56 protein-coding genes and 1 pseudogene (1 of these 57 running past the window's edge) are annotated in these 56,123 nt (G+C 61.4%); 31 read left to right on the top strand and 26 right to left on the bottom strand.

Features of this window, described 5'->3' with window-relative positions; all coding sequences use genetic code 11:
- Positions 1 to 157: 157 nt before the first annotated feature.
- From WGH93_RS08695 to WGH93_RS08715, 5 genes and pseudogenes are all read right to left on the bottom strand, one after another.
- Positions 158 to 520 (bottom strand): annotated as a pseudogene (locus tag WGH93_RS08695) (Lrp/AsnC family transcriptional regulator); the annotation flags it as partial.
- A gap of 109 nt (positions 521 to 629) precedes the next feature.
- Positions 630 to 1,088, bottom strand: coding sequence for a DoxX family protein (locus WGH93_RS08700; RefSeq protein ID WP_374764490.1), 459 nt, complete (start codon positions 1,086 to 1,088; stop codon positions 630 to 632).
- 12 nt (positions 1,089 to 1,100) lie between these two features.
- Positions 1,101 to 1,895 carry an HvfC/BufC family peptide modification chaperone gene (locus tag WGH93_RS08705; RefSeq protein WP_374764491.1) on the bottom strand — a complete coding sequence of 265 codons (795 nt, stop codon included), beginning with the start codon at positions 1,893 to 1,895 and terminating at the stop codon, positions 1,101 to 1,103.
- A complete protein-coding gene (gene bufB / locus WGH93_RS08710) occupies positions 1,888 to 2,739 on the bottom strand; it encodes an MNIO family bufferin maturase (RefSeq protein WP_374764492.1) in 852 nt (283 codons plus the stop codon). Before bufB ends, WGH93_RS08705 begins: the two co-directional genes overlap by 8 nt.
- 414 nt (positions 2,740 to 3,153) lie before the next feature.
- Positions 3,154 to 3,420, bottom strand: coding sequence for a BufA1 family periplasmic bufferin-type metallophore (locus WGH93_RS08715; RefSeq protein ID WP_374764493.1), 267 nt, complete (start codon positions 3,418 to 3,420; stop codon positions 3,154 to 3,156).
- Between the two features lie 204 nt (positions 3,421 to 3,624).
- Between WGH93_RS08715 and WGH93_RS08720 the strand changes: the two genes are divergently transcribed.
- Positions 3,625 to 4,311, top strand: coding sequence for a cyclase family protein (locus WGH93_RS08720; protein ID WP_374764494.1), 687 nt, complete (start codon positions 3,625 to 3,627; stop codon positions 4,309 to 4,311).
- On the opposite strand, the gene WGH93_RS08725 is transcribed toward WGH93_RS08720, so the two are convergent.
- The 8 genes from WGH93_RS08725 to WGH93_RS08760 form a co-directional block, all read right to left on the bottom strand.
- Positions 4,308 to 7,484, bottom strand: a complete 3,177-nt coding sequence (locus WGH93_RS08725) for a tetratricopeptide repeat protein (protein WP_374764495.1) — start codon at positions 7,482 to 7,484, stop codon at positions 4,308 to 4,310. The genes WGH93_RS08720 and WGH93_RS08725 overlap by 4 nt on opposite strands.
- A complete protein-coding gene (locus tag WGH93_RS08730) occupies positions 7,456 to 8,202 on the bottom strand; it encodes an OmpA/MotB family protein (protein ID WP_374764496.1) in 747 nt (248 codons plus the stop codon). Before WGH93_RS08730 ends, WGH93_RS08725 begins: the two co-directional genes overlap by 29 nt.
- Positions 8,199 to 8,894, bottom strand: a complete 696-nt coding sequence (locus WGH93_RS08735) for a hypothetical protein (RefSeq protein WP_374764497.1) — start codon at positions 8,892 to 8,894, stop codon at positions 8,199 to 8,201. Before WGH93_RS08735 ends, WGH93_RS08730 begins: the two co-directional genes overlap by 4 nt.
- A 23-nt stretch (positions 8,895 to 8,917) precedes the next feature.
- The gene (locus WGH93_RS08740) at positions 8,918 to 9,568 is read right to left on the bottom strand and encodes a protein phosphatase CheZ (protein WP_374764498.1); all 651 of its coding nucleotides are present in this window, start codon (positions 9,566 to 9,568) and stop codon (positions 8,918 to 8,920) included.
- Between the two features lie 236 nt (positions 9,569 to 9,804).
- Positions 9,805 to 10,491: a MotE family protein gene (locus WGH93_RS08745; RefSeq protein ID WP_374764499.1), complete on the bottom strand. Its 687-nt coding sequence runs from the start codon at positions 10,489 to 10,491 to the stop codon at positions 9,805 to 9,807.
- A 202-nt stretch (positions 10,492 to 10,693) separates the two neighbouring features.
- Positions 10,694 to 11,230 (bottom strand): DUF6468 domain-containing protein, encoded by a 537-nt coding sequence (locus WGH93_RS08750; RefSeq protein WP_374764500.1) that lies wholly within the window; start codon positions 11,228 to 11,230, stop codon positions 10,694 to 10,696.
- On the bottom strand, positions 11,230 to 12,411 hold the full coding sequence (gene fliM, locus WGH93_RS08755; protein WP_374764501.1) for a flagellar motor switch protein FliM: 1,182 nt from the start codon (positions 12,409 to 12,411) through the stop codon (positions 11,230 to 11,232). Before fliM ends, WGH93_RS08750 begins: the two co-directional genes overlap by 1 nt.
- 69 nt (positions 12,412 to 12,480) lie before the next feature.
- Positions 12,481 to 13,074, bottom strand: a complete 594-nt coding sequence (locus tag WGH93_RS08760; RefSeq protein ID WP_374764502.1) for a flagellar basal body-associated FliL family protein — start codon at positions 13,072 to 13,074, stop codon at positions 12,481 to 12,483.
- A gap of 211 nt (positions 13,075 to 13,285) precedes the next feature.
- Between WGH93_RS08760 and flgF the strand changes: the two genes are divergently transcribed.
- Genes flgF through flgH form a run of 4 tightly spaced genes read left to right on the top strand, consistent with a single transcriptional unit; the run spans position 13,286 to position 16,825 of the window.
- On the top strand, positions 13,286 to 14,029 hold the full coding sequence (gene flgF / locus WGH93_RS08765) for a flagellar basal-body rod protein FlgF (RefSeq protein ID WP_374764503.1): 744 nt from the start codon (positions 13,286 to 13,288) through the stop codon (positions 14,027 to 14,029).
- 31 nt (positions 14,030 to 14,060) lie between these two features.
- Positions 14,061 to 14,846 carry a flagellar basal-body rod protein FlgG gene (gene flgG, locus WGH93_RS08770; protein ID WP_374764504.1) on the top strand — a complete coding sequence of 262 codons (786 nt, stop codon included), beginning with the start codon at positions 14,061 to 14,063 and terminating at the stop codon, positions 14,844 to 14,846.
- 11 nt (positions 14,847 to 14,857) lie between these two features.
- The gene (flgA, locus tag WGH93_RS08775; protein WP_374764505.1) at positions 14,858 to 15,964 is read left to right on the top strand and encodes a flagellar basal body P-ring formation chaperone FlgA; all 1,107 of its coding nucleotides are present in this window, start codon (positions 14,858 to 14,860) and stop codon (positions 15,962 to 15,964) included.
- Positions 15,965 to 16,015: 51 nt separating this feature from the next.
- Entirely contained in the window at positions 16,016 to 16,825 is an 810-nt protein-coding gene (gene flgH / locus WGH93_RS08780; protein ID WP_374764506.1) for a flagellar basal body L-ring protein FlgH, read from the top strand.
- Between the two features lie 318 nt (positions 16,826 to 17,143).
- Here the strand turns inward: flgH and dksA are convergent, their stop codons facing one another.
- Positions 17,144 to 17,575, bottom strand: a complete 432-nt coding sequence (gene dksA / locus WGH93_RS08785; RefSeq protein ID WP_374764507.1) for an RNA polymerase-binding protein DksA — start codon at positions 17,573 to 17,575, stop codon at positions 17,144 to 17,146.
- Between the two features lie 244 nt (positions 17,576 to 17,819).
- Positions 17,820 to 18,236, bottom strand: a complete 417-nt coding sequence (locus WGH93_RS08790) for a flagellar assembly protein FliX (RefSeq protein WP_374764508.1) — start codon at positions 18,234 to 18,236, stop codon at positions 17,820 to 17,822.
- A gap of 393 nt (positions 18,237 to 18,629) precedes the next feature.
- On the opposite strand from WGH93_RS08790, the gene WGH93_RS08795 reads away from it, so the two are divergent.
- The 5 genes from WGH93_RS08795 to WGH93_RS08815 all read left to right on the top strand — a co-directional run bounded on the left by WGH93_RS08795 (position 18,630) and on the right by WGH93_RS08815 (position 22,198).
- Entirely contained in the window at positions 18,630 to 19,727 is a 1,098-nt protein-coding gene (locus WGH93_RS08795; RefSeq protein ID WP_374764678.1) for a flagellar basal body P-ring protein FlgI, read from the top strand.
- 1 nt (position 19,728) lies between these two features.
- Positions 19,729 to 20,082 carry a rod-binding protein gene (locus WGH93_RS08800; RefSeq protein ID WP_374764509.1) on the top strand — a complete coding sequence of 118 codons (354 nt, stop codon included), beginning with the start codon at positions 19,729 to 19,731 and terminating at the stop codon, positions 20,080 to 20,082.
- Positions 20,082 to 20,687 carry a hypothetical protein gene (locus WGH93_RS08805; protein ID WP_374764510.1) on the top strand — a complete coding sequence of 202 codons (606 nt, stop codon included), beginning with the start codon at positions 20,082 to 20,084 and terminating at the stop codon, positions 20,685 to 20,687. The genes WGH93_RS08800 and WGH93_RS08805 overlap by 1 nt, the downstream gene beginning before the upstream one ends.
- Position 20,688: 1 nt before the next feature.
- Positions 20,689 to 21,123 carry a hypothetical protein gene (locus WGH93_RS08810; RefSeq protein ID WP_374764511.1) on the top strand — a complete coding sequence of 145 codons (435 nt, stop codon included), beginning with the start codon at positions 20,689 to 20,691 and terminating at the stop codon, positions 21,121 to 21,123.
- Positions 21,124 to 21,367: 244 nt separating this feature from the next.
- A complete protein-coding gene (locus WGH93_RS08815; protein ID WP_374764512.1) occupies positions 21,368 to 22,198 on the top strand; it encodes a flagellin in 831 nt (276 codons plus the stop codon).
- Positions 22,199 to 22,317: 119 nt separating this feature from the next.
- On the opposite strand, the gene WGH93_RS08820 is transcribed toward WGH93_RS08815, so the two are convergent.
- Positions 22,318 to 23,520 carry an aminotransferase class I/II-fold pyridoxal phosphate-dependent enzyme gene (locus WGH93_RS08820; protein ID WP_374764513.1) on the bottom strand — a complete coding sequence of 401 codons (1,203 nt, stop codon included), beginning with the start codon at positions 23,518 to 23,520 and terminating at the stop codon, positions 22,318 to 22,320.
- Between the two features lie 8 nt (positions 23,521 to 23,528).
- Entirely contained in the window at positions 23,529 to 24,515 is a 987-nt protein-coding gene (pseB, locus tag WGH93_RS08825) for a UDP-N-acetylglucosamine 4,6-dehydratase (inverting) (RefSeq protein WP_374764514.1), read from the bottom strand.
- Positions 24,516 to 24,861: 346 nt separating this feature from the next.
- On the opposite strand from pseB, the gene WGH93_RS08830 reads away from it, so the two are divergent.
- The 3 genes from WGH93_RS08830 to WGH93_RS08840 are packed head-to-tail and all read left to right on the top strand — an operon-like array spanning position 24,862 to position 27,628.
- Entirely contained in the window at positions 24,862 to 25,818 is a 957-nt protein-coding gene (locus WGH93_RS08830; RefSeq protein WP_374764515.1) for a Gfo/Idh/MocA family protein, read from the top strand.
- Positions 25,815 to 26,522, top strand: coding sequence for a formyltransferase family protein (locus WGH93_RS08835; protein ID WP_374764516.1), 708 nt, complete (start codon positions 25,815 to 25,817; stop codon positions 26,520 to 26,522). Before WGH93_RS08830 ends, WGH93_RS08835 begins: the two co-directional genes overlap by 4 nt.
- Positions 26,519 to 27,628: a DegT/DnrJ/EryC1/StrS family aminotransferase gene (locus WGH93_RS08840; protein WP_374764517.1), complete on the top strand. Its 1,110-nt coding sequence runs from the start codon at positions 26,519 to 26,521 to the stop codon at positions 27,626 to 27,628. The genes WGH93_RS08835 and WGH93_RS08840 overlap by 4 nt, the downstream gene beginning before the upstream one ends.
- An 11-nt stretch (positions 27,629 to 27,639) precedes the next feature.
- Here the strand turns inward: WGH93_RS08840 and WGH93_RS08845 are convergent, their stop codons facing one another.
- Entirely contained in the window at positions 27,640 to 28,875 is a 1,236-nt protein-coding gene (locus WGH93_RS08845) for a glycosyltransferase family protein (protein ID WP_374764518.1), read from the bottom strand.
- Positions 28,876 to 29,170: 295 nt separating this feature from the next.
- Between WGH93_RS08845 and WGH93_RS08850 the strand changes: the two genes are divergently transcribed.
- Positions 29,171 to 30,181, top strand: a complete 1,011-nt coding sequence (locus tag WGH93_RS08850; RefSeq protein ID WP_374764519.1) for a class I SAM-dependent methyltransferase — start codon at positions 29,171 to 29,173, stop codon at positions 30,179 to 30,181.
- 50 nt (positions 30,182 to 30,231) lie between these two features.
- On the opposite strand, the gene asnB (WGH93_RS08855) is transcribed toward WGH93_RS08850, so the two are convergent.
- Positions 30,232 to 32,136: an asparagine synthase (glutamine-hydrolyzing) gene (asnB, locus tag WGH93_RS08855; RefSeq protein ID WP_374764520.1), complete on the bottom strand. Its 1,905-nt coding sequence runs from the start codon at positions 32,134 to 32,136 to the stop codon at positions 30,232 to 30,234.
- A 222-nt stretch (positions 32,137 to 32,358) separates the two neighbouring features.
- Between asnB (WGH93_RS08855) and WGH93_RS08860 the strand changes: the two genes are divergently transcribed.
- The 7 genes from WGH93_RS08860 (at position 32,359) to asnB (WGH93_RS08890) (ending at position 39,772) form a co-directional block, all read left to right on the top strand.
- A complete protein-coding gene (locus WGH93_RS08860) occupies positions 32,359 to 33,321 on the top strand; it encodes an NAD-dependent epimerase/dehydratase family protein (RefSeq protein ID WP_374764521.1) in 963 nt (320 codons plus the stop codon).
- Between the two features lie 43 nt (positions 33,322 to 33,364).
- Positions 33,365 to 34,519, top strand: coding sequence for a DegT/DnrJ/EryC1/StrS family aminotransferase (locus WGH93_RS08865; RefSeq protein ID WP_374764522.1), 1,155 nt, complete (start codon positions 33,365 to 33,367; stop codon positions 34,517 to 34,519).
- A gap of 26 nt (positions 34,520 to 34,545) precedes the next feature.
- Positions 34,546 to 35,514: a class I SAM-dependent methyltransferase gene (locus WGH93_RS08870; protein ID WP_374764523.1), complete on the top strand. Its 969-nt coding sequence runs from the start codon at positions 34,546 to 34,548 to the stop codon at positions 35,512 to 35,514.
- A gap of 90 nt (positions 35,515 to 35,604) precedes the next feature.
- Positions 35,605 to 36,483: a phytanoyl-CoA dioxygenase family protein gene (locus tag WGH93_RS08875; protein WP_374764524.1), complete on the top strand. Its 879-nt coding sequence runs from the start codon at positions 35,605 to 35,607 to the stop codon at positions 36,481 to 36,483.
- Positions 36,480 to 37,607 carry a GNAT family N-acetyltransferase gene (locus WGH93_RS08880; RefSeq protein WP_374764525.1) on the top strand — a complete coding sequence of 376 codons (1,128 nt, stop codon included), beginning with the start codon at positions 36,480 to 36,482 and terminating at the stop codon, positions 37,605 to 37,607. The genes WGH93_RS08875 and WGH93_RS08880 overlap by 4 nt, the downstream gene beginning before the upstream one ends.
- Before the next feature lie 16 nt (positions 37,608 to 37,623).
- On the top strand, positions 37,624 to 37,821 hold the full coding sequence (locus WGH93_RS08885) for a hypothetical protein (RefSeq protein WP_374764526.1): 198 nt from the start codon (positions 37,624 to 37,626) through the stop codon (positions 37,819 to 37,821).
- A gap of 43 nt (positions 37,822 to 37,864) precedes the next feature.
- Positions 37,865 to 39,772 (top strand): asparagine synthase (glutamine-hydrolyzing), encoded by a 1,908-nt coding sequence (gene asnB / locus WGH93_RS08890; RefSeq protein ID WP_374764527.1) that lies wholly within the window; start codon positions 37,865 to 37,867, stop codon positions 39,770 to 39,772.
- Between the two features lie 34 nt (positions 39,773 to 39,806).
- Here asnB (WGH93_RS08890) and WGH93_RS08895 read toward each other — a convergent pair whose 3' ends face one another.
- Positions 39,807 to 40,628 (bottom strand): hypothetical protein, encoded by an 822-nt coding sequence (locus tag WGH93_RS08895; RefSeq protein ID WP_374764528.1) that lies wholly within the window; start codon positions 40,626 to 40,628, stop codon positions 39,807 to 39,809.
- Positions 40,629 to 40,823: 195 nt separating this feature from the next.
- Here WGH93_RS08895 and WGH93_RS08900 point away from each other — a divergent pair, with 195 nt between their 5' ends.
- Both WGH93_RS08900 and WGH93_RS08905 read left to right on the top strand, forming a co-directional pair.
- Complete coding sequence (locus tag WGH93_RS08900) at positions 40,824 to 41,477, top strand: PIG-L deacetylase family protein (protein ID WP_374764529.1); 654 nt, start codon at positions 40,824 to 40,826, stop codon at positions 41,475 to 41,477.
- Positions 41,477 to 42,400, top strand: a complete 924-nt coding sequence (locus tag WGH93_RS08905; RefSeq protein ID WP_374764530.1) for a sulfotransferase family protein — start codon at positions 41,477 to 41,479, stop codon at positions 42,398 to 42,400. The genes WGH93_RS08900 and WGH93_RS08905 overlap by 1 nt, the downstream gene beginning before the upstream one ends.
- Here WGH93_RS08905 and WGH93_RS08910 read toward each other — a convergent pair.
- The 6 genes from WGH93_RS08910 to WGH93_RS08935 are packed head-to-tail and all read right to left on the bottom strand — an operon-like array spanning position 42,388 to position 49,207.
- Positions 42,388 to 43,524, bottom strand: a complete 1,137-nt coding sequence (locus WGH93_RS08910; RefSeq protein WP_374764531.1) for a glycosyltransferase — start codon at positions 43,522 to 43,524, stop codon at positions 42,388 to 42,390. The genes WGH93_RS08905 and WGH93_RS08910 overlap by 13 nt on opposite strands.
- Positions 43,521 to 44,693, bottom strand: a complete 1,173-nt coding sequence (locus WGH93_RS08915) for a glycosyltransferase (RefSeq protein WP_374764532.1) — start codon at positions 44,691 to 44,693, stop codon at positions 43,521 to 43,523. The genes WGH93_RS08910 and WGH93_RS08915 overlap by 4 nt, the downstream gene beginning before the upstream one ends.
- Positions 44,690 to 45,103 carry an adenylyltransferase/cytidyltransferase family protein gene (locus WGH93_RS08920; protein ID WP_374764533.1) on the bottom strand — a complete coding sequence of 138 codons (414 nt, stop codon included), beginning with the start codon at positions 45,101 to 45,103 and terminating at the stop codon, positions 44,690 to 44,692. Before WGH93_RS08920 ends, WGH93_RS08915 begins: the two co-directional genes overlap by 4 nt.
- On the bottom strand, positions 45,100 to 46,551 hold the full coding sequence (locus tag WGH93_RS08925; protein WP_374764534.1) for a CDP-glycerol glycerophosphotransferase family protein: 1,452 nt from the start codon (positions 46,549 to 46,551) through the stop codon (positions 45,100 to 45,102). The genes WGH93_RS08920 and WGH93_RS08925 overlap by 4 nt, the downstream gene beginning before the upstream one ends.
- Positions 46,538 to 47,416, bottom strand: coding sequence for a cytidylyltransferase domain-containing protein (locus tag WGH93_RS08930; protein WP_374764535.1), 879 nt, complete (start codon positions 47,414 to 47,416; stop codon positions 46,538 to 46,540). The genes WGH93_RS08925 and WGH93_RS08930 overlap by 14 nt, the downstream gene beginning before the upstream one ends.
- A 60-nt stretch (positions 47,417 to 47,476) precedes the next feature.
- Positions 47,477 to 49,207 carry a tetratricopeptide repeat protein gene (locus tag WGH93_RS08935; RefSeq protein WP_374764536.1) on the bottom strand — a complete coding sequence of 577 codons (1,731 nt, stop codon included), beginning with the start codon at positions 49,205 to 49,207 and terminating at the stop codon, positions 47,477 to 47,479.
- Positions 49,208 to 49,500: 293 nt separating this feature from the next.
- On the opposite strand from WGH93_RS08935, the gene flbT reads away from it, so the two are divergent.
- The 8 genes from flbT to WGH93_RS08975 form a co-directional block, all read left to right on the top strand.
- On the top strand, positions 49,501 to 49,899 hold the full coding sequence (gene flbT / locus WGH93_RS08940) for a flagellar biosynthesis repressor FlbT (RefSeq protein ID WP_374764537.1): 399 nt from the start codon (positions 49,501 to 49,503) through the stop codon (positions 49,897 to 49,899).
- 164 nt (positions 49,900 to 50,063) lie between these two features.
- On the top strand, positions 50,064 to 50,603 hold the full coding sequence (gene flaF / locus WGH93_RS08945) for a flagellar biosynthesis regulator FlaF (protein WP_374764538.1): 540 nt from the start codon (positions 50,064 to 50,066) through the stop codon (positions 50,601 to 50,603).
- Positions 50,604 to 51,073: 470 nt separating this feature from the next.
- On the top strand, positions 51,074 to 51,901 hold the full coding sequence (locus WGH93_RS08950) for a flagellin (protein ID WP_374764539.1): 828 nt from the start codon (positions 51,074 to 51,076) through the stop codon (positions 51,899 to 51,901).
- A gap of 494 nt (positions 51,902 to 52,395) precedes the next feature.
- Positions 52,396 to 53,226 (top strand): flagellin, encoded by an 831-nt coding sequence (locus tag WGH93_RS08955; RefSeq protein WP_374764540.1) that lies wholly within the window; start codon positions 52,396 to 52,398, stop codon positions 53,224 to 53,226.
- 439 nt (positions 53,227 to 53,665) lie between these two features.
- On the top strand, positions 53,666 to 54,490 hold the full coding sequence (locus tag WGH93_RS08960) for a flagellin (protein WP_374764541.1): 825 nt from the start codon (positions 53,666 to 53,668) through the stop codon (positions 54,488 to 54,490).
- A gap of 126 nt (positions 54,491 to 54,616) precedes the next feature.
- Complete coding sequence (locus tag WGH93_RS08965) at positions 54,617 to 55,045, top strand: flagellar protein FlaG (protein ID WP_374764542.1); 429 nt, start codon at positions 54,617 to 54,619, stop codon at positions 55,043 to 55,045.
- Between the two features lie 199 nt (positions 55,046 to 55,244).
- Positions 55,245 to 56,096 (top strand): AAA family ATPase, encoded by an 852-nt coding sequence (locus tag WGH93_RS08970; RefSeq protein ID WP_374764543.1) that lies wholly within the window; start codon positions 55,245 to 55,247, stop codon positions 56,094 to 56,096.
- Between the two features lie 4 nt (positions 56,097 to 56,100).
- Positions 56,101 to 56,123: the start of a vWA domain-containing protein gene (locus tag WGH93_RS08975; RefSeq protein ID WP_374764544.1), read on the top strand. The gene runs 1,153 nt beyond the window's last position; 23 of the gene's 1,176 nt are visible here — the first part of the coding sequence; its start codon is at positions 56,101 to 56,103; the stop codon falls past the right edge of the window.

Below are 56,123 nucleotides of genomic sequence, written 5' to 3' on the forward strand. Positions count from 1 at the left end.
GCGAAATTGATCTATCTCGCGCTGAATGCTACATCCAACGAGTGGAAGCGATCCGTGCGAGAATGGCACGCTGTCAAAAGCCAGCTCGCGATCATGTTCGAAGACCGCTTCCCAATGACCTAACAAATGGCGCCAGAGCACAAAATTACGCACAGTCCCGATAAAAGGCATCGAACCGGCGCATATCCGGCACCACCACCCGCATCAGATAGTCCACTTCACCGCTCATGCGATAAACTTCCACCACCTCCGGCAGGGTCGCCACCACGGCTTTGAAATCATCCAGCCAGGCCCGGCTGTGTTCCCTGGCGCGCACGGCAACGAACACATCCAGCCCGGCATTCACCGCTTCCCGATCCAGCAATGCCACGCGCCGGGTGATTATGCCGCGCCGTTCCAGATTCTGGATGCGGCGCCAGCACGGGGTGGTGGACAGGCCAACCGCCGCCGCGATATCGGCGGTGCTGCGGGTGGCGTCCTCCTGCAACAGTTCAAGAATGTGCCGGTCTATGGCATCCATCGGGGCGATCCTCTCAGCCTTCATATGGCAGGTGAGAGGCACATAAACAAGCGGCCGCCCACCCGAAAGGGAGGACGGCCACCTGTGCGGTTCGCCGGAAAGGGCCGGATCAGGCGCCCTTGTAAACCTGCTTGCGGATCAGGTGATCCACCGACCACTGACCGGGACCGGCCAGCAGAATGGCAATCAGCGCCACCAGCCAGGACATGCTCTCAATGAAGCTGTGGCCGCTATAGGAAATGGTGATAACGCCGACCATGACCAGCAACCCGGCGGACGCAACCCGCGCCCCAAGACCCAGCACCAGCATGAGCGGCAGGAAGGTCTCGCCATACAAGGCCAGCTTGGCGGCGGTTTCCGGGGCGAAGAACGGCACATTATAGTCGTTCTCGAACGGCATGATCGCATATTTGCTCATGGACAGAAATTCGCCGCCTTCCTTGGACCGGCCCGAAGACCAGAAGGGAAAGGACACGGCGAAGCGCGCGCCCAGCGTCATCAGATTATAGCTGGCCCAGCCCTCAAGACGGTTGAGAATGGTTTTGATCAGATCAAACAAAGCGGTCATACAAGTCTCCTTTTACACGAGGGCGAGCGCGCCACGCGCCGCCAGGTCAGTCAATCCTTCGGATGAAGTGGTCGCATCGGGATCAGGGTGTGTCTCGGTACCCCGCGCGCCCAGATATCGGGCCACGGTTGCCGCTGCCCCTTCCAGCGGCATCAGATGAACGGCGCCCTCTATCTGAAGTACCAGCGCGGTCTGGCCGCCCTGCTCCAGATGTACCGCCTCAGGTGGAATCTGCCCCTTGCCCGCCATCCACAGGGAAACAACGGGCCAACGGCTGGCGATCACGCGGCCATGGCGTACCAGCCGCAGATCCCGCAGGGCCTGCGCCGGTCTGGCCGTGGCCAGCAGGGCGTTGATCGCCTGCGCGGATACGCTTTCCGGCGCCGTATGCTGAATTTCATGAACCGCCCACTCCAACCGCGCCAGATCGGCGATGAAGGGCACCTTCTCCGCGGGCTCGAAGCTGTCCAGAAACGGGCCGACGCCGCCGCCATAGGCGCTCAGCCTGGGCTCTCGCGGTGGATCGGCCAGCACATAGCGGGCCAGCGCCGCGCGCACGAAGCGCTCCCCCACATAGGTGATCATCAGCGGAAACAGGTCGTAGAGGGCATCCACCAGAGTCTGGCGATAGGTGTTGGCGTGAACCTGAAGCCGGTTTTCCGGGGGAATGCCATCCGCGATGATGTCATTCAGCACGTTTGGGCCAACCGGAGCGCGATCCAGAATGTGATCCGTGACCGCCCGCTGGAAGGATGCCAGATCCTGCCCGGTTTCGACCCCGGCTGCACTGGCTGTCTGTTCAACCATGGGCCTTCTCCGCACGCGGTTCATGGTGAACCATGATGGCGCGGGCCTTGTCCGCTTCCGTCAACAGGGTCTGGAACGGGGGAATATTGGTATCCCACTCCACCAGAGTTGGCAGGGAGCCCGCCGCCTCGATCAGGCGCTCATACAGGTCCCAGACCGGCGCGCTCACGGCGCTGCCATGGTCGTCGATCCGCAGTTCGCGCCCCTCGATGTCCTTGACCACATGGCCGGCCAGGTGGACCTCCCCAACGGCCTCTGTGGGAATGGCATCCAGATAGGTCTCGGCGGACGTGCCCATATTGCGGCTGGACACATAGATATTGTTCACATCCAGCAACAGGCCACAGCCGGTACGATCCGCCAGCATGGCCAGAAATTCCGGTTCGGGCAGCGTGCTGCTCTCAAAAGCCATATAGCTGCTGGGGTTTTCCACCAGAATGCGGCGCCCCAGGGTTTGCTGCACCCGGTCCACATTATTGGCCATCACGCTCAGGCTTTCCTGTGTCAGCGGCAGCGGCAGCAGATCGTTCAGATACACCCCATTGCCACGGGACCAGGCCAGGTGCTCGCTCACCAGAACCGGGTTAAAGCGGTCCACCACGGCCTTGAAGCGTTTCAGGTGCGCGTCGTCCAACCCTTCCGCCGATCCGAGCGACAGCCCCACCCCATGAACGGACAGCGGTATCTGCGCATTGATACGCTCCAGCACGGTGAGGGTGGCACCGGCATCGATCATGGCGTTTTCGGCATGAATCTCGAAAAAAGCCAGGTCCGGCCCATGCGCGAGCACATCGTCGAAATGCTCCGTCTTCAGGCTGACGCCAACAGGCGCCGAACGTGCCACACGATGATCTGACCAGACAGGCGCCACAGGGTGCCTCCTAAAGATAATCTTGCATCATACGGAAAAGGGGCGCGCCGGACATTCAATGTCTAACGTCCGTTCGAACCGCTCGACTCTACCACGCCGACCACGCCGGACCCGAAAGCCCTGATACCCGCTTTACCGGAACTTGAAACTCTTTGAAAACAGCGACCCGTCGGTCACCGCCGGGCGGGTCGTTTCTCTGACTGCCACATATGATCCACGCACACGATCCGGCGCGGAAACCCTTGCCACAGGCCATACCATTGGCCAGCGCGGCCTCGCCACGCTTACCAGGCCATGATGACCGGCCGCAGCCGGTCACCCGCAAGGCCAGGCCCGAAAACGGGCCGGGCCTTTGAGCAAGGCACCAAAACAGGTGCCGCAGCCGTCTTATTTCTTCGGCTTGTTGCTGCCGCCAGCCAGGCGATCACACATGCCAGCCGGAACATACAGCCACTCTTCGGGGTGGTTGTCCACTTTGGCCTGACCGGCACAGGAGTGGCTGGACGTGCCGCAGTCATTCTTGCCTTTGGCAACAATGCCGTAGCACTTTTCCATTTTGTCTTCGGCGCTGGCGTGGCCAGCTACCATGGTCATGGACAGGGCAGCCGCGCCGGTTGCAGCAACAGCGGATTTGGTGATGCGATCGAATTTCATCTCTCGTCCCTCTCTGATTTGGGTTCGCTCTTAACCGAGTTCACTGGACGGCCAAGCCAACCGGCTCTCCGTCGTGACAGCCACATAATGCGTGGAATAAGCACGAAAACAAAGTCATAACGGCATCACGCTTTGGTGAATGCGACCGAAAAAAGTGTTATCGCACCCACAGCAATACCATACTGTGCGCGAAAGAGGTAACCGATGACCACTGCACAGCCCATCGACCTGAGCCACACGGTGGCGGACGGCACAAGAACGCACAAGGGGCTGCCGCCGCTTCATGTGTGTGATTTCCTTTCCCGCGAAGACAGTGCGGGCCATTACGCGCCGGGCACCAGCTTTCAGATCGACCGGCTGGAGTTGGTGGGCAATACGGGCACCTATATCGATTCACCCTTTCATCGCTACCATGACGGCGTGGACCTGGCCGGGCTGGACCTTGGCCAGTGCGTGGCGCTGCCGGGGCTGTGCCTTGACCTGCGCGGGCCTGCCGCGCCGCTCGTGATAGACGCCGCGGCGCTGGAAGCCGCAATCGCAGGCCAGGACATCAAGGGCCGGGCCGTTTTGATTCGAACCGACTGGTGCCGCCATTTCGACACCCCCGCCTATCAGGAGAACCATCCCTTTCTGACCGCCGAAGCGGCCAGCCTGCTTCAGGCGGGCGGCGCCGCGCTGGTGGGCATTGACAGCCACAATATCGATGACATCAGGGGCCGGGAGCGGCCCGCCCACACCATCCTGCTGGGTGACGGCATCCCCATAGTGGAGCATATGACCGGCCTGAAAGCCCTGCCCCGCACCGGATTCCGCTTTTTTGCCGCACCGCTCAAATTCCATCGGGTGGGCACCATGCCCGTGCGGGCCTTCGCCCTGCCGGACCCCGCCTAACGGCCTGAAAAGTCGCTGCGATAATCCCGCATGAAGCTTTGCAGCTTGTCCACACTGGCGATCTCGCTGGCAATATCGCTCAATTCCCGCCCTGTAAGATCCTGATCATTGGTCAGGATTTCAAAGGCATTGGTGAAATCCCCGTCGCGCATCAGACCACCATAACGCTGGCGGAGCTGTTGCAGCCCCTCCCGGTCGTTCATGAAGGTCATGGCGATGGCCATGCGAATCAGATGCAGGCGCTCCAGCCCCTCAAGAGGCTCCCCGCTGCGCCACGCCCCATCCAGCAGGCGCCGGCTGGTGGACACGAGCTTGCGCCATTCCTTGGCGCCCCAATAGATATCGGCGCGAATTTTCATCGCCTCCGGGCTGCCGTCCCCTTCAAGGAGCACCTCGGCCTCCTGAAACTTGTTCAGCTCGGTGAGTGCCCGCGCTTCCACATAGCGGCGGTTGGCCTGAATATCGTCCGGCAATCTCGGTTCCCGCGTGGCGCGGAGCACCTCCAGCGCCTGATCCGGCTTGCGGTTGAGAATATGGATCTTGGCCAGTTTGGCCGCGATCTGCGCCCGCGGCGCCCCTTCGGTACGGACCCGAATCTGATAGTCCAGAAGCTCCGCCGCCCGGTCCAGCAGGTCCACCGACACCAGCCGATCCGCCAGACGCCGGATCATCAGGTCCCCATCGGAGCCGAGCGGAGTCAGTTCCCGAAACTGGTAGAACAGGGAAATCGCCTCGATCGCAGGCATTTCAGCCGCGGCGCCGCCCAGGTAAAGCTGGCGGAAGGAATCTGACATGTACTGCGCCAGTCCGCGTTCGCGCGAAGCATCCGGGAAGGCCGTTACAGCTTCCCGCAGCATGGCCAGCCCTTTTTCATACTGGCCGCTTTCCAGATACTGAACGCCCAGCCTTTGCATCACATCCAGTTCGAAACGGCCCCCGCGCCATGTATAACGCAGGCGTTCCAGTTCCGCGATCAGGTCCGGGCGGGGCAGATCCTTCACCTTGCGCGCCAGTTCCACCCGCGCCAGACGCGCCTTGGCCGCCACTTCCCGATTGCGGTTTCCGATCAGCCCTTCATAGGTTTTCAGCGCCTGATCTGTCAGGCCCCGCTTTTCCGCCAGCCGCCCCTGCAAATAAACCGTTTCGGATACCTCTTGCGTATCCAGCGCCATGCCGCCCAGCAGGCCAAGTTCCTCCTCCGCCAGTTCCAGCCGACCTTCCTGGAGCGCGGAACGCACGATGGCGAACTGCATTTCCACGCGCTCGTCCTCCGTATAGGAGCCGATCAGATCCCGCCCGCGGCGATAATGGGTCAGCGCATCGGCGAACCGCCCCTGACGCTCTGCCACAAGCATCCGCCACAACTCGGCGTGTTGCTCCGCTTCCAGCGTGCGGTGGGACAGGTCCTTCGCCGCCTGTTCGTACCGGCCCAGCATAAAGCGGGCGATCCCGCGCAATATCCTGAATTCGGGCCGGTCGCTCAGCGCCGATTCCCGCGCGAGCATCTGTTGCAGCACACCGATCGCTTCCGCGCCGCGGCCATGGGCCAGATAGAACCGCGCCAACGGCCAGCGGCGGGCATTGCGCTGACTGTCCGGCGCCACGGACAGGGCATATAGCAGCCGGGATTTCCGGGTGCGGAAATCGGACGCATCCCCGCGCGCCCATTGGTGGAAGTTCACGAGCTGGGCACCGCCGCCGCCCTCCCCCACACTGCCGACAGCCAGCGCCGCGCCTTCCGCGAACAATTTGTGGTCGCCCGCCGTAATCGATACCCCCTCCCGGTACCGGCTGACGGAAACGAAATCCGCCTGCGGCACGATGGCCATGCCCTGCGCTGTTTCCAGAATGCGAACGGCGGAGAAACCGTAACGGTCAGTGAAACCGGTGGACTTGTCGCCAAGCGTGACCACCACAAGCGTATCGCCCACGGCAGGGTCTTCCACATCGATACGGCGCCCGATATTGGTTGCGGCCACGAACACTTCCTGGCTGCCATCCTCTCGCACGCGGCGCGTGGGGGTCAGCGGGAAGCGGGGCTCGGCGAGACCATCGAGAAAACGCACGATCCAGTCCTTGCCATCCCGATCAATCGCCACCGACTGGTTGCCGCGAACCTGCAAGCGCAGCACCAGCGCATCCGGGTGGTCGATCAGGTTGAAGCGCTTGATACGGCGCCCCACCATGCGCCGGGTCTTGTCCAGCGCTTCGGCATCCAGGCCGTAAGGGCGATCGAACACGATCCACACAAAGCTGCCCCGCTCGAACACGGCGGCGGCCGCGGCGGTGGCGTCACCGAACAGAAAGCTCAGCGCGATGCCGTCATCCACCTCTGCCGCCTCAAGCGATACGACCGGCGCGTCATCGGGTCGCTGCAATCGTCCGCGAAAAGTGAAATCCAGTTCGTCCGCGCCGGATTTCGCCGCCGCTCTCGGAGACACATCCACCTTTTCACCGCCCTGCCTCCCGTCGGGGCGCGGAACACCGGGGGGTGACGCCGCATCGCCCGAATCCCGCCGCTGCCCCTCTTCTCCTTCGATCGCGGGGTCGCGCGGGGCGACATTGTCCAGATCGCCCTCGCTGGCCTGGCGGGGGCCTTCATCCTGTTCCAACGGCGTTATGGGCTCCGGCGCGCCTCCGTCGCCCTCGCCGGATGATCCGGCCTGCCCCGACCCCTGACCGGGCGCCGACTGGCTCGTGTCGTCGCCGCCATCGGCACTGCCCCCGGAATCGGCGCCGGAAACCAGTGCGGGGGACAAGACATCCACCACGATTGCGGCACCGGTACGGAAAGCCCGCATCCCTGCCCCCGGCTCGCTGGGCGTGATCCGCACCCGAATCTGGTCGCCGTCAGGGTTCAGCAGGGCGGCACCGGAAACTTCATTCAACTGCCCCGCATTGACCGCGGACAGGTCAGGCGCAAAGCCGCTCGGCAGGCGCAGAATCACATCATTGCCCTGCCGCTCCACCTGATAGGTGACGGCGGTGGGCATGGCGAACACCAGCCGGGAAAAATTGTCATGCTGGCCAATGCGCACGGGAACAGACTGCTGCGCGGAGACCGAACCGGCCCCGCCAAGCACAAGCAATAACAGCCCGAACACCCCTGCCACCACATGGCTGAGGGCCGGAAATGGTCCCGACCTAGAAAAGACCATGGAGACTGTCACCATTCCCTTCGTCCAGCAGGATAATATCCAGGCGCGCATTCAAACCAAAAGGACTCCGGCTCACCACGTCAGCCGGAAGCTGGTCCACTCGACTATCCCCATAGCCTAGCACCGAAATCTTGCGCGGGTAGCCCCTGTCATTCAAAATTCCTGCCACAAGGCGCGCGCGGGTCAGGGACAGGCTCCAGTTATTATCGAAATACCGGTTTCGCACCGGCGCGGCATTGCTCAGCCCGGCCACCATGATACGATTGTCGATCCGGCCCAAACCGGCTGCCAATTGGGCAAGGGCGGGGCGGGCGCCATCCGTCAGCGTGGCCCGTTTTTCAAAAAACAGAATCTCCGCCGGTATCGAAATCACCAGCCGCCCCGATGATTTATGGATAACCGCCGTCTCCAGCACGGGGTCGCCCTGAAGCGCGGCTTCCAGCACGCCGCGCAGATAATCCAAATTCTCCGCCGGGCGCACGGCGGCCGGCTCGCTGTCGCGGGAGACAGTTTCGGTATCTTTCGGAACGGTTCGCTCCTCCGCCCGAAACTGGCGCGCCATGCTGTCAACCATGCTGGTCCACGCCTCCGGCTCTATCCGGCCCATGGAGAAAAGCAGCACGAAAAAAGCCAGCAACAAGGACAGCAGGTCGGCAAAGGTGATCATCCACGGGGTCTGCTGCGATGGCCGCTCCTTCCCCTGCTCGAACGGACTGCGGGACTGCTGCGTCATTGCGGCACCCCGTTTTGGCTGGCGGACGAATCGCGCATTTTCGGCGCGTTGCGGAACACGGCCAGAATTTCCGTGCGTGGCACATCGGTAAAGCCCGCCGCATAGGTGCCACCCATCATGCCCTTGTCCTTCAGCAGCAGCGACAATTGCGCCGCCCGGCGCACGGCAAGTTCGTCGCGGGTGGTGCTCGCCTCGGTGGAAAGCCCGTCACCGCGACCGAACAGAAAGACCACCTCCTGTCGGCTGTGGTCGGGCATGTCCGTGATCACCTCCACCAACCGATCGAAAAAGGGATGCAGGTCAGAGCGCACAGTCAGCGCACCGGGCGCGAAAAACATATCAACCGGCAGGCGTATGCGGAATACATTGCCGCCAGCCTTGAGATATTCCCCCTGAAGATCGAAGCGGGCGCCGAAAAGCCCGGCAATGCGTTGCAGCATCCGGTCTTCCTGCGGGCTTGTGGCCACGGGCTGCGGGCGCAGGATCGGCGAGACCGCACCGGGCCGCCCCTTCGCACCCCGGAACGATTGATCCACACTGTCGATCGCCTTGCCGGAGCGGCTTTCCTCAAATTCGCTGCGGGCGGTCAGAATGACGAAAAAGGCCAGCAGAATCAAATAGAGGGAGACAAACACCCCCATGGTGCTGTCCCCCCCGAAATAGCGTTTGACACCGCTTTCAGGAGTTTCCATGGCCACCCGCCACCGCGCGACCGTCAGTCAAAGCTGGCAAGGATCGCATCGATGTCCTCTTGGGAATTGCCCTCGCCTTCAAGCTGCGGGCCATGCAGAAGGTCCTGATCATTCATGACCACGCCATCCTCGCCTTTTTCCACCGCCTCGTCATATTCGGGCTCCACATAGTCATCCCCGATCGCTTCGGCCAGGGCCGCAAGGCGTTCTTCAAGGTGATTCAAGGTCTTCGTCACCAGCGTAATGCGCTGGCCGGTCAGGTCCTGGAAGCTGGACGCCTCGAACAATTCCTGTGAAAGATCGCTCAAGGTGGTTGCCTTGTCGCCTTCCAGCTCCTCGCTCATGTCGCCGACGGTCTCCGCGGCGCTCAGAATGGTGTTCGCGGCATCCTCCGTGGCGCTGACAATGGCATCCAGATGATTTGCCGCCGTGGGCAGGTCACGCTTGGTCAGCGAATTGGGCTGCATCCCGACCAGTTCGTCCTTCGCCTGCCCCACATAGGTCAGAAGTTCCCGCAGCTCGCTGGCAATATCGGCCACGTCCTCATGGACCTGCCCGCCAACAAGGCTCCCCACCACGCTCTCGATATCGTTGACAGCCACCTGATCGCCCCGCTCCGCCCGCAGATTGGCGATACGGTCTTCAAGGCTTATCTGGGTTGCCTGCTTGCTCATTCTACTTCTCCTGCCCGGCGCCGTAGCCCGGCCTGTACGCACCGACCCTGTTTACGCGCCCCACTTACCGATGCGCAAGCACAGGGCGATCATCGCGCAAAAAGACACATGATACGGCGACAGGCTGTCACACTGATTCCAACCTGCCTCAAAGAAACAATAACTTGCAAGAAAACTGACCATGTTCACGCAAGCACCGGGAAGGAAAAGCGGATCGCGGCATCATGGAGCGACCTTTACTGGCCGTCGCCACCGTCTGGCGCGCCACCCGAATTCACGTCTTCCAGCGTGGGCGGATCGGCCATGGTGGCCAGCTCCGTCGTCAGCGCCGTGGCCTTACGCGGGTTCATCTCGGCCATCAGCGCCGCTACCTTGCGGGCTTTCATTCGGGTGACCAGATCAAGCTGGGTTTGCAGGTCCAGTTCCTGGAATCGGGGGGCGGCTTCCTTGGCCTTCATGGTCTCGTACACCTCGACCACGCTTTCAAGCTGCTTGGCTTCCCGATCCTCAAAGACGTGAAGGTGTTTCTGAATCCGGCCTTCCAGCGCTTCAAGCTGCGCAATCTTGTCATTGATGCGCTTTTCCGTGCTGGCGAGCAGTTGTTCCTGAAGGTCAAGCTGTTGGGCGCGCTTGTCCAACTCTTCCCGGCGCTGGCGCAATTGCGTGATCAGGCGCATTTCCTCGTCGGACGGCAGGCCCATATTCAGGTTTCCGGTCACCGCGTCCGCCGTGCGGGTTTCGCCGCGCCCTTCCCCATCCGAGGCGGGGGCTTCTGATTCGCCCTCATCGCCCGCAGGGCCTGCCTGCGTGGCCTGGCTGCCGGTTTCTTCCTGTGCCACGGCTTCCCCGCCGGTCCAGCCAGGGCCGGAGGTGATGTCCATAAGCCGGGCGCTCAGCGCCAGAGCGGCTACCAGGAAAAACACGGGGAAAATTCGACCGGGGCGCATCTTGAACAAAATTGCAAACCTTCGAACAGCGTGACGAAAAGTGGGCCCGCTTCATGATCCAGCCTTTTGACCCACGCTTCAACCCTAACGGCGCAGTATCAAGAAAATGTTAACGTACCGGCAATCCCCCCGTTTTCAAGGCGTGTGTGTTTGAGAAACGGAAGATCTGAAATCTGCCTTAGCGGGCCTGCCGCAGGGCGGCTAGGATCTGACGCTGTTCTTCCTGCCGTCTGCGGCGTTCCGTCGCCCCTTCATTGTCGTTCCGGTCATGATCGGCCTGCCTGCCCCCTGATCTGGCGGCACCTTCACCGGAATCGGCGGCGCCGGCGGATGGTCCACCAGGCTGCGGCGATTGTGAAACCGAAGCGCCACCACCATCAGGCTGTTGCCGACTCGTCGTCAGCCCGTGGTCGATCCGGTCGGCAAGGTTGTTCCCCGCCTCTGTGATCATGGCGAGTTCCTCGGACAGGCTCTTGGCCCGGCGAATATTGCCTTCAAGCTTTTCCCGCGCGGCCCCGGCTTCGGTTTTCAGGTCGCCAATGGCGTGCTGGGCGCGATTGACGGCTCCGTCCAGGCGGGTGACCAGGCCCTCCATCTCCTTTTGCCCTTCCCGCAGGGCGGATAGGCGCCGATGCACCATGTATCCAGTGATCATGGCGCCGATCAACAGCAGCGCCAGAACCCCATCAATGGTCAGATCAAGCCAGAGAGGCATCAATACTCATCCTCACCTGCACCGGATGCCTGCAAGCGCTCCGCCGTATGGCGCACCTGCACGGCAACCTGCTGCCCGGCCCGGCCAATGGCCCCGGATACCATTGCCACATCGCCGCATTTCAATACAACTTCGTCTTCGGGTGTCTTGTTGAACAGAACCGTCTGTCCCTTTTCCAGCGCCATCACGTCCTTCAGGGACATGGTGATTTCATCAATGATGGCGTCCAGTTCGATATCCGCTTTCCAGAGTTCGGTCGCCAGGTGGGTTTCCCAGATCGTATCCCGGCCAAACTTTTCCCCCATGAATCGTTGCAGGAGCAGTTCCCGGATCGGCTCCAGCGTGGCATAGGGAAAGAGAATTTCCAGCCGACCGCCACGGTCTTCCATATCCACCCTGAGCTTGATCAGAACGGACGCATTGGGGGGCCGGGCAATGGTGGCGAAACGCGGATTGGTCTCCAGCCGGTCAAAGGTGAAGTTCACGGGCGAAAGCGGCTCGAACGCACCGCACATGTCCTTGAGCACCACCGAGATCATCCGTTCCACCAGCGTCTGCTCGATGGTGGTATAGGGGCGCCCCTCGATCCGCATGGCAGCGGTGCCGCGGCGCCCGCCGAGCAGCACGTCCACGATCGAGTAGATCAGGTTGGAATCCACCGTGATCAGGCCGTAATTGTCCCATTCCTCGGCGCGGAACACGGACAGCATGGCCGGCAGCGGGATGGAGTTGAGATAGTCCCCGAACCGCACCGAGGTGATGTTGTCCAGCGAGACCTCGATATTGTCGGAGGTGAAATTCCTGAGCGACGTGGACATCATCCGCACCATGCGGTCAAAGATAATGTCCATCATGGGCAGGCGCTCATAGGAGACGAGCGCGCTGTTGATCAGGGCGTGAACGCCGGTTTGCTCGCCTTCGCCCTCATCGCCGTCGAAGCCAAGCAGGCTGTCAATTTCATCCTGATCCAGTACGCGGCCCGGCGATGGCCCGCCTTCGGCGGCATCTTCGGCGTCTTCACCGTCACCGGATGCCATGGCCTCCCACTCGGCGGCCATGTCCTCTTCATCGACGCCTTCACCGCCAGCACCGTCCTCGGACTCCTCCCCCTCGGCGGCCATGGCCTCCCATTCGGCCATCATGGCTTCTTCGTCTACGGGTTCGTCGTCATCATCCGCCATGGCTCGGCTTGCCTCTCTCGCACATCGGGCCGGATGGTCCGGCCAGAAGGTTTGCGCCCCGGTCGGGCATCAGCCCTGCACCAGGAACTCCTCGAACAGGATATCATTAACCCGCGTGGGCGCCACCGCCTGATTGATCCGCATCAGCAGCTCTTCCTTAAGGCGGAAAATGCCGGAAGATCCTTCCAGGTCCTGCGGGCGCAACTCCCGCATATAGGTATTAAATTCATCCAAAATACGGGGCATTTTCTTCTCTATGTCCGCCTTAAAAGACGGGCGATCCAGTTCCAGCGTGATGCGCGCACGCAGAAAGCTGGACCCTTCCCCTTCCGTATTCAGATTATAGAGCTGATCCGGCAGGGTGTGGAACAAAAGTTCCTTCTTTTCCGGCGGTTTATTCGCCTTGGCCTGCTCGGCGGCCTGCTTTTCCGCCTGCTCTTCCGCCATACGGTTCAATTCCGGGTCCCCTTCCGGCTTTTCCTCGCCGCCGCTCAGCAGGGACACCACCAGTATGAGGATCAGCAACACCACCGCAGCGGCGCCGCCAAAGATCACCACCTTCTTGCCGCTGAATTTCTTCCGTTCAAGGCCCTCTGTCAGGTCGTCTTCCGACAGGGCGGAGGCGTCTTCGCGGGCTTCGTCAATGTCGTTTTCGTCCGCCATTCTGTTCCCGTATGCACACTGTTCTGGATCGTTAAGGTTTGCATTATGGCAGTTTACGCCCCCCTCTGCAATCGGGTCGCGCACGGGGCGGCGCCCGGCTGCGCGATCGGGCCGCATTGGATGCGCCGATCTTGGCACGCTTCCTGCTTATCTCCTGCCAAGCCTCAGAAACGAGGGCTGCTGGCAATCCAGCAAAAGCAGGAGACGTACGATGGACACCAGCTTACTTCTCGGCCTTTCGCAGCGGGCCGCCCTGCGCCGCAAGATGGACGTGATCGCCAACAATATCGCGAACATGTCCACCACGGCCTACAAGAAGGAAAACGTGGTCTTCCGGCAGCATCTGATGGATGCAAAGAATGCCGAGGGCACCATGGGCGGCAAACTTTCCTATGTGATGGACCACGGCGTGACCCGCGACATGAAAGCGGGCGACATGCAGCATACCGGCAACCCGCTGGACGTGTTCATCAGCGGCCCCGGCTATCTCAATGTGGAAAATGCCCAGGGCGAGGAGCGCTATACCCGCAACGGCAAGCTCACCATCGACAATGAAAGCTTCCTGGTCACCCTGAACGGCGACCGGGTGCTGGACGATAACGGCCAGCCCATTCAGTTCGACCCGGACGATACCGACATCACCATCACCAAGGACGGCACCATTTCCAGCAGGTTGGGCGAAGTTGCCCGGCTCGGCCTGTCCACCTTCGCCAACCAGGCGGCGCTGAAGCGTGAGGGTGCCAGCCTTTACAAGACCGATCAGGCCCCGGAGCCGGCTGATTTCCCTGAAGTTCAGGTGGTTCAGGGCGCGGTGGAGCAATCCAATATCGATGCCATCAAATCCTTCGTCGAAATGACCAAGGTGATGAAGGAATACCAATCTTCCAGCCGGAACGAATCCGGCATCAACGAGATGCGCCAGGACGCGATTGACCGTCTGGCCCAGGTGCGCTGACCCGCGCCGCCCTTGAGGAAAGGACAGAACCATGAAAGCACTCAGCACAGCCGCAACGGGGATGCTTGCCCAGCAGATGAATGTGGAGGTGATCTCCAACAACATCGCCAACATGTCCACCACGGGCTTCAAGCGCCAGCGTGCCGAATTCCAGGACCTGCTGTACCAGAATGTGGAACGCGCGGGGGCCAACTCCTCCGATGCGGGCACGGTCGTGCCCTCCGGCATCCAGGTGGGCGTGGGCGTACGCGCCGCGGGCGTTTACCGGATCACCGATCAGGGTTCCCTGCAAAATACCGGCAACACGTTCGACATGGCGATCGACGGCAAGGGCTTCTTCCGCATTCAGTTGCCGGACGGCCAGGAAGCCTTCACCCGCGCCGGTTCCTTCCAGATCGATCAGGACGGGCAGTTGGTCAACAATACGGGTTTCCCGGTTCAGCCCGCCATCAACATTCCGCAGGAAGCCGTTGACGTATCGGTCAATGGTCAGGGCGAGGTTTCGGTGAAGCTGGACGGCCAGGTACAGCCGCAGGTGATTGGCCAGATCGATCTGGCCACCTTCCCCAACGAAGTGGGGCTTGAGGCCGTGGGCGACAACCTGTTCCTGGAAACCCAGGCATCGGGCCCGGCCAATATTGCCGTGCCGGGGCAGCCGGGCTTCGGCCAGGTCATGCAGGGCTTTCTTGAGCAGTCCAATGTGAACGCGGTGTCCGAGATCACCACGCTGATCAGCGCCCAGCGGGCCTATGAGCTGAATTCCAAGGTGATCGAGACATCCGACCAGATGCTCTCCACCGTCAACAACATGCGCTAAGGGAGGGAACGATGACCCGCGAAGAATTCCAAAAAGAGGCAAAAGCCTTCGTGCGGCGCATCGTCGCCGTGGACGCGGACGCCCGCGGGCGCCCCCTGCCGGGCATCGTCAATCTGCTCAAGCGCGCGCTGATCCTGTCCGCTGTGGGAGTGGCCCTGGGCTTCCTTCCCACACGGGCGGACGCGGCGGACGACACAACCGACGCGAAAAAGGCACCCACCCAGACCGTCACGCTCGACCAGCCGATCAGGGTCACCGCCAGTCAGGTCACGCTGGGCGATCTGTTTTCCGTGGAAGGCCATCTGGCGGACCAGGTGGTGATGCCGGCCCCGGCGCCGGGCGACAAGCGGTCCCTGTCCATCTACGAGCTGGAGCGGATCGCCGTCAGCGCCGGACTCACCCTGACCCGCCCGGCCTATGTGGCCCGCGTGGACATTCACCGTGAAGGGGAGCGGGTGGACGCCTCCGCTCTTGAGCAGCGACTGGCCGAGGAAGCCCGCTATGAGGGCGTGGATCAGCCGGTCAGGGTCTCGCTATATGGCGGTGTGCGGCGGCTTTATCTGCCCGCGGGGTTCGATGTGTCCTCCATCGCCTTCGAGGGGCTCAGCCTGTCCGATCATGGTCGGCGGTTGGAAGTCACGGCGCTGGTGCCCACGGGGCCGGACAGTGTGCGCCGCCTGTCCCTGACCGGGCGCTATGAACGGCTGACGAGCGTGCCGGTCTTCAATCGCCGGATTCAGCCGGGCGATGTGATCACCGACAAGGACGTGACCTGGAAAGATATTCCCACCCGCCGCCTGCGCAACCGTGTCATCACAAGCCAGCAGGCGCTGGTTGGCCGCACCGTGCGTCGCCCGGTTCAGCCCGGTCAACTCATCGCCAGCAATGACGTTCATCGCCCGCTGATGGTGGAAAAAGGCGATGCGGTAACCGTGCGCTACACGGTGGGCGCGCTCAGGCTGATGGCCACGGGGCTGGCGCTGGAAAACGGCGCCAAGGGCGAACTGATCCGCGTGCGCAATTCCAAGTCGAACCAGACCATGGACGCCAAGGTCCTGGCCGGTGCGCTGGTGAGCGTGTCACCCACTGAAAATGGCCTGCCCCTTGCATCACGCTAAGGGCGATAAGGCGACGACCGCGCCGGATGCGCGGCACAGCGGAGAAAGACCATGATCCACTTGCGCGAAAAAGCCAGAACAGCGATCGGGCGCGCCCTGTTGGGGGCGGCGGCACTCAGCCTCGGCGCCTGCGGCGCGGCGGAACGGATTTCCAATATCGGCAAGGCGCCGGAAATGAGCGCCATCGAAAAGGTGAAGGCGCCGCTGCGGGAACGGTCCATCAGCCTGCCCATGCCACAGGACAGCAAGGGCCGTTATGAGCCCAATTCCCTGTGGCGCACCGGCGCGCGCGCCTTCTTCCGCGACCAGCGCGCGGGCCAGGTGGGGGATATCCTGACCGTGAACATCGATATTTCCGACAGCGCACAGATCGGCAATTCCACCTCCCGCTCCCGCCAGACGGCGGAGGAGACCGGGCTGGAAAGCTTCTTCGGGGTGGAATCCGCGATTCCGAACCTGTTCACCAAAGGCAACAAGGGGCCGAACAGCTCGGATAGCAAGATCCGCAACAATTTCAGCGCGGGCGACCTGATCGATGCGGAAAGCGATTCCAACTATGCGGGCAGCGGCTCGGTGGATCGCTCGGAAAGCATTGAGCTTGATGTGGCCGCCATCGTCACGGACGTGCTGCCCAACGGCAATCTGGTGATCCAGGGCCGTCAGGAAGTACGTGTCAATTTCGAGAAGCGGGAATTGCTGATCGCCGGGATCATTCGCCCGGAAGACATTGCCGCCGACAACACCATCCGCCACAGCCAGATCGCGGAGGCCCGCATCTCATACGGCGGACGTGGTCAGATTACCGATGTCCAGCAGCCGCGCTACGGTACGCAGCTCTATGACATCATATTCCCCTTCTAGCTGACTCCCCGCCGTGTCCGGTGCGGCAACATCGGGCGCGGCAGCCGGGAGCGGCTGGTTGTTGTGCAACAGGAAAGAAAGGAGGTGCGTGCGAAGCAGTATCGTTGACGACTTATCTACCGAAAAAGCCAATACCTTAATCTGCGTCTCGAAATGATCGCAGTGGCCGGCACTTCTCTGGTGACCGGCCTTTTTCTTTGCATGAGCCCCATATGTGCCCACACGCCGTCCCATTCGGGACCGGCCATGAAAAAACACCGGGCCGCCTTGGCGCCCGGTGCGAAATTCAACCGTTCGATCACCCGTGAAAAGGCGGGATCAATCGTCCCGGTGGACCTTTTCCGCCCGCTCATGGGCTTCCTGGGCCTCCACCGTCATGGTGGCGATGGGCCGGGCATCCAGTCGCCGCAGGCTGATGGGCTCCCCGGTTACCTCGCAATAGCCGTATTCACCCTCGTCGATGCGATTCAGGGCCGCATCGATCTTGGCGATCAGCTTGCGTTGCCGGTCCCGCGTGCGCAATTCCACGGACCAGTCCGTCTCCGAAGAGGCACGGTCAGCGATATCCGGCTCCCTCAGGTCGTCGTTCTGAAGGTTTTGCAGGGTTTCGCTGGAATCCTTGATGATATCGTCTTTCCAGGCCAGCAGCTTGCGGCGGAAATATTCCACCTGACGCGGATTCATGAATTCCTCGTCATCGCTGGGGCGATAATCCTCGGGAAGGCTGGTCTCTGTGACAGTGTCCGTCATGGTCACTCCCTACCTGTCTGATCCGCTTCCCGGACACCCCCCGCGCCGGAAGCGCCGGATGTATAATCCACTCATCCGGGTGACACAAGAGCCTTTTCCACTTCTTGAGGCGCCGAGTGCCCCCTTTGTCCGGCAGGGCGCCGCCATCGTTTCGGGCAAGATTCCCGGCAATGCGCACACCCGGCTCCCCGCCGCCCTGTATCGCGGCGCCGCAAGGTGCGGATCGCATGATGGGAAAAGCCCTTTATCGGCCCAGCTTGGCCAGTTCCACTTCGGCCCTGAGCTCAATATCGCCCAGAATCTCGTTAAGGCGGGAATCGTCCGACCGACCCTGCTGATTGCGGGCCATGTCAGCCAGAATACGCAAGCGCCCTTCCGGGATCGCGCCCAGCAACAGGCCCTTGCGCACCTCTTCCAGCATGTCGAGCATGTCTTCCGCCCGTTGAAGCCCCTTGGAGCGCCCGTCACTGGCGGTGCCCACTTCCTGCAAGCCGATAAGCCCGCCCACGCTGGACAAGGGCTGGCTTGCCTGGGTCCGGCCTGCCGCCCCGGTTTCCTGACCGCTTTCAAGTTCCCGCGCGAAAGCCGCGCCGTCCCCGGATTTTTTGGTTTTCTTCGGGCCTGATGAATTGCTCACCTGCCCGGGACCTGTGATCTTCATAATGCGGGACTCTAGGCAAGCGCGCCACGCTCGGCAAGACTTTCTATGGCGCCTTGGGCAAAAGATTCCAGCACCTTAATCCGACCTTGCCCCAGGCGTGTCATCGCCGGAACACTGGCGCCCTGCCCCGCCCGCAACAGCGGATCGACACCCCGACCACCACCCTTCAGGCTTGGCATGATTTTCGCTTGGGTTAGCGCGTGAACGCCTCGGATCGGGCACGGCGCCCGCCGATTGAAGCGGAGAACCAGAACCATGCAAAATGCACGCGACATCATTCCACGCCAGAATCCGCGCGGCAACCTGCGGCCCGAACGGCCTGCCGGTTTGCGCCCGACCCTGCGGCCCTTGCATGGTGGCCGCGTGACCGGGCTGATCGCCGGATGGACGGGCATGATGGTGGCGGCCCTGGTGGTGCTGACCGGCGCCAGCCAGCCCGGCATGGCCGCGTCCCGGATCAAGGACATCGTGTCGGTGGAAGGGGTGCGGGAAAACCAGTTGATCGGCTATGGCCTTGTGGTCGGCCTGAACGGCTCCGGCGACACGCTCAGGAACTCCCCTTTCACGGAGCAATCCCTGAACGCCATGCTGGAACGGCTCGGCGTCAACACCAAGGGCGTCAACATGCGGCCTGAAAACATCGCCGCCGTGATGGTGACCGCCAACCTGCCCGCCTTCGCCCGGCACGGTTCCCGGATCGACGTGACCGTCAGTTCCATGGGTGACGCGGAAGACCTGAAAGGCGGCAACCTGCTGGTGACGCCGCTGATGGGCGCGGACGGCGAAGTCTACGCCGTGGCCCAGGGCAATGTGGCCGTGGCCGGTTTCAACGTTCAGGGCGAGGCCGCATCCATCGTGCGCGGCGTTCCCACCAATGGCCGCATTGCCAATGGCGCCACGGTGGAACGGGAACTGCCCTTCGAGCTGAACGACCTGAACAATTTGAAGCTGCAACTGCGCAACCCCGACCTGACCACCGCCAAGCGCATCGCCAAGGTCATCAATGATGGCGTACAGGGCAATGTGGCGGAAACGCTGGACCCCGCAACGGTGCAGCTTACCCGCCCGGTGGGATACCCCATGTCCACAGTGGACCTGCTGGCCGACATCGAGAACCTGATGGTGGAACCCTCGCTGGCCGCCCGCGTGGTGATCGACGAGCGCACCGGCATCATCGTCATGGGACAGGAAGTGCGAATCTCGCCCGTGGCCATCGCCCAGGGCAATCTGACCATCCAGATCAGCGAAACTCCGGTGGCCAGCCAGCCCGGCCCGCTGGCGGAGGGCGGCGAGACCGAGGTGCTGCCCCGCACGCAGATCGATGTGGATGACGATAGCGACAAGAAACTGACCGTGCTGGACGAAGCCGTAACCCTTCAGGAACTGGTGGACGGGCTGAATGCCCTGGGCATTGGCCCGCGGGACATGATCTCCATTCTCCAGGCTTTGAAAACCGCTGGCGCGCTGCAAGCAGAAATCAGGACAATGTAAGATGGATCTGGCAAGCAATCAGATACACGCCTCTCAGGCCCGGATGGATAATGGCCGCCTTCAGGGCATCGCCCAGTCCCTCAACCGGCTCCGCGCGGACGGCGCCAGCGCCGGGGAAATCAGGGGCAAGGCCATGGAAGCGGCCAAGGAATTCGAGGCTGTCTTCATCGGGCAGATGCTGAAGCCGATGATGGAAACCGTGGAGGAAGACAGCCTGTTTGGTGGCGGCCCGGAGGCGGAAGCCTACAAATCGCTGATGATCGACGAGATCGGTTCCGAGATCGCCCGAAGCGGCGGCATCGGCATTGCCGATCAGGTGGCCCGTGAACTGTTGACATTGCAGGAGGCTCGGTAATGAGCAGAACCCCCGATCGATCAAACTCTCACACGCCTTTCACACCCGGCCTTCAGGCACGGCGCATCAAGGCGGAGAAGAAGACAGCCGACCCTGCCACCGCGTCCCTGGCCCCGGTGGCCGATGCCGGCCCGGATGAAGCCAGCCGCGCGCAGACCACGGACCCGGCCCCCAGGCTGACCGGTCGCGCGGCGGAACTGGAAAAGCTGACCAAGGCGCTGCGCCGGGTCCTGGAGCGGGAAACCGAGCTGCTGAAAGCCCGGCAGCCGCGCCGCGCCCGCGAACTGCACGGCGAAAAGAGCCGCCTGATGGCGGAATACCGGGATACGCTGAACAATCTGAAGATGAACACCACCTCCCTCGGCGACGAAGACAGCGCGGAACGCCGCCATATCAAGGCATTGACCAACTCCTTGCGCGACAGCCTGCGGGATCATGCCCGTGTGGTGCTGCGGCTCAAAGCGGTGGCCGAAGGGCTGGTCAAAAGCGTTGGCGAGGAAGTGGCCAAGCGCGATCGCCCGGTTATGGGCTATGGCAAGAACGCCACCTATCGCGCACCCGATACGGCCCATGCCACATCCCTCAGCCTGAACCAGACCATCTGACATGGCCGACCCGCTGACGCGGGTGCCGGACTCCCAACTGGTCGGCCAGACCATGACGCCCTCCGCCCCAGCCGGGCGCGGGGGGTCCGACCTGTTCACGGGGCATTTGCTGGACCCCGCTTCCCGCCCCCCTGGGGCGTCCGCCATGCCGGAGGGCGCCGAGCCGATCACGCTGACCCTGCCTGCGGCCATGCTGCGGCTTCTGGCAGCGTCCACCGGGCCAACGGGCCGTGGCCCACGGACGGAACAACCGCTTGTCAGCAACCAGCCGCAGCCTCTTGGTGCCCCCGCGAGCAGCCACCTGCTGGCCTCGCTGATCATGCCCGGCATGGTCACCCCGGGGCGTCGCACCGATCCCACCCGGCCCGGCAAGGGTGCCAGCAGGCAACGGCGAAAGAAGCGGCGTGGCAGGCCGCCCCACGGAACGCCCGAATAGGGGTTCGGATACCCCCGCCCTGCCCGGCGCGCCCGGACGATCCCTGCCCGGTCAGGCGCGCTGGCCCCGCCTGAAGGCAGTTTTTACCCCCCAACAGAACGACTCAAAATTCGCCCAGTCGCTCATAAAACTTCAATAAAATCATATTGTTATAAATTTTTAAAAATTGGCACAGGCGTTGCATTGCTTAGGGCCGAGCCGGAAAAAGTCCGGTGGAACAAGAGCGTTAGAGGAGGAGAGGACAATGAGCTTCTCGATCAATGTGAACAGCAGCGCCCTGAGCGCCCTGCGCAATCTGAACGGGACTAACCAGGAACTGGAAACCACCCAGTCCCGGATCAATACGGGCCTCAAGGTCAGTTCGGCCAAGGACAATGCGGCGGTCTTTTCCATCGCCCAGAAACTTCGCGCCGATCAGCGCGGCCTGAACGCCGTGCAGCAATCGCTGGACAGGGGCATTTCGGCCACCGATGTGGCCCTTGCAGCAGCCAATTCGATTTCCGACCTGTTGCTGGAAATGAAGGAAAAAGCCGTGGCGGCGGCGGACCAGGGGCTGGACAGCGCCAGCCGCGTGGCGCTCAGCCAGGACTTCACCCAGCTTCGGGACCAGATCACCTCCATCGTCACCAATGCCGAATTCAATGGCACGAACCTGGTGGATGGCGGCAATGACGCGGTGGTGGCGATCACCAATTCCGATGCCGACCAGACCTTCACGGTGGCCCATGAAAACCTGACCCTCGGCGGCGGCAATATCACCATTTCCGGCACCCAGAACATCCTGACCCAGGACACGGCATCTGTTGCCGTAAGCAGTCTCAACGCCTCCATTTCCAACATGAACTCGGTGCTGACCCGGTTTGGCTCCGGCGCCACCGGGCTGGAACAGAGCCGCGAATTCGCGGGCCTGCTGTCCGACGTGGTGGAAACCGGGATCGGCAATCTGGTGGATGCGGACATGGCCAAGGAAAGCGCCAACCTTCAGGCATTGCAGGTGAAACAGCAGCTTGGGGTTCAGGCCCTGTCCATCGCCAACCAGTCGCCGCAGACCATCCTGTCGCTGTTCGGCGGCTAAGCGGATCGGTCACAGCGCACCGGTACGGCTCAAACGCTCTTGTTTCGGGAAAGACCCGGTCGGCAAATCCGACCGGGTCTTTTCATGGCATTCGCAAATACCGACTAAAACGCCAGAATTCAGGCCAGTCCCAGCGCGCGGGACAATGCGGCCACCACACGATCCGGCCCGTCTTCCGGCAGATCGGGATAAATGGGAAGGCTGAGCGCCGCCGCATAATAGCCATCCGCCCCCGGCAGAGCGGTACCGTCATGGCGCTCGGCAAAAAAGGGCTGGCGGTGCAAAGGGATATAATGCACCTGCGTGCCGATGCCGTCCGCCTTCAAACGCGCCATCACACGCGCGCGGCTCGTGCCCGCCGCCTGAAAATCCACCTGAACCGGATACAGATGCCAGCCGCCGGAAGTTTCGCTTCCCCGCGCCACGGGCCGCACCAGGTGCGGCGGCAGATGCCGACCGATCAGATCGTCATAGCGGGCGGCAATGTGGGCACGGGCGGCAATGAAACGATCCAGCTTGGCAAGCTGGCTGAGCCCCAGGGCACAGTGCAGATCGCTGGCCCGGTAATTGAAGCCCAGTTCCGCCATTTCATAATACCAGGGATTGGGGTCACCGCTTTCCCGGTCAAAGGCGAGCGCCTTGTTGGTCCAGTTGGCGGCATTTCGTTCCATGGCGTGGGAGCGCAGCCGCCTTAGCCGCGCCGCGGTCTCCCCGTCCCGGCAGGTAATGACCCCGCCCTCCCCCATGGCGATCGCCTTGACCGGGTGCAGGGAAAAGGTGCCCAGCCTCTCATGCCGCCCGCTGCCGGGGGCCGCCCCGTCCCCGTGGCGGGCACCCAGCGCATGGCAGCAATCGGTGATCATGACGAGTTCGGCCTGATCCAGAATCGGGGACAGGGCCGCCATATCCAGCAAATGACCGTTCAGATGCACCCCCACCACGGCTTTGGCCTGCGGTGCCCGGTCAAGCGCCGCCCTGAGCGTATCCGCCGTCATCAGGCCGCTATCCGGGTCCACGTCCGCGAACACCACCTCCGCCCCCGCCATCAGCATGGCGCTGGCACTGGACAGAAAGGTTATGGCGGGAACAATCACCTGATCGCCCGGCCCGATCCCGGCAGCGATCGCCGCCAGGTGCAGCGCAGCGGTTCCATTGGCCACCACAACGGCTTCGCGGGCCCCCACCACGTCGGCGAAGGCCGCCTCGAAGCGATCCGCCATGGGCCCGGATGTCAGCGGGCCGTTCTCCAGAACCTCCACCACGGCGGCCACATCGCCCGCATCCAGGCTATGGCGACCATAAGGCAAGAACGCATCAGTCATGATACTTCCTACAGCGTTTCAAGCACGCTGCGCAGAGCCTGCCCGTCCAGCCACTGGTCATTGGTGTCGCTGGAATAGGCAAAACCTTCCGGCACCGGCTTGTAGCCCTTGTCCCGCAGGGATTTCCGGGTGCGGAAGGTCCATTCCGGCTCGATCACATAGCGGTCCCCCATGTCCAGCGTATGGGGGGCGGCGTGTTCCGTGATCATGATTTCGTGCAACTTCTCGCCGGGGCGAATGCCCACCACCTTGTGCGGCATATCGGGGTCGATGGCACGGGCCACATCGGTGATCAGCGTAGAAGGGATCCTGGGCACGAAAATCTCCCCGCCACGCATCAGGTCAAGGCAGGAAAGGGTGAAGCGCACCGCCTCGTCCAGTGTGATCCAGAAACGGGTCATACGGGTATCGGTGATGGGGAAATGATCGCCGCCCTCGGCCTTCAATTTGCGGAAATAGGGGATCACGCTCCCGCGGGAGCCCAGCACATTGCCATAGCGCACCACGGAAAAGCGGGTGCCGCCCGCGCCCGCGGTGGCATTGGCCGCGACGAATATCTTGTCCGAGGCCAGCTTGCTGGCGCCATATAGATTGATCGGGTTTACGGCCTTGTCGGTGGACAGCGCGATCACCTGCCTCACATCACAGCGGATCGCCGCGTGCACCACGTTCTCCGCGCCGATCACATTGGTATTGATACATTCAAAGGGATTGTATTCCGCCAGTGGCACCTGCTTCTGGGCCGCCGCATGGAACACCACGTCCACATCCCGGAAAGCCATCATCAGCCGATCCCGGTCGCGCACATCCCCGATGAAAAACCGCACCCGGTCCAGTTCAGCCTTGGTCAGGCTGTTCTGTATCTCGAAATGGGCGAATTCCCCCCGTGCCAGAATGACGATGCGGGGAATATCGGAATTGTCCAGCAGGTACCGCAGCAGTCGCCGCCCGAAAGAACCGGTTCCCCCCGTAATCAGTATCGATCGGATAGACATAAGCGCATCACTTCCATCTTGCACGGGCCACTGCTTGCTCGATGCGAGGCACACCCCCCGGAGGGGCGTATCTTGCGCACCCCGGTCGGCACCGGCCCCTGCCCCAACCCCTTTCTACATAGCCCGCGCGCCGGATGGGCGTCAAACCCCCATAGCGGAGAGGCATACAGCGGCGTCAGGCCCGCCCTTCCCGGCCCCTGCCTTGACAGCACGGGACCGATGCGCGGATACTTGAATCCGGCCGGGAAAACACACCCCCGGCACGGTTCTTGCTCCGTCCGTGGCAGACCGAAACCAGCCGGTGGCGGGCTTGCCACCCCATTGCTGCAGGAGGGAGAAAACTCTCATGGCCAGGCGATTTGCACTGATCGGCGCCGCCGGATATGTGGCCCCGCGCCATCTGCGGGCCATCCGGGATACAGGAAACGTGGTGCTGGCCGCGCTGGACCCAAGCGATTCCGTCGGCATTCTGGACAGCTACTTCCCGGACTGTCACTTTTTCACCGAGTTCGAGCGGTTCGATCGCCATGTGGACAAGATGCGCCGCAATGGCGACGGGCTGGACTGCGTGTCCATCTGCTCGCCCAACTATCTGCACGACAGTCATATCCGCTTTGCCCTGCGTTCCGGCAGCCGCGCCATCTGTGAAAAGCCGGTGGTCATGAACCCCTGGAACATCGACGCCTTGCAGGAAATAGAGGCGGAAACCGGGCAGAGCGTGAACACCATTCTGCAATTGCGCCTGCACCCCGCCATTCAGGCCCTGAAACAGGACGTTACGACATCACGCCGGGACAGCAAGCGCGAAGTGGATCTGACATACATAACATCCCGCGGGCGATGGTACGGCGTGTCCTGGAAAGGGGATGTGCGAAAGTCCGGCGGCGTGCCCACCAATATCGGGGTGCACTTCTTCGACATGCTGCACCATCTGTTTGGCCGGGTTCAGGAAAATCACCTGCACCTGAACACGAACACCACCGCCTCCGGCTATCTGGAATATGAAGGGGCGCGCGTGCGCTGGTTCCTGTCCACCGATGCCGAAACCCTGCCGGACGACGTGCGCGCGGAAGGTCAGCGCACCTACCGCTCCATCAGTATTGACGGCAAGGAACTGGAATTTTCCAGCGGATTTACCGACCTGCACACGGAAAGCTACAGGGAAATCCTGGCGGGCCGCGGTTATACGCTGGAAGACACACGCTCGGCGGTGGAGACCGTCTCGGCGCTGCGGCGCATGAAAACCGGCCCGATCCGGGGGGAAAGCCACCCCCTGCTGCACCGGATCGGCCAGGTGGCATGACGGGTTTGAGCGACCTCAGCCTTGGCATCATCACCTATGACCACCCGCACCTGAAAACGGATCAGGTGGTCAGCCGCCTGCTGGCGCAGCACCGCTTTCAAAACGTGGTGCTGTTCACCCTGCCCTTCACGCCCCGCCCCGCGCGGCCAGTCCTGTTCAACCACCGACCCGACCAATCCACAGGTCGCGATCCTGCCGGACTGGCTGGCGCTTATGGCCTTGCCGTGGAACCGTGGGACGGCAAGGCCCCCATCGGGCCGATGGATAACTATGTGATCACCGGAGCGGGCCTGATCGACCCGGCGCTTGCCCTTGGCGGCCCCGTCCTCAACGCCCATCCGGGCCTGATCCCCACCGCACGCGGACTGGATGCGTTCAAGTGGGCGATTCATGACGGCCTGCCGCTTGGAATCACCCTGCATGAAATCGACGCGGCGGTGGACAGCGGCACCGTCCGCGCCTATGCCCGCACGCCCGTCCGGGCCGACGATAGCCTTGCCGACCTAGCCGCGCGTCATTATGAAAATGAGATCACGTTGCTGGCCGACTTTCCTCGCCATCTGCATAATCGGCCCAAGGCGCACCTTCCCGCGAACGCACCACGCAAACGCATGGGGCGGGCGACGGAAAAAGAAATGATTACGCGCTTTCCGGGCTATCGCGAAAAATACATCACCACAGGGACGGAGCCTCATCAGCCATGAAGTTCATAGACCTGGACGCCCAGATGGAAGCCATGCGCCCGGCCATCGACCGCCGCATCAAGTCCGTACTGGATCATGGCAAATTCATCATGGGCCCGGAAGTACGGGAACTGGAATCCGCGCTGACGGAGCGGGTGGGCGTGCGCCACTGCCTGAGCTGCGCCAATGGCACCGACGCGCTGCAACTGGCGCTGATGGCGCTGGGCGTGGGACCGGGCGACCTGGTGTTCACCACCGCTTTTTCCTTTTTCGCCACGGCGGAAGTGATCGCGCTTCAGGGTGCCACCCCGGTTTTCGTGGATATCGACCCCGGAACATACAATCTTTGCCCCGACGCGCTTGAGGCCGCCATTCTTGAGGCCAAAGGCGGGAATGGTCGCCTGGCCGCCATCATCGCGGTGGATCTTTTCGGCCTTCCGGCGGACTATCCCCGGCTTGAAGCCATCGCCCGGCGCCACGGACTGGCTCTGATCGAGGACGCGGCCCAGGGATTCGGTGGCGCCATCGGCGACCGACAGGCGGGCAGTTTCGGCGACATCGCCACCACCAGCTTCTTCCCCGCCAAGCCACTGGGCTGCGCCGGGGATGGCGGCGCCGTCTTCACCAACCGGGATGACCTGGCCGAGCGGGTGGCCTCCCTGCGTCTGCACGGGCGGGGGGCCGAAAAATACGACAATGTGCGGATCGGCATGAACAGCCGGCTGGATACGCTGCAAGCCGCCATCCTGCTGGAAAAACTGACCCATCTGGATCAGGAACGCGCCGCCAAGGACGCCATTGCCGAAACCTGTCGCGCGCGGCTTGCCGGCCGGTTCCAGATGCAGGCAGAACCAACGGGCTTCGCAAGCGCCCACGCGCTTTTCACCCTGCGCGCCCCCGATAATTCTCGGAACGCGCTAATGGCATCCCTCGAAAAGGCGGGCATCCCCTGCGGCATCTATTACCCCAGGGCCCTGCCGGACCAGACGGCTTTCAACGGCACCGCGCACCCGCCCTGCATTGAGGCCCGCAAAGCGGCCATGGAGGTGTTCAGCATTCCGTTCCACGCCTATCTGGCAGAAGAAAATCTGAACCTTATCCTTAAAAAGTTAATCGAAGCGTGCTGACCCTATCCTGGTCAAATCAAATGCCTGGCACTCAATCTTTCCCATTCCTGTGGGCTCAAGTCCTGATGTTTCATTAAAATCTGCCGTGTCAACTCCCGGTTTTCTGCGTTAACCGGATCCGCCTCTCTTGGAATATAGTCGTCGATATAAAATCTCGGCCAAACGTCAAAGTCATTTGTCTTGGCGCGATCAAGGCTGTCCAAAATATCTTGCGCGCGCTTTACATGGCCATAATTACGCGCCGCATAAAGATGTGCAGCCTCAGCCATTTTCACCCTGCGTTCGCGATCAACAATGAGACGGGCCAACTGGTCTTTAAAACACCGAGCATTAGCAGCCTCTACTGGTGCCGAACCTTCCTGAACCGGCACAATATCAGAACGCAAACCAGTTATCACAGCACACCCGCAATACATTGCCTCCGCTGCCAAACGTGCGGGTTTAAGGTTAAAAAGCTGGTCAATTACAATGTCAGTATCACGCAATATCTCCAATACTTCTTTATTTGGACGATTTTGTATTATTTCAAAATCAAATTGATATCCTTCACTCTTCAATGCCTCCACAGATTCAATAATTTTTTCGGTGCCCTTAAATTTCGGAGCTGTCGGCGCGTGAACCACAAGAGGTCGTTCTCTAGCCGGAATTCGATAAGTGAGAACGTCTTGACGGATCGTGGGAGGACTCTCAAAAAATGGCCTTACAGCCATGGTCATGCACCCCATACTCCCCCATAACGTATCCGCCGAGCGCTCAGCCAATCGTAATATTTTGAGCTTCTGATTCATCGTAAGCCCCCGATCATCTGATGTCTCACGCACCAATGGAGGAGGATCAAAATCATTTAATTCTGAAAATTGAATGAAAGCATCATGCACACGAACGTCTGAACCATTAAATATACATATAACTTTTTTCCCAATATTCTTCAAAAATTCAATTTCTTCAAGGTTTCCAATATAACTTCTTCCAAATTGGAAAATATACAAGTCATAACTTGTGAAATAATTATAAAGGTTATCTATTTTATATTTATCATAATACAAAAATTCAAGCGGATTTGATTGAAATTTTCTGAATGATTTCATATTTTCAACAATATCAGTATACTCATCATATTTATTATATTTATAAAGTTTTGGCTCAGACCAAAGACAGGTATGAACTTCATGACCCAAACTTTTCAGGCCCGCACTGACGTCAGATATTATAGAGGCAATCTCTTGAGTTCCAAAAAATATCTTCATCTTATTTTCCTTTTATTTAGATTTATGTTTCAAGTATTTCTGAAAGAAACACAAATTTTCCGTATATCCCAAAAGCATAAAGAGAACCTTGCGGATGCCCAGCCGACCTCTTACGCTCCGAAAGCGGTCACAAAAACACGAGGTGCAACAAATGTCCTGCCCTGTCTGTCAGTCAACAAATCTCAACTCTTTCTATCCGGAACACCGGGGTCATTGTGTATCATCCGACCAAATGGTGGTTCCTGATTGCAGTATCATGAATAGAGTTTGTCAAGACTGCGGATTAGTTTTCAACATGTCAGGCGTACGTGAGAACATTGACGACTTTTACAAAAATATGTACCAACTGATGATGTTCAGTAAAGATTCGGAGATTAAATCATTTACAAATGATGGCGCAAAGTCTCAATCGCAACGCTCATGCGATTTTTTTCTTGAGATGGTGAACCCCAACCAGGGTGCGCGAATTCTCGAAGCAGGCGCAGGAAAAGGGTTTTTTATGGGGCATTTGCAAGACAAGCGCCCTGATCTTGAATTGCACGCTTTCGAGCCAGGAAAAGCATATGAAATTTTAAAAGAAAAATTGCCTGATGTTGAAATAGAACGATGTGATTATACTGAGTACCAGAAGGACGAAGGAACCTATGATGTGGTGCTATCATTGGGAGTCCTTGAACATGTCCAGAACCCCCTGGACATGCTGAAATGGAAGCGCGCCCTCCTCAAAGAAGGTGGGATATGCTTTATTCGAGTCCCCGATTTCACCAAAAATCCGAATGATGTTTTCACAGTTGATCACCTATCAAAATTAACACCTGAAAGTATTCGAAACCTTGCGAGCCGAGCCGGATTTTCTGTAAAAGACATCCGTCACATGGGGGTGGCCGTTCACGCCGCACTGATCGCAGACCGTGAACCGGTTTCCAATCCTTACAATCCCGTATCCGAAAACCAGGATATCGTTCACAAAAACGAAGAGTTTGCACGCGCGGCAATGAGCGCGATTGAAAACGCACGCGAGTCAGCAAAAAGGGATGGTAGCCAGTGGGCCATTTTTGGCCTGGCCGCTTCAGGTCTGTTTGCACCTTTCTACCTTGGGTTTCCCCCTGACGAGATCGCGGCCTATCTTGATGATAATGACAGCATCTGGGGGAATTCAATTCATGGGCGCCCAATCCAAGGCCCCCAGAAAATCCCGGAACTGGGGATCAAACATGTGGCACTGGTAATCAGTCCTGTTTATTTTGAGAAGGTCCGCCCTCGCATTGAAGAGATAGGGGCAAAGGTGCACCTTCCAGAGGTATGATTATCATTTTACAATCAGTCCCTGCGAAATCAGGCAGCGCCATATAAGTCTTACAAAACGCCATGGGAACGTGCGGTGCCGTCCATGTCAAAGGCTTCGCAGAACTGGTTCAGATACAGCAGGGACCAGATCAGGAGGCGGCGGTTTTCCCGCCCCTCCAGATGATCCGACACCATGTCCATGATCTCGTCGGGGTCCAGATAGTCATAGATGCGGGCGTTTCGGTCCAGCAAGGTTTCGCGCACGAAGTCGATGCTCTCCCCTTTGAACCAGCTTTCATCCGGCGCGCTGAAGCCCTGCTTGATGCCTTCGGAAATCTCCTTCGGCACATAGCGGCCAAGCACCTTGCGCAGCACTTTCTTGCCGTCGCGCGTCTGGTGATAAAAGCGCTTCAGCTTGCCGGGTTCGTTTTCATCCAGCTTCTTGATTTTTGCAAGATTTGCCAGCTTCCATTTCACCGGCACCTGCATGGCGAAATCCACCAGATCATTATCCAGAAACGGTACGCGCGCCTCCAGCCCATGGGCCATGGACAGCTTGTCCTCCACCACAAGCAGGCCGTGCAGAAAGGTGCGCGCCTCGAAATACAGGGAATGGTTCACATAGTCCTCGGGGCGCGTCAGGCCCGGCGCGTGCTTTTGGAACACGTCGCGGAAGATATCCCGCGTCCATACATCGCCAACCCGCTCCCGGATGGGGGCCACGGCGCGCCACAGCCGGGAATTGGGGATCAGTCGCTGCCAGAAAGCGTAATAGCGGTCGATATAGTCCTCAAAATCATGAGCCTGAACCGTGCGATAATAGCGCCACGGATAGCCCGCGAACATTTCGTCCCCGCCAGTGCCGGACAGCATCACCTTGTTGAACCGGCTCGCCAGGTCACTGGCATAGAAATTGGGATAGCTCTGCCCTACCCGTGGTTCTTCCAGGTGCCATGTCATGTTGCGAATGGCACGCTCCATATCACCGGCCTTGAGCACCATCTCATAGTGGCGGGTCTTGAACAGATAGGACATGTGTTCGGCCTTGGGCCGCTCATCCATCGCCTGCTCCAACCCTGAGGCGGAATATCGGTCGAACCCGATGGTGAAGGTGGTCATGTCCTCGATATCACGGGAAGCGATGCAGGCCAGCGCCCCCGTATCCATTCCGCCCGACAGGTACGACCCCACCGGCACGTCGCTCACCAGTTGACGCTTCACCGCCTGTTGCAGCAGGCGATCCAGTTCCTCCACATAATCCGCTTCGGCAAGCCCCTGCTCCACGTCACGGAAGTCATAATCCCAATAGATGACCCGCCTGGGAACATCGGGCCGATCCACCGGCACCACCATATAGCTGCCGGGGGTCATCAGGCTCACCCCGTCGAACAGCGTCTTGTTGGTGAAAAAGTTCTGAAAGGTGAGATATTCCACCAGCCCGTCACAATCCATGCGAGCCTGAAGTAGGCCGGAGGCCAGGAGCGCCTTCACCTCGGACCCGAACAGAAAGGTATCGCCCGTCCAGGCCACATAAAGCGGCTTGATGCCATAGCGATCGCGGGCCAGCAGAAGATCCCGCCGCTCCCCGTCCCAGAACGCCAGCGCGAACATGCCGTTGAACCGTTCCAGCGCATCCGGGCCCCATTGCATCAGGGCGTGCAGCACCACTTCCGTGTCGCTGGTGGAGCGAAAGACATGCCCCAGTCCCTCCAGGTCACGGCGCAGCTCACGGAAATTGTACAGCTCTCCATTATAGACCAGCGCGAAGCGCCCATCCGCCGAAATCATCGGCTGGTGCCCCGCCGCGCTCACATCCAGCACCGCCAGCCGACGATGCCCCAGACCCATGGCACCATCCGTATACACGCCTTCTCCGTCCGGCCCGCGATGGGCGAGACTTCGGGCCATGACTCTGAGACGGCGCGGTTCCGCCGCGCGCCCGTCACCGTGAATCAAGCCCGTAATGCCACACATACAGTCTCTCCAAAACCTGACCGGCCCCATCGGCCACCCCGTTCCCCGGCCTGCCCATGGCCACGCAAGAATGATGCCGGTCACTGGAAACGCGCCCGACTGGCCCCGTTTTTGCTTGTTGCCCGGTCACCTTGCCCAACCCGGCTTTTTCAACCTTACGCCCAACGGCCTTTTGGATTAAACCCTTTTAAAACGGGCGAAAAAATGGAAGGGAAGAAACGCATGGATCTCACCGGCAAACGCATTCTGATGATCGGTGGCGCAGGGCTGATCGGCTCGCACACGCTGGACCAGCTTCTGGCCGAGGATGTGCGCGAAATCATCATCTATGACACTTTCACCCGTGGCACCATGGCGAACATAGCGGGCGCCCTTGAAGACCCGCGGGTGCGTCTGTTCGAGGCGGGCGGCGACATCACCCAGACAGACATACTGGCCGCGGCCATGGATGGGGTGGATGGCGTATTCCATTTTGCCGCGCTCTGGCTGCTGCAATGTTATGATTATCCCCGCGCGGCGTTCGACGTGAATATCGCCGGCACCTTCAATGTGATGGAAGCCTGCGTGAAGGCGGGCGTAAAGCGGCTGGTCTATTCTTCCTCCGCCTCGGTTTACGGCGATGCGGCCTATGACCCGATGGACGAAGAACACCCCTTCAACAACCAGAATTTCTATGGCGCCACCAAAATCTGCGGCGAAGCCATGCTGCGCGCTTTCCACCACCGGTACGGGCTGGATTATGTGGGTCTGCGCTATATGAATGTGTACGGCCCCCGGCAGGACTATAAAGGCGCCTATATCGCGGTCATGATGAAAATGCTGGATGCCATTGATCGCGGCGAAGGCCCCACCGTGATCGGGTCCGGCGCGGAAGAGTTCGATTTTGTCGCCGTGGAGGATTGCGCGCGGGCCAATATCTGCGCCATGAAGGCGGCGGCCACGGATCGATTCTACAATGTGGGAACCGGCAAGCGCACCAGCCTGAAAACACTGGCGGAAAAGCTGGTCACACTCACAGGCAGCGAACAGCCGGTCCAGTACCGTCCCGCCACCCACAAGGGGCTGGTGAAAAGCCGTGTGGGCGCCGTCGAGCGGGCGCGGGACGAACTCGGCTTCGAGGCGCGCATCGATCTGGAAGACGGCCTTGAACGGTTGATCCGGTGGCGTAACAGCCAGAAAGCCTGAACATCACGGCCCTTGGACAGTCCAACCGAAAAGGAACACGGCCATGCCGGACAGCACCCCATCCAGACGCATCCAGATCGCCGAGCCGGACACCGGGCGAGACGAATGGGAAGCCCTGCGTGAGCCGGTGGAAAGCGGCTGGCTGACCCAGGGGCCGAAGGTCAAGGCATTCGAAACCGCCTTTGCCGAACGCCACGCCGTACCCAGGGCACTGGCCACCACAAGCTGCACCACGGCGCTGCATCTGGCGCTGGTCGCGCTCGGCATCAGCGCGGGGGACGAAGTGATCGTACCCGCCTTCACCTGGATCGCCACCGCCAATGTGGTGCTTTATTGCGGCGCCACCCCGGTGTTCGCCGATGTGGACCCGCACAGCTTCAATCTGGATATGGACGATGCGCTGAGCCGTGTAACGCCGCGCACCCGCGCCATCATCCCGGTGCATCTGTTCGGGCTCTGCGCGGACATGGACCGCTTGAAGGCGGGCCTGCCCGACCATGTGGCCGTGATCGAGGACGCGGCCTGCGCCGCCGGAGCCAGCTACAAGGGACGCCCGGCGGGCAGCCTGGGGGATGCCGCGGCATTCAGCTTTCACCCGCGAAAATCGATCACCACCGGCGAAGGCGGCATGGTCACCACCATGAACGAAGCGCTGGCGGATCATATGGAAAAACTGCGCAATCACGGCGCGGAAGTGAGCGAGGAGCAGCGCCATCACGGCCCCCGCCCCCATATCATGCCTGAATTCAACATGCTGGGCTTCAATTACCGCATGACCGATCTTCAGGGCGCGGTGGGGCTGGTGCAACTTGGCAAGCTGGACCGCTTCATCGACGAACGGGCGGACGCCGCCGCCCGGTACAGGGACGCCCTCGCCGATCTGGACTGGCTGCACTGCCCCCAGGAACCGGAAGGCGGGCGGCACGCCTGGCAGGCATTCGTCACCTGCGTGGACGAGCGCCGCAGCCCCATGCCACGCAATGCCATCATGGACCGGCTTAATGAGGCGGGCATCGCCACGCGCCCCGGCACCCATGCGGTGCATATGCAGGGCTATTACCGGGAGCGCTTCAATATTGAACCCGATGCCTTTCCCGGCGCCCGTCAGGCAGCGGAGCACAGTCTCGCCATTCCCCTGCACAACCGGATGTCACAGGCGGACTATGAGCGTGTGGTGGTTGCCTTGAAAGCCATCTAACCCAACCCCGGCAAAGGATCGACCCCATGGATGTTTCCGACCTTTTTCACGCGCCACCCCGGATTGACGAAGACGGCCTTTTGCATCTTGCCAAAACGACTGAGGCGCGCCCCAATCAGGACCAGACCACCGATGCCTTTTCGGAGAAATGGGATCAATACGCGAAAGAGGACGCCAACGAGCAGAACAAGCTGGTAACTTTTCAGCGCCGCTGGTTCTGCACCTTGTACGGTTTCGAGTCCGAGGCCGCACTCAAGGCGCATCTCGCCAATGTCTCCACCATACTGGATGCCGGTGCCGGGCTCGGCTACAAGGCGGCATGGCTCGCCGGTCTGGCGCCCCATGCCCGCGTGATCGCCATGGACACCTCCGACGCCATTCGCATCGCCAGGGACACTTATGGCGCCGAGCATCCCAACATCGCCTTTGTCCGGGGGGATATCGCGACCACCGGCCTGACACCCGGATGCATTGATCTGACCCTGTGCGATCAAGTCATCATGCATACGGAAGACCCGCGGGAGACATTGAAGGAACTGGCCCGCGTCACCGCACCGGCAGGCGAAGTGCTGTGCTACTGGTATGCACGCAAGGCGCTGCCCAGGGAACTGGTAGATGATTATTTCCGCGCCAATGTGGCCCGCTACAGCACGGAAGAGCTGTGGGAGCTGGCGGACGGGCTGACCGAGTTGGGGCGCCGTCTCAGCGACCTGGACACCCGCTTCACCGCACCGGATATCCCGCTTCTCGGCATCAAGGGCGGCGAATACGACATTCAGCGGTTCATTTACTGGCATTTCCTTAAATGCTTCTGGAGCCCGGAGCTTGGCGAAGCCACGTCCCGTATGACCAATTTCGACTGGTATTCCCCATCCAACGCCAAACGTTTCAGTTCGGAGGAAGTCAGCGCGGACCTTACCGCCGCCGGCCTTGAAAGCGTGTATTTCCATGAAGAGGAAGCCTGCTATTCCGGGCGCTTCCGGCCAGTGGCCTGAGACCGTCGCTTTTTACGCGCCCGGATACTTGGCCCGGACCGTGCATGTCGCTATACAGACAGAATACCGCCCGGCTAACGGAGAGACACCATGACTCATGTTCACCCCCAACCGGATACGCTGCTGGAACCCGTCCCCTGCACCCGCGCGGACTGGGAAGTGAGCGCGAGCGACGCACCCGGCATCAAGCGGGCCTATGACCGCCTTGGCTTCTGCCTGATCCCGGATCTGCTGACCGCCAGGGACCTGCAAACCCTGCGGGACGCATACGACTCCGCCGTGGCCGACGGCGCCCTGCAACTGGCCAAGGATGAATTACCGCCGCAGCCGGATGCCGCCTATCGCCATCCCGCCTTTTTCGACATGGTGCTCGACGATCGCATCCTCGCCATTGTCCGCAAGCTGATCGGCGACCAGGTGGAAATTCATCACACCAAGATCAACTCCATGCCCGTTGAGCCCGGCGACAAGGCCCGCATCAACTGGCATCAGGACTATGCGCTGGCCCCCCACACCAATGGCGACATGGTGACCGTCGGCATTCATCTGGATGACGAAACCGAGGACCACGCCCCACTGCGCTTTATTCCGGGCAGCCACACCTGGGGCGTGCTGCCCCATGACGAGGACGGGAAATTCCTGTACCAGTGCCGGGATCTGGATATGCTGGACAGCCAGCCCCAGCAAACCGTCAGCCTCAAGGCCGGCGATGTTACCATGCACCACACGCTTGCCGCCCATGCCACCGGGCCGAAGCGCGCCACCGGGCCGCGCCGGCTGGTGGCATTTCATTATCGGGCCGCGGACGCCGTGCAGCTTGCCGGCCCCATCTACAAAATCACCGGCACCCCGGCCACCAGAGTGGATGAGATCCGCTATGCCCGCTTCTTTGACGGCTCCCGCGTGATGCTGCGCGGGCGGCACGGGCGCCTTTACGACATTTATGGCAAGCTGGCGCCGGATACATGACAGCGGCGCAGGCCACCCATATCCGGGTCGAGGAAAACGCCCTGGACGGGCCCGTCTTTAATGCTCTTGAGCAGACCATGCCCGCCTTTGAGTCCGCGGCCCCCTATGGCGCGCCCGCCTTCTGGCGTTTTCTGGAAGTCGCGGCAGAGGCGCCTGTCACGGTGCTCACGGCCTGGCGCGGGGAGACACTGACGGGTGTTCTGCCCTTCGCGCGGCGGGAGGAGGCCATCGGCCCGCTGATCAACAGTATGCCCTGGTTCGGCAGCCTGGGCGGCTGCTGGTTGAAGCGACGCGCTGACGGGGAAATCCGCGATGCCCTGATCGCCGCCTTTCACCAATTTCTGAAGCGGGAAAACGTGGCAAGCGCCACGCTGCATCTTCCGCCGGAAGAAACGCGGCGCGCCTATTGCAGGCCCCTGTCCGGCTATGTGGTGGTGCCCAGCGACCGGCTGTGCCAGATCACACCCCTGCCGGACCCGGACCCGCCGGAAACCCTTGACGAGCGCCTCATGGCCACATTGCGCGGGCGAATGCGCCGCCCGGTGCGCAAGGCGCTGAAGACCGGGCTGGAAGCAACAAAAATCACCGCCAATGAGCCCGACTGTGAAGATCACTGGCGCCGCTTTCACACATGGCACAAGGCCAATATGGATGCCGTGGGCGGTCGCCACAAAAGCCTTGAAGCCCTGACCGCCCTGCGTCGCACCCTGCCTGAGCATATGGCCGCCCTGCGCGTTGCATGGCGGGAAGGCACGCCAGTCTCCTACCTGCTCACCCTGGCATATGGCGATCGGGTGGAGTATCTCATGCCCGGCATTTCCGCCGAGGGGCGGCCCATGCAGGCCAATCCGTTCCTGCTCTGGCACGCCATGCGCGCCGCCGCGGCTGACGGCTATCGCTTTTGGAACTGGGGCGGCACATGGCCCAACCAGACCGCCCTGCACCATTTCAAGGCAGGTTTCGGGGCGGAGGATCACCGCTATATGACACTGGCCCTGATCCGGGATGACGCGGTGGAAAGCCTGGCCAGCCAAATGCCCCGCCTGCGCGCGGCCCATCCCGATTTTTTCATTGCGCCAGACAGCGCGATTCTACGGCTCAACCCGGCGGACCTGCCGGAGTGAAAGGGGGTTTCATGTCATGAAAACCGTCTTCGACACGGAAGAAGAAGCGAGCGACTTTGACGTGCACCCGCGCTTTTATCTGGATCATTATGATCCCCGCCGCCACGATCCGGTGGATGCCCGCAACCGGGCGGCCACGCGGGACATTCTTAAAACCCGCCTGTCCATCCCGGCGGAGAAATGGCAGAATCTGGAAGAGCGCGGCCTGATATGACCCGTCCACCGCCCCACCCACATTTTCCGAAAGGGAACTAGCCATGTGCGGTCTGCTCGGCTGGTTCACTCCCCGCCCCGCCCCCGACGACGCCGCCCGGTTCGATACGGCTCTCGACCGGCTGGCCCATCGCGGCCCGGACGACCGGGGCGTTTTCGCGCATCAAACAGCCAAAGGGCATCTGCGCCTGGGACACAGGCGCCTGTCCATTATCGACCTGTCCGCCGCCGGGCACCAGCCCTTCCAGTCAACGGATGGACGGTATATTCTTGTTTTCAATGGGGAAATATACAATTACCGGGAATTGCGCGATGCCCTCGCCGCCGAAGGCGTGGTCTGCCGCACCCGCACCGACACCGAAGTGCTGCTGGAAGCGTGGCGCCACTGGGGCCGGGATGTGCTCCCGCGCCTGATCGGCATGTTCGCCTTTGCCGTTTTGGATCGCCACAATGACCGGCTGGCCCTGGTTCGGGACGGTTTCGGCATCAAGCCGCTCTATTATGGCTGGCACGATGGCGCCTTCCTGTTCGGCTCGGACATCCGGGCACTCAGGACCCTGATGCCCGACCCCGCCCTGAACATGCGCGCGGTATTCCGCTATCTCCACGATCTGGACTATGATCAGGACGGCGAGACCTTTCTGGACGGCCTGCGCCAGCTTCCGCCCGGCCATGTGATGGACCTGCCCCTGACTCAGGACGCCAGTATCAGCCAGCACACCGCCCCGCCCCAGCAGCGCTGGTGGCATCCCGGCATCGGGGCGCGCCCGGACCTGTCCTTCACGGATACCGTCGCCGCGCTCAGGGAAACCTTTCTGCACTCGGTACGGCTACACATGCGCAGCGATGTGCCGCTCGGTGTGGCGCTATCCGGGGGCATCGATTCCGCCGCCATTGCCGGCGCCGTACGCCATCTGGAGCCGGACGCAGACCTTGCCACCTACAGCTTCATTGCCGATCATCCGCGGCTGTCCGAAGAACGCTGGGTGGACCTGTCCAATGCGGCCACGGGCGCGACCCCGAACAAGACCACAATTACCCGCGACGTTCTGATCCGTGATCTGGACCGCTTCATAACCGCCCAGGGGGAGCCCTGTTCCGGTTTGACCGTTTTTGCCCAGTTCCGGGTGAATGCAGCGGCCCACGAGGATGGCATCAAGGTATTGCTCGAAGGTCAGGGCGCGGATGAGCTTCTCGGCGGTTATGACGGCTATGCCCCCCAGAGACTGGCCAGCCTGATCGAAACGGGCCAATGGGGGAAAGCCCGGCACTTCTTCCGGGGCTGGTGCCGCTGGCCGGGCCGCAAGACCTCGGCAGCCCTGCGCCGGGCAGTCCTGCAGGAACTGTTCGCCCGCCGCCGTCCGGCGCCCGTGAACCCAGCCACCACTCCCTGGCTGGACCTGACCCCTTTTCAGGCCGCAGGCATTCCATTCACAGCCCCTTTCCACCGGGCACGAAACCCGGCCCGGGGGCGGCGCGTGGCCAATCAGATGCGCGCCAGGGCGCTGGAATTCGGCCTTCCCCGCCTGTTGCGGCACGGCGACCGGAACGCCATGCATTTTTCCATAGAGAACCGGGTGCCGTTCGCCACCCCCGCTCTGGCGGAGCTGGGCTTTTCACTGCCCGAATCCCATCTGGTCTCACCCACAGGGCGCACCAAGCACGCTTTCCGGGAAGCCATGCGCGGCATCGTGCCTGATGCCATACTGGACCGGCGAGACAAGATCGGCTTCACCGCCACGGAACGCGACCTGCTCTGGTCCATGGCGGACGATGTGCGGGACTGGCTGGACCTGGCCGACGCGGTGCCGTTTCTCGACAGCACCCGATTGCGTGAGACCTTTGATGGCTTTCTCACCAGCTCCGGCAGTCTTGAACAGGGCTCCATCGTCTGGCGCTGGATCAACTTCCTGAAATGGTACCATCTGGTCTTTCTGGACCGGGCCACCTGAAAACGACCCATGACATGATCGCCGGGGAGTCTGGTCAAACCCTGGCGGCCCTTTCTGCCATGGTGTCGTTCGGGATCATCCAGGCATGGGGGCTGGCTTCCAGAACCGAGCGCACCTCCGCCTCATTAACGATATCCGCCATGAAATCGCGCGCCTGTTTCACCAGCCAGGTTTCCACCGGTCGGTGCAACCGGCGATCCGCTGGCAAAAGCGCGTCAATGGCGTCCACGGCGGGTTCCGCCACCCGATTGCTGCCCGGCAGGAAAAGGTCTTCATAGGTCAGCGTGACGATGCGGTCATGGTTCGCCAGAAAATCCGCGAATGCCTGATTCCGGGCCATTTCGGTCTCTATGCGATAAATCAGCGTGTCGGGGTTGAGCCAGACTCGTGCATCCGCCCGCGCCTTGCCCGTGCGCAAGGCCCACTGATCGGTTTTGCGCGCCTTCTCGAAGGAAACGATCTGGGCCAACTTGTTGCGCCGGACCAGATGGATCACCGGCCAGTTTTCCGCGACCAGACGGGCAATGATCCGGGGTGGTCGGTCGGGCAGGTTCCAGTTGGCGTCCAGGCCATTGCTCTGATCGTATTTCAGGTCCACCAGCAGGTCATGATCCCGTGGCAGCACATCATCATACACATGCCGCAAAAAGGCCGAGAACTGATCCATGCGCTGATGGGGCCGGGCCACCGCGCCGCTGCTCTGCCGGTCCAAAAAGCAATAGAAATTCAGGGCCTTGTCACACACCTTTGAATTCAGCGTTTCGCCGTCACAGCGGAAGGGGCCGTGATGCTTGATCGCCTCCCTGAGCGCACTGGTGCCGCTGCGCTGTCGCCCGATCAGAAACAGTGGTGTCATGGAAACCGGTTTCCCTTTCCCTGCCATAAGCTGGGGCACGCACCCCGCACAGGGTAACCAGCAAGAGCCGGGCCAGATCGCCCGACCCATGACACAGCGACCGGCTGGCCCCGGCCTTGCAAGGTCGGTCTGGAAATATGCTTGAAAATCGTCTTTAATCCCATCGATTTGACAATTGCGCCTGGAGCCCAGTTCATGACAACCCTGCCCGACGGCTTTACCGGGATCAATTCCGTTCTCGTGCTCGCCCCCCACCCGGACGACGCGGAATTCGGCTGCGGCGGGCTGATCGCACGACTGGCGGACGCCGGGGTGCCGATCCATGTGGCCGTTTTTTCCACCTGCGACACGTCCCTGCCCGATGGTTATGACAGCGAAGCGCTGGTAACGGAATTCAGGCACGCCTCATCCTTGCTGGGCGTACCGTCCGCCAATTGTCGCATCTTCCGCTATCCGGTGCGCCGGTTCAGCGAACACCGCCAGGACATACTGGAAGACATGATAACCCTGCGCCGGGACCTGTCCCCGGATCTGGTACTGATGCCCACGCGAGAGGACATCCATCAGGATCACGGGGTGATCGCGTGGGAAGGTCTGCGCGCCTTCAAGCAAACGCGGGTGCTGTGCTATGAAGCACCCTGGAACATGCTGGAAACGCGGCTGAATTTCTTTGTCCGGCTGACCCGACCCCAACTGGATGCCAAGCTCAGAGCCATCGCCTGCTACGAGACCCAGGCCAGGCGCGCCTATTCGGACCCGGCCTTTCTCGAAGGGCTGGCGCGGGTGCGCGGCGTGATCTGCGGCGCCTCTTTCGCCGAAGCCTTCACGCTGGAAAGATGGATGAGCTGATGGGCGCGCCCCCCAACGAACCAGACGTGGTTTTCATCGGCGGCACGGGCCGGTGCGGCACATCGATCCTGCGCACGGTGCTGGGCGAGCAGCCGGGCTGCACCGCCCTGCCCTTCGAACACCGCTTCCTGATCGACCCGGACGGGCTGGTAGACTTCATGGCATGTGCCGGAAATATCTGGTCGCCCTATCATTATGACAGGCGCCTGAAACGCTTGCACGCCTTTCTCATGACCCTGGCGGGCGACGAGAGTGACGGCCCGCCCTATCGGGGCTGGGAGCTGGACCGCCATTTTCCCGGCTTCCGTCACCATGCCGAACAGTTGATCGATCGGCTCACCGCCTTTCGCTATCCGGCACGCTGGGTCGGCGGCATGGCGGACGAGGGCACACTGTGGTTCGCCCCCTGCCCGGACGCGGACAGCCTGCTCACCGCGTGCCGGGCCTTTGCCTGGGCCACCATTACGGGCCTGCTGGAAAAAACCGGTGCCCGTGTCTATGTGGAAGACAACACCTTCAACCTGCTCCATGCGCCCTGGCTACATGCGCTGTTCCCGTCCGCGCGTTTCGTTCATGTGGTGCGCCATCCGTTCGACGTGGTGCGCTCGTTCCAGGCGCAGCGCTGGTGCCCCGATGACCTGGATCAGGCAATCGCCTTTTACCGGGCCGTGATGGATCGCATCCTGCGCCAGACGGAATCTCTCCCCAAAGCCTGTTTTGTCACCCAGACCCATGAAGCATTCACCGGAGCACCCGCCGCCACAATCCATCGGCTTGCCCGCCAGCTTGGCCTGCCGGATACCACCGGGGACCACACAACCGCTGTCCATCACAGGCCGGCGGCGGATATTCCGCCCGACGATCGCGCGCGCATGGCAACCGCCCTCGCCCCCTATCTTGACCGGTTCGGTTACGACGCCTGAGCCGCCCGGCGCGTCAGGTTCAGCAACCAGCGGGCAAAACCTTCCCAGCCGATTTCGGGCCGGGCCGTCCCGGCAATGCTTTGGCGGGTCGCACCGCTCAGGGTGAGAGCGTTCACCTCCCGCGCGATCTGCGCCACCGGCAAGGGGCTGTCGTCCGCGGGCACGCGGATTATCGGCCCCGCCCGCTCCAGCAGGGGGTCGTCATAGGAAACGATCACCGGCAGGCCGCAGGCCATATAAAGCCGGCCCTTGAGCGGGCTGCCCGCCGTCACCCCCTTGCGGTGCATACCGATGGAGCCCACCCCGGCGCTGGCCCGCGCCAGAAGAGGGTGCAGCGCGGCACCGCTCAACGGGCCGGTAAAGGTTACGCGATCCGTGATGTTCAGCCTTTCGGCCTGACGCATCAGGGCGGGCCGCTCGCTACCCTCCCCCACCACGGTCAGCCGGGCGGGTACATCCGGCGCATCGGCCAGCCCGGCCAAAGCCCGGTCGATCCCCTTGTAGGATTCCAGAAACGACACCACCAGAAGGTGCAGCACCCCATCGGGGCCAGACAACGGCCCCTGGCCCAGGGTGATTTCCGGCGCGCTCAGGTCGATCCGGTTGTCAAAACGGGCCACCGGCATACCGGACACCGCCGCCACCGGCGAAGGCGATAGAGCCTGCGACACATGGGGGGGCAGCCGGTCCCGGTTGGCCCGATCCGCCGCCACCAGCGCCGGGTCGGCGATCTCCCCCGCATAGGGAAGTGTGGGAAATTCCAGCAGCCGCACGGTCTGGCGGGGCAGGCTTTCAAGAAAAGTGACGAGCACCGGCGCCTCATACATGCGTTCATAGCGCAACAGAACGGTATCCGGCGCCCACAGTCGCGCCGCCTCGGCGGCCCCCTGCCAGAAGATTTCCTGTTCCCCCTGCTTGGCCACGGGGCCCCATTCACGCTCGTACATCAGGGCTTTGACCGCATCGTCCCACCGGGCCAGCACCTGCCGGTTGCCGTCCATATGCAGAAAGCCCACATCCGCGCCCGCCGACGACAGGGCCGCGACCTGCCCTTTCAGCTTGGCAAACACGCCCGACAGGCGGGTGGAGCGGGCATTGACGCGGGCGATCAACAGCAGTCTCACAATGTCGCCCCCGTGGCATCCTGTTCCCCGGCATTCAGCCGGGGCCGCGGCGGTCGGATCACCTGATGATCCGGCACGCCCCGCGCCCGCAGGTCCGCCGCGATCTCGTCCGCGAACGCCGCCGAGGTGATAACCACATGATCCACCGTGGCAAAGTCCATGTCTCCCCGTATGGGCACACCGTCGAACGCCCCGCGCACATCCCGGTCCAGCATGGCGATCATCCGCAGCCCCGGCAGCCGATCCGTCAATGCAAGCATCAGCCGTCGCCCCCGCTCCCCCGCGCCGTAAAGCGCAAGTCGGGCATTCGGGGCCACATTTCGCGCCACATGTTCGATCAGGGCATGGTCATGCCGGTCCAGATAAAGGTCAGGTGCCCAAGGGGTGAAGGGCGTGGCATCCCGCGCATCCCGGTACGCCTGCCGATAGGGATGAACACAGGATCGCCGCCAGGGCTTTTCCGGGCCGGTGAAGTGCATGATCGCCGGATCGGCGGGCGCGGTGCCGTCATGCAAGCTGTGGGTCTGCACATTATAGCGCTGACCGAGATACAGAACCCGCCCGTCCAGCACCAGATTCAGAATGTCCTGATCGTTATAATCGAACCGGTGCCCGGAATGAAGCTGATCCATCAGCGCCTGTTCCACCCGCGCCGACCGCCAGGCATCCATGTCCACCAGCATCAGACCGGCGCTGAAATACCGCCCGCGCGTGGTGCCAAGCAGCCGCCCCTGTCCGCGCGGTTCCAGCTTGGTTTCGCTCACCGCCGCCACCACATGGCCCTGCAAATCGGTATGGTCATAAAGCGGGCGCAGGCTTTCCAGCGCGATCATGTCCGCATCCATGTAGAGCACGCGGGTCACCGTCTTTGGCAGCACCCGCGCCAGCGCGAAGCGATAATAAGTGGCCACGCTCAGGCGTTCAGCCAGGGCATCCCCCAGCATGGCATCGGCAAAGGCACCCGGCCCCAGATCATACAGGTGCACCGCAAGCCCCGCCCCCGCCATGGCGTTCAGGCCCTCCGCCTCGTCCGCCGCAAGCCCGCCGTGCAGCACGTGTGCCACCAGCGGGCCCGGCGTGGTGCGCCGCACGCTTTCCAGCGTGGCCGCCATGTGCGGGGCGAAACCCGCATCAATGCAGAACACCAGATGCAGCGACGCCGTGGTCATGACAAATCCTGATCAAGCTGCTGAAAGACCCGGATGGCCTGCTTGAGCTGGCTGGAGGATACATCCCGTGTGCGGGGCAGATATTCCACCCGGCACAGATCGCCGAGATCATCGAACCGGCCCCGCCAGTCATCCCCCATGACGAACACGTCCACGCCAAATGCCTGAATGTCGCGCCGCTTCTGGTCCCAGCTTTCCTCCGGGATCACCCGGTCCACATGGCGACAGCTTTCAAGGATGGCGGCGCGGTGGGCATAGGGCATCAGCGTGGTCTTGCCCTTGGTTTCATTGAAGGCGTCGGTGGACAGCCCCACCACCAGCCTGTCACCGAAGCCGCGCGCCCGTTCCAGCAGCCGCACATGGCCCACATGGAACAGATCGAAGGTGCCATAGGTGATCACCGTGGTCATGCTATCTCCCGGATGAAGTCCACAATGGCGGGCGTGGCGGGCCGGTCCACCAGTTCAAGCCGGCGGCGCAGATCCCGCCGGGTTCGGGCGTATCCATCCTGACCGGCAGCCACATCGGCCAGCGCCGCGGCCAGGTCGGCCCGGTCCCGCGCCACGGGCCCGGCGATAAACAGGCTGTCCGGCACGGCGGCGGCGCCGCGCACCGCCTGATAGGCGTCCCGGTCGAACTGGTAATAGACGATCGGGCGGTCGCAAACGAGAAAATCGAACGCGACGGAAGAATAATCCGTGATCAGGCATTCCGCCTCCGCCAGCCATGGATAAGGATCGCGCCCGCCGGGGAACAGATAAAGATGCGGGTACCCCGGCAGCGGTAGCAGATCGTCCGTCAAGGGCAGGTCCAGCGCATCCTGCACCGCGCGGGCCACAAAGGGGTGATATTTGAGGACCAGGGAGCGCCCGTGCCGCGCCGCCAGCCCCTCTGCCCAGTCCAGATCAAGGCCCGCGCGGGTGGGGTCCGCATCCCGAAAGGTGGGCATATAAACCCAGAGCGGCCCCGTGTCCGCCAGCACGGCTTCCAGCCGTTCCCGCGAGACGCTCACCTCCCACGGCCTGTCAATCCGGGGCTGGATCAGCGCATCGCAGCGGGGATAGCCAAGCGCCTCATAGCGTGCCGCCCGAAACATGCCGGGAAACACATGACGATTGAACCAGGCCGACGAAGACAGAAAAGCCGCATCCCGCACATGCTCATAATGACCATTGCCCGCCAGCGCCTTGTAGGGCAGCCCGTGCCAGAGCTGAACCACCGGCACGGCGGCACGCAGGCAGGCAAACCGGTCACTGGTGGCTTCATGATCCACCACCAGCCGCGCCGCCCGCACCAGCGGCCACCAACCGGTCATGGGCCGGTTCAGCCAAACACCCGGCTGATCGGCGACACATCCCGGCGGCGGAGGTGCATCAAACCCTACAAGGCGGGCCTCTTTGCCATGGACAGCGCGGTGGTGCCGATAGGCGAGCAGCACATTGCTGTCGAAAAATCCTTCCGCGTAATAAACGGTGCCCTTTTGCGACACCATCCTCCGCGCCAACCGGAAAAGGCCGCTGCGCAACCGGCCCCGAAGGCGGCCAAGACGCACGGACCAGCGCCGCCGATAGGGTCGGAATGTATCATCCGTCATGGCCGTCAACAGGGTGCGCGCCGGAAAACCGCGCCCCATCAAGCCTTCGCATATGACTGCCTGCGCCTCGCCCGGCGCCACAACCGCATAATCAAAGGATTCAGCCTCCGCCGCGCCATTGATGATGCCCACGCCGCGCTTGAAATTATCCATCAGGCCCAGCACCTCGGCCCCGGCGTGGCCCAGCCTTCGGGCAAGATCCCTGCCCGCCGGGTTGGCCGGCGCCACATAAACCCGTCGGTGCGCCAGATCAGTTAACCGCATGGGCCGTCGCTTTCGCGGCAGGGGCGGCCATATCCGGGAAATGCCGCGCGAAAATCTCGGGCGACCAGTGAAAGCGCGTCACCGGCAAGGGTGTGACCACACGCCCCTCACCCGCGCGGGCGCGGTCGCCGTCCGTCTGCCGCTGCCACATGCGGCTGCGAAAGGCATTGATCGCGGGCAGTTCCGGGCGGTGCCGCACCAGGGCCGCCATGGCGGCAATATCCGCATGGGTAAAATCCGCGCCCAGATGCGCCGCCACGCGCTCCAGAAAATCCAGATCCTCGCGGTAATCCAGCACCCAGCGATGGCGCGCCCGCACGCCGCCGCTGTTCTTGCTGAGCCGATAGGCCAGCCGGGTCACGTCCGCCATGGTGCGCACCGGCATGGTCACATGCTCCCGCGCCGTGGGATTGCCGCAGTCACGATCGGCCTGAAGCAGCCGTGCCGCCGTCACATATTCGGCGTCGATGCCATGGGGAAAACCCACCAGATTGCCATAATCCACGGCAGCGCTGTGAAACGCGGCCCCCAGAGCGGCCACAATGGCCGGGTCCAGAAGCGGACAGTCCCCCGTCAGCCGAAGCACCACGTCGGGCCTGCGCGCGCGCACCACCGCCGCGAACCGGCCCAACACATCCGCCGACGGGCCGGTCATCACCGGCCAGCCATTGGCCCGGCAGGTTTCCACGATGGGGGCATCCTGCACACTGTCCCCCGTGGCCACCACCACATCGTCCACGCCTTTGATCGCCATGGCGCGCGTGACCACATGATGCAGCACCGACCACCCGGCCAGCGGCATCAATGCCTTGCCGGGCAAGCGGCTGGACCCCATGCGAGTCTGTATGATGGCCAGCGTGGTCATGGTCCCTGTCTGCTCCCGTTCCTGTTTGTATTACCGTTCCGGCATCAGACCTGGCGGCGCTCAGGCCAGCCGGTCGGCAAAATCTTTTTTCAGGGCCTCCAGCGCGTGGAGCGGCCCGTATTTCTTGAAATTCAGATCCTTGCCCCGCTGGGATTCGATCATACGGGAATGATCGGGGTCAAAGGCGATGCAATCCGTATCCTGCCCGAAATGCCACCAGAAGGCATAATGGCGCTGCACCAGCACATAGGTGGGCAGCCCCACCGCCAGCGCCATCCAACTGGGCGCCACGGATGGTCCGACAAACAGGTCCAGATTGCTCATGATGGCCAGATTGGCCTCAATGTCCTTCTTGAGGTCCACATCATCCCAGCGATGGATGGTCACGCCGAAGCGCGCCTCCGCGTCCCGGATTTCCTCCTCGCAATCGGTGTATTGCAGGCTGACGAATTCCAGCCCCGGCACCTCGAATAACGGGGCGTAGTCCTCAAGGCTGAGATAGCGGTGACGGCGCATCCCCTTTTGCCGCTGACTGGTCCAGGCAAGGCCGATACGCAGCTTGCCGGTCAAACCGGACAGGCGATCCCGCCAGAAGGCGGCGCGCTCCGGGTCAGGGCCGAGAACCGGCTTGCGCACGGGCGCCATATCCGCGATCTCGTGCCAGAAATGCTGCATCAAAGACCCGGCCGGAATGCAATAGTCGGGCTTGCCCCGCTCGCCAGCCCGAATTTCCCGGTCCAGGCCCGGATAGTGCCGGAAGCGGTAGCCATCCTTGCGGAAATCCTGAGAAGCATAGGCGGGGCATTCAAAATTGCGTTCATAAGCGTCCGTCAGCCGGCTGTCACAGGTCAGCAGCACTTCCCCCGCCAGCGGCTTCAGGCGATCGAACAGGAAAGAGAAGAGAATCTCGTCCCCCAGGCCCTGCTCGTTCATCACCAGCACGGTCTTGCCCGTGAGATCCTCCCCCCGCCAACGGGGTGCATCCACCGCATACTGCACCACCTGCGCGCTTTCCCGGTTCTTGTCCAGGCGCCATTCATATTCGGGATAGGCTTGCGCCAGTTCACCGCGCATGAAGAGCTCAAAGGCCAACCCCACATGCAGTTCCGGCTCGGTCGGACGGAGCGCGATCCCCCGGCGCAGCAGGTCTGGCCGCTCTTTCCAGGGGGCGATCATGGAATAGTTGTTCAGTGCGCGGTAATCATTGGGATTAATCTTGAGCGCCTCCTGAAAGAACTGCCGTGCCTGCGGCTGTTTCCGCTGCGCCCGCGCGCACAGCCCCGCCACATTCCAAAGGGCCACATTTTCGGGAAAAATGGGCAGCACTTTCTGAAGATAGGCGATGGCGTCGTCATAGCGTTCCTGATGCATCATCGCCGCCGCCAGGTGGGCGTGATATTCCGCCTCCTTCGGGTTGAAGGCGATGGCGTGGTGCCACAGTTTCTCGGACACATCGAACATTTCCATGTCCGCCGCCATGTGCCCCATCACATTGACCAGTTGTTCCGTCGGTTCGCTGCGGGCCAGAATGTGCTCCAGCGTTTCGATCGCCTTGGCCCGCTGGCCCAGTTGGCTGAGACAGAAAGCCACCACCACCCATATCTGATTGTTGGCGGGTTGCAGTTCGGACACTTCCAGAAGCAGGTTGACCGCATCCGCCCAGCGCTCCTGCCGCTGGGCTTTCAGGGCTTTCTGGGTGAGCTTCGAGGCCTTGCCGCTTTTGTTGCGCGCCGACCGGTCCAGTTGCGCCCGAGCCGTCTCGAAATCCTTTTGAGCGAGACCTAACGTCATGAACTCTGTCCTTCCTGTGCTTTCCAGCCGTGACAGCCTTCACACTAGCATGATCGGCCCGGCATCATGGGTGCAATTGCGCATCAAGCGGACACGCAACCATGAAACAGATCGGTTGGCAGCAAGAATCATACCACCACACCCCACCCTGCCCGGTCCATGGCCCACCGGGTTCAAGCGCCAATGGTAACGACGCCCCGCAACCGGCGAAACCGCTCAGGCGTTTTCCCTTTTGCAATCCTCTGGAAAAAAATTTAATAATGAAAGGGCATTTTTACGGTTCAGGGGGTACCATGGCGCTTAAGCTATCGCTTCGACCGGGCGAAAAGATCGTGATCAACGGCGCGGTTGTGGAAAACGGGGACCGGCGGTCCAGCCTGATGGTCCACAACAAGGCCTCGATCCTGCGTGAAAAAGACATCATGAAGGAGGAACAGGTCACAACGCCGGCACGTCGGATCTATTTCCCCATCATGCTGATGTATATGGATGGTCCCAATTATAAGGACTATTACGAGGAATTCGTGCTGCGCATGAACGAGTTCATGAACGCCATATCCACACCGGAAGCCATATCCACATGCGTGGAAATCAGCCGGGATGTGATGAATGCGGACTATTACAAGGCCCTGGTGAAATGCAAGAAGCTGATCACCTTCGAGGCGGAGCGCCTGGCTTATAGCGGGGACTGAAACCGACCATCAGATGCCACACCGGCACAATATTTGCATATTTGGTCGTGCTGTCCCGAACGCATACGGCGCCGCCCAAGCCAGACCGGCCCGGCGCGGGAGATGGATGGTCAAGCCACGGCCTGCGTGGTATATGTATTGTCAGGTGGTAAACAGGCGAGCGCATGTCCTATCAAGCCTATCAACAGGCCCAGCAAAGCAGTGAAACACCGTCGCAGACGGAATATCGTCTGATGGCAAAGGTCACGCGGGCCCTGATGGATGCCCAGCCCAAGGGAAGCCGTCATCCTGAGACGGTCAAGGCCCTGGACTGGAACCGCCGCATGTGGAGCACCTTTTCCTCGGACTGTGGCGCCAAGGGCAATGGCCTGCCGCCACAATTGCGCGCAAGCATCATTTCGCTGGCCATCTGGGTTTCCAAGCATACATCCAAGGTCATTCGGGGCCAGGAAACGCTGGACGAGCTGATTTCCGTCAACAAGACCGTGATGGAAGGTCTGGCCATGCAGGCCAGGAATGCCGGCGGTCAGCAGGCGCGCCCCACACCGCCCCCGGCAGGCGGTACTGGCGCATATGGCGGTACAACGCCGACGGGCGGCGGCACGGAGGCACGCACCAACCAGCAGTCCGGCAATAGCTCCGGCGGTGAAAAACCGGGTAGCGGGCCACAGGGCACGCCCGGCAAGATCAACTCCCTTCTCTAGGATCGTCCCGCTTGGGGCCAGCAAGGCCAGATGAACCACGGCCTGGCGCCGCGCCGAAGTCGCGCGACCACACACCCACAGCCTGCCCATTATCCCGCGGCTCACTCGCGACCCCAGGCCCCGCATATGACGCGAGGCGACCTGCCAAGACCCTATGACGACACCATATGCGGAATAGGCAAAAGTTACCCGGCAAATATAGCCCATCGGCCAATAGTACACCTTAAATATTAGGCATTTTTTGCCTAATTTGACAAACGATAGAGGTGTCGGAAAAATATACCGCCTCGCATATTGTTAAATAACCGATTAATTTCAGAATCTTATCAATATTCAGGTTGCAGATAGGAAAAACTGGCACGGCAATCGCATAACATTGTCCCGAAGCAAAACGCTTCAGCTAAGCCGGCTCAAAAGAGCCAGACCTGGCGGACACAATGTCCGCGACATCTTCAGAATGGAGAGACAACATGTCCTTTTCGATCAACACCAATCCCAGTGCTCTGTCTGCCCTGCGTCAACTCAATGACACGACCGGGCAGTTGAACACCACTCAGACCCGCATCAACACCGGCCAGGAAGTTTCCTCCGCCAAAGACAATGCTGCCGTATTCCAGATTGCGCAGAATCTGCGGTCTGACCTGAGCGGCCTGAAATCCGTGCAAGGCTCGCTGGACCGCGCCCAATCCACGGCAGACGTGGCCATTGCCGCCGGTGAAGCCGTATCCGACCTGCTCATCCAGATGAAGGAAAAGGCCGTTGCCGCGGCCGATGGTGGTCTGGACAGCACCAGCCGGGCGGCCCTGGATCGGGACTTTACCGAATTGCGTGACCAGATCACGACGATTGTGGGTGAGGCCAGCTTCAACGGCACCAATGCGGTTGAAAGCGGCGGCGACAACATCATCGCCATCACCAATGACACCGGCACCAACACCATTTCGGTGGCGGCCCAGGACTTGTCGCTGGGCGGTGGCAATGTGACGGTCGGCGCAACCGACGACATCTCCACCAGCGCCAACGCGGCCACGCAGGTCACGAATCTGGAGGCTTCCATCTCCAACGTGAACTCGGCCCTGTCCTCGCTGGGTTCGTTCAGCCAGCGGGTTGAGCTTCAGCAGGAGTTCTCCACCCGTCTGTCCGACTCCATCGAAACCGGCGTCGGCAACCTGGTGGATGCGGACCTGGCCAAGGAGAGCGCCAACCTGCAGGCTCTGCAGACCAAGCAGCAGTTGGGTCTTCAGGCTCTGGGGATCGCCAACCAGGCGCCGCAGACCATCACCTCGCTCTTCGGTTAAGGGAACAGGCTTTTCGGTAGGTAAGCGAACACGCATAAAAATCGTTCGCACCGATGCGGGCTCTCCTCCAGAACGGCTGGAGAGCCCGCCCCAAAGCCACCGAAAACCTGCTCCCCCTAAACGCCAGGCGCGCTGGTCGCGGCCAGCGGTCAAGACCACAGAACAACCCCCTGCTCCGGCGGGGGGTTGTCTATTTTTGCCCTCTCCCTCCTCCGCCATGCCCCGATACGCGGCCCAACAACCGGGCACCCCCTGCCCGGCGCTTTTTGCCCGCACGCCCCGATAGCGGCAAAGCCTGCCCCGACATGGCGACCACAACGCATCACACACCATGAAATTCTTGTTCTTTTACAGTGATTTATACTTATTTCGCGCACTCTTTCCATGATTGGCACACATCCCGCACTAAACGGGCCGAGAGGTAGAAACCCCTCTGCCAAGCAAAACGCCTGGCCGCAGAAACGCGGCGGTATTCTTCAGAATGGAGAGAGACGATGACGAACTTTTCGGTCAACACGAATGCTGGCGCGCTGAGCGCCCTTCGTAACCTGAACACAACCAATAACCAGTTGGAGACAGTACAAACACAGGTGAACACCGGTCTTGAGGTAGCTTCGACCAAGGACAATGCCGCGATCTTTTCCATTGCGCAGAACCTGCGCGCGGATATTTCCGGCCTGAACTCGGTCTCAAACTCCCTGGATCGGGCGCAATCGACGACCGATGTTGCCGTTGCCGCAGCCGAGGCGGTTTCCGACCTTCTCATTCAGATGAAAGAGAAAGCGGTCGCCGCGGCGGATACGGGCCTGGACTCCAGTAGCCGTGCGGCGCTGGACCGGGATTTCGTGGAGCTTCGTGACCAGATCGATTCCATCGTCAACGAAGCCTCGTTCAATGGCACCAATGCGGTGGTCAGTGGTGGCCAGTCCATTATCGCCATCACCAATGATACCGCAACGCGGTCGATTTCGGTTGCCAATCAGAACCTGTCCCTTGGCGGCGGAACGGTAACGATCAGTGCCAGTCAGGGCATTGCCGACGCCGCAACGGCCGGAACCGTGGTCAACAATCTGGAGGCTTCCATCTCCAGCGTGAACACGGCACTTGCCACATTGGGGTCTTTCTCCCAGCGGGTTGAGTTGCAACAGGAGTTCGTCGCGTCGCTGACCGATGCAGTGGAAGTGGGCGTGGGCAACCTGGTGGATGCCAATCTGGCCAAGGCCAGTGCGGAACTCACCGCCTTGCAGACCAAGCAACAGCTCGGTCTTCAGGCTCTGGGTATCGCCAATCAGGCGCCGCAGACCATCACCTCGCTGTTCGGTTAAGGCGCGGGAACAGGACCATAATGACGGGCGACCCGCTACGGCGGGCCGCCGCCGCCCGCCGCCCCAAAACGGGGCCGCGACAGGTCATTGATTGGCGCCCGCCCGGAAAGTGGACGGGCGACAGCGGGTCGAGGAGCACTGCCATGCGGAGTCCTGGATAGGGGCCTCCCCTTTCGGCAAAACCGGGAGCACCACCCGGCACAAAATTCCTTACTCGGTAATGTTTGCCGGTAAATTATGCCGATTAGGCAATTATTGCCTATCGAAACTGCTTTCTGTTCTTTCCCGAACAGCGAGTTAATCGGCATATTTTCCATAGACTTGATCGAAAAATCCCTGGCTCGCCAATGTTGGCAAGCCAGTTGCAAGTGCTGGACTGGAGGCAAAAAGCCTCTGCGGGCAAAATGCCCGATAACAACTCCGGAAAAAGGAGGCCAAAATGGCTTTTTCGATCAACACCAACGAATCTGCGTTTGCAGCCCTTCGTACCCTGAACCAAACCACCAGCCAGTTGAATGAAACACAGGGCCGGATCAACACCGGCCAGGAAGTGTCGTCCGCCAAGGATGACGCGGCCACGTTCCAGATCGCACAGAATCTGCGGTCTGACCTGGGCGGCCTGAATGCCGTACAGGGCTCGCTGGACCGGGCTCAATCCACCACCGATGTGGCCATTGCCGCCGGTGAGGCGGTGTCCGACCTGCTCATCCAGATGAAGGAAAAGGCCGTTGCCGCGGCCGATGGTGGTCTGGACAGCACCAGCCGGGCAGCCCTGAACGAAGACTTCACCCAGCTTCGTGACCAGATCACGACGATTGTGGGTGAGGCCAGCTTCAACGGCACCAATGCGGTTGAAAGCGGCGGCGACAGCATCCTCGCCATCACCAACGACACCGGCACCAACACCATTTCGGTGGGGGCGCAGGATCTGTCGCTGGGCGGTGCCAATGTCACCGTCGGCGCAAGCGACGACATCTCCACCAGCGCCAATGCGGCCACGCAGGTCACGAACCTGGAGAACTCCATCTCCAACGTGAACTCGGCCCTGTCCTCGCTGGGTTCGTTCAGCCAGCGGGTTGAGCTTCAGCAGGAGTTCTCCACCCGTCTGTCCGACTCCATCGAAACCGGTATCGGTAACCTGGTGGATGCGGACCTGGCCAAGGAGAGCGCCAACCTGCAGGCTCTGCAGACCAAGCAGCAGTTGGGTCTTCAGGCTCTGGGGATCGCCAACCAGGCGCCGCAGACCGTCCTGGGCCTCTTCTAATCTCAACGGATTTCAGGGGCGCCGCCTGATGGCGGCGTCCCGCCCTCTCATCCGATGAGCTAGGAGAAATCTCAGCGAAGTGAGCGGACGAGAGCGCATCAATCCCCGACGTCATGGAGAAGACCCATGTCTGACATATCGAAAACTGGGGAAGGTGTTCCGTTCCAATCCAGGCCGGGTGACGTGACCCGACTGGCCCAGGGACCGGCGGTGCAATCGTCTGAATCCGTGAAACCCGCACTGTCCGTCGGCGCCGCAGGCGCCGGGGGATCGTCGGGTTCTCAGGGTAAGGACGGAAGGTCCGCTGGCGACAATCCCCTTTCCGATCCGCTTGAGCGCGCTGCTCAGGCATTGGAAAAATTCATTCCGGCGCAGGAGGACGAGCCCAAAACGAAGCTCAGGATTGAAAAGGACGAGGAATCCGGTCGCTTCATCTATCAGAATGTTAATACTGAAACAGGTGAAGTGGTCCGCCAATTCCCGCCCGAAGACATCCTTGAGTTTCTATCGTTCTTCCGTAACCCGGAAGGAGTCGCATTTGACGACAAGGCCTGAGGGGCTGCCCCGTTTTGAGTACCGCCGGCCCCTCCGGCACCTTATTTTCGCCCCTGCTTTTCCGCCCTTTCTCGGTGCCCTTTCAAGTACCCCCCCTTTTTTCACACTGATCAGTCCAATCGGCACTTGCCAATCCTGATTGGGCAACTACCCTCGGCCCCATGCCATACTCAGCCGCGCATGAGGGAGTGAACCGCCAATGAGCTTTTCCGGCACAAAGGATTATGTGGCCACGGACGACCTGAAAGTGGCCGTGAATGCCGCCGTTACGCTGAAACGGCCCTTGCTGGTCAAGGGGGAACCGGGCACCGGCAAGACAGTACTGGCCCAGGAAGTGGCCAAGGCGCTGGATACGGACCTGATCGAGTGGCACATCAAGTCCACCACCAAGGCGCAACAGGGCCTGTATGAATATGACGCCGTATCCCGCCTGCGGGACAGCCAGCTTGGCGACGAACGGGTCAAGGACATCAACAACTATATCAAGCGCGGCAAGCTGTGGGAGGCGTTCGTACACCCCCGCACCCCGGTGCTGCTGATCGACGAAATCGACAAGGCGGATATCGAGTTCCCCAACGACCTGTTGCAGGAACTGGATCGCATGGAATTCTTTGTCTATGAAACCGGCGAAATGGTGCGCGCACAGAACCGCCCCATCGTCATCATCACGTCCAACAATGAAAAGGAACTGCCGGATGCCTTTCTGCGCCGCTGTTTCTTCCATTATATCGCCTTCCCGGACAGGGCGACCATGCAGGACATCGTGGACGTGCACTTCCCCGATATCCAGAAGGACCTGGTGCGCGAAGCCCTGAGCCTGTTCTTCGATGTGCGCGACGTGCCGGGCATCAAGAAAAAGCCTTCCACAAGCGAACTTCTGGACTGGTTGAAGCTGCTGATGAACGAGGATCTGCCCGTGGATGTGCTCAAGTCCCGCGATCCGAAAAAGCTCATTCCGCCACTGCACGGCGCGCTTTTGAAGAATGAGCAGGATGTCCACCTGTTCGAGCGGCTGGCCTTCATGAACCGCCGCCAGGGCGGTCAGGGCTAGGCCCATGTTCCTGGACTTCTTCCATGC

Source organism: Yunchengibacter salinarum, assembly GCF_037658235.1.
GTDB lineage: Bacteria > Pseudomonadota > Alphaproteobacteria > Sphingomonadales > Kordiimonadaceae > Yunchengibacter > Yunchengibacter salinarum.

Coding starts and splice junctions, on each gene's coding strand:
- WGH93_RS08870 (WP_374764523.1), top strand. CDS start 34,546: ATGGATGTTTCCGACCTTTTTCACGCGCCACCCCGGATTGACGAAGAC.
- WGH93_RS08740 (WP_374764498.1), bottom strand. CDS start 9,568: ATGAGCAAGCAGGCAACCCAGATAAGCCTTGAAGACCGTATCGCCAAT.
- flgG (WP_374764504.1), top strand. CDS start 14,061: ATGAAAGCACTCAGCACAGCCGCAACGGGGATGCTTGCCCAGCAGATG.
- WGH93_RS08810 (WP_374764511.1), top strand. CDS start 20,689: ATGGCCGACCCGCTGACGCGGGTGCCGGACTCCCAACTGGTCGGCCAG.
- WGH93_RS08800 (WP_374764509.1), top strand. CDS start 19,729: ATGGATCTGGCAAGCAATCAGATACACGCCTCTCAGGCCCGGATGGAT.
- WGH93_RS08700 (WP_374764490.1), bottom strand. CDS start 1,088: ATGACCGCTTTGTTTGATCTGATCAAAACCATTCTCAACCGTCTTGAG.
- WGH93_RS08725 (WP_374764495.1), bottom strand. CDS start 7,484: ATGGTGACAGTCTCCATGGTCTTTTCTAGGTCGGGACCATTTCCGGCC.
- WGH93_RS08885 (WP_374764526.1), top strand. CDS start 37,624: ATGAAAACCGTCTTCGACACGGAAGAAGAAGCGAGCGACTTTGACGTG.
- flgF (WP_374764503.1), top strand. CDS start 13,286: ATGGACACCAGCTTACTTCTCGGCCTTTCGCAGCGGGCCGCCCTGCGC.
- WGH93_RS08845 (WP_374764518.1), bottom strand. CDS start 28,875: ATGAAGATATTTTTTGGAACTCAAGAGATTGCCTCTATAATATCTGAC.
- WGH93_RS08935 (WP_374764536.1), bottom strand. CDS start 49,207: ATGACGTTAGGTCTCGCTCAAAAGGATTTCGAGACGGCTCGGGCGCAA.
- WGH93_RS08860 (WP_374764521.1), top strand. CDS start 32,359: ATGGATCTCACCGGCAAACGCATTCTGATGATCGGTGGCGCAGGGCTG.
- WGH93_RS08950 (WP_374764539.1), top strand. CDS start 51,074: ATGTCCTTTTCGATCAACACCAATCCCAGTGCTCTGTCTGCCCTGCGT.
- WGH93_RS08705 (WP_374764491.1), bottom strand. CDS start 1,895: ATGGTTGAACAGACAGCCAGTGCAGCCGGGGTCGAAACCGGGCAGGAT.
- WGH93_RS08880 (WP_374764525.1), top strand. CDS start 36,480: ATGACAGCGGCGCAGGCCACCCATATCCGGGTCGAGGAAAACGCCCTG.
- WGH93_RS08790 (WP_374764508.1), bottom strand. CDS start 18,236: ATGAAGATCACAGGTCCCGGGCAGGTGAGCAATTCATCAGGCCCGAAG.
- WGH93_RS08875 (WP_374764524.1), top strand. CDS start 35,605: ATGACTCATGTTCACCCCCAACCGGATACGCTGCTGGAACCCGTCCCC.
- WGH93_RS08795 (WP_374764678.1), top strand. CDS start 18,630: ATGATGGTGGCGGCCCTGGTGGTGCTGACCGGCGCCAGCCAGCCCGGC.
- WGH93_RS08925 (WP_374764534.1), bottom strand. CDS start 46,551: ATGCGGTTAACTGATCTGGCGCACCGACGGGTTTATGTGGCGCCGGCC.
- WGH93_RS08735 (WP_374764497.1), bottom strand. CDS start 8,894: ATGGAAACTCCTGAAAGCGGTGTCAAACGCTATTTCGGGGGGGACAGC.
- WGH93_RS08805 (WP_374764510.1), top strand. CDS start 20,082: ATGAGCAGAACCCCCGATCGATCAAACTCTCACACGCCTTTCACACCC.
- WGH93_RS08715 (WP_374764493.1), bottom strand. CDS start 3,420: ATGAAATTCGATCGCATCACCAAATCCGCTGTTGCTGCAACCGGCGCG.
- WGH93_RS08955 (WP_374764540.1), top strand. CDS start 52,396: ATGACGAACTTTTCGGTCAACACGAATGCTGGCGCGCTGAGCGCCCTT.
- WGH93_RS08920 (WP_374764533.1), bottom strand. CDS start 45,103: ATGACCACGGTGATCACCTATGGCACCTTCGATCTGTTCCATGTGGGC.
- WGH93_RS08905 (WP_374764530.1), top strand. CDS start 41,477: ATGGGCGCGCCCCCCAACGAACCAGACGTGGTTTTCATCGGCGGCACG.
- flgH (WP_374764506.1), top strand. CDS start 16,016: ATGATCCACTTGCGCGAAAAAGCCAGAACAGCGATCGGGCGCGCCCTG.
- WGH93_RS08730 (WP_374764496.1), bottom strand. CDS start 8,202: ATGACGCAGCAGTCCCGCAGTCCGTTCGAGCAGGGGAAGGAGCGGCCA.
- WGH93_RS08750 (WP_374764500.1), bottom strand. CDS start 11,230: ATGCCTCTCTGGCTTGATCTGACCATTGATGGGGTTCTGGCGCTGCTG.
- asnB (WP_374764527.1), top strand. CDS start 37,865: ATGTGCGGTCTGCTCGGCTGGTTCACTCCCCGCCCCGCCCCCGACGAC.
- pseB (WP_374764514.1), bottom strand. CDS start 24,515: ATGTCTATCCGATCGATACTGATTACGGGGGGAACCGGTTCTTTCGGG.
- WGH93_RS08965 (WP_374764542.1), top strand. CDS start 54,617: ATGTCTGACATATCGAAAACTGGGGAAGGTGTTCCGTTCCAATCCAGG.
- WGH93_RS08720 (WP_374764494.1), top strand. CDS start 3,625: ATGACCACTGCACAGCCCATCGACCTGAGCCACACGGTGGCGGACGGC.
- WGH93_RS08960 (WP_374764541.1), top strand. CDS start 53,666: ATGGCTTTTTCGATCAACACCAACGAATCTGCGTTTGCAGCCCTTCGT.
- fliM (WP_374764501.1), bottom strand. CDS start 12,411: ATGGCGGATGATGACGACGAACCCGTAGACGAAGAAGCCATGATGGCC.
- WGH93_RS08820 (WP_374764513.1), bottom strand. CDS start 23,520: ATGACTGATGCGTTCTTGCCTTATGGTCGCCATAGCCTGGATGCGGGC.
- WGH93_RS08850 (WP_374764519.1), top strand. CDS start 29,171: ATGTCAGGCGTACGTGAGAACATTGACGACTTTTACAAAAATATGTAC.
- WGH93_RS08900 (WP_374764529.1), top strand. CDS start 40,824: ATGACAACCCTGCCCGACGGCTTTACCGGGATCAATTCCGTTCTCGTG.
- WGH93_RS08895 (WP_374764528.1), bottom strand. CDS start 40,628: ATGACACCACTGTTTCTGATCGGGCGACAGCGCAGCGGCACCAGTGCG.
- WGH93_RS08760 (WP_374764502.1), bottom strand. CDS start 13,074: ATGGCGGACGAAAACGACATTGACGAAGCCCGCGAAGACGCCTCCGCC.
- flbT (WP_374764537.1), top strand. CDS start 49,501: ATGGCGCTTAAGCTATCGCTTCGACCGGGCGAAAAGATCGTGATCAAC.
- flaF (WP_374764538.1), top strand. CDS start 50,064: ATGTCCTATCAAGCCTATCAACAGGCCCAGCAAAGCAGTGAAACACCG.
- WGH93_RS08815 (WP_374764512.1), top strand. CDS start 21,368: ATGAGCTTCTCGATCAATGTGAACAGCAGCGCCCTGAGCGCCCTGCGC.
- WGH93_RS08930 (WP_374764535.1), bottom strand. CDS start 47,416: ATGACCACGCTGGCCATCATACAGACTCGCATGGGGTCCAGCCGCTTG.
- flgA (WP_374764505.1), top strand. CDS start 14,858: ATGACCCGCGAAGAATTCCAAAAAGAGGCAAAAGCCTTCGTGCGGCGC.
- WGH93_RS08830 (WP_374764515.1), top strand. CDS start 24,862: ATGGCCAGGCGATTTGCACTGATCGGCGCCGCCGGATATGTGGCCCCG.
- WGH93_RS08970 (WP_374764543.1), top strand. CDS start 55,245: ATGAGCTTTTCCGGCACAAAGGATTATGTGGCCACGGACGACCTGAAA.
- dksA (WP_374764507.1), bottom strand. CDS start 17,575: ATGACGGACACTGTCACAGAGACCAGCCTTCCCGAGGATTATCGCCCC.
- WGH93_RS08865 (WP_374764522.1), top strand. CDS start 33,365: ATGCCGGACAGCACCCCATCCAGACGCATCCAGATCGCCGAGCCGGAC.
- WGH93_RS08840 (WP_374764517.1), top strand. CDS start 26,519: ATGAAGTTCATAGACCTGGACGCCCAGATGGAAGCCATGCGCCCGGCC.
- WGH93_RS08835 (WP_374764516.1), top strand. CDS start 25,815: ATGACGGGTTTGAGCGACCTCAGCCTTGGCATCATCACCTATGACCAC.
- WGH93_RS08915 (WP_374764532.1), bottom strand. CDS start 44,693: ATGACCACGGCGTCGCTGCATCTGGTGTTCTGCATTGATGCGGGTTTC.
- asnB (WP_374764520.1), bottom strand. CDS start 32,136: ATGTGTGGCATTACGGGCTTGATTCACGGTGACGGGCGCGCGGCGGAA.